This is a genomic window from Arthrobacter sp. 08Y14 (assembly GCF_002929455.1).
In the GTDB taxonomy this organism is placed as follows: domain Bacteria; phylum Actinomycetota; class Actinomycetes; order Actinomycetales; family Micrococcaceae; genus Arthrobacter_B; species Arthrobacter_B sunyaminii.
This window is the reverse complement of record NZ_PJIX01000003.1, coordinates 115,344-172,460: the sequence shown is the minus strand read 5'-3', so window position 1 is coordinate 172,460 and position 57,117 is coordinate 115,344. Positions and strand designations below refer to the sequence as shown.

Annotated in this window: 49 protein-coding genes and 4 pseudogenes (2 of these 53 running past the window's edge); 20 read left to right on the top strand and 33 right to left on the bottom strand. The window is 64.5% G+C overall.

The annotated features are described in order from the left end of the window. From CXR03_RS13205 to CXR03_RS13185, 5 genes are all read right to left on the bottom strand, one after another. On the bottom strand, positions 1 to 397 hold the 5' end (the start) of the coding sequence (locus CXR03_RS13205) for a GMC family oxidoreductase (protein ID WP_104104250.1). It extends 1,229 nt beyond the left edge of the window; only the first 397 of its 1,626 coding nucleotides appear in the window; the start codon lies at positions 395 to 397; its stop codon lies beyond the left edge, outside the window. After that, on the bottom strand, positions 394 to 1,020 hold the full coding sequence (locus CXR03_RS13200) for a hypothetical protein (protein ID WP_181034598.1): 627 nt from the start codon (positions 1,018 to 1,020) through the stop codon (positions 394 to 396). The genes CXR03_RS13205 and CXR03_RS13200 overlap by 4 nt, the downstream gene beginning before the upstream one ends. Next, a complete protein-coding gene (locus CXR03_RS13195) occupies positions 1,017 to 2,054 on the bottom strand; it encodes an NAD(P)-dependent alcohol dehydrogenase (RefSeq protein WP_104104249.1) in 1,038 nt (345 codons plus the stop codon). The genes CXR03_RS13200 and CXR03_RS13195 overlap by 4 nt, the downstream gene beginning before the upstream one ends. 228 nt (positions 2,055 to 2,282) lie before the next feature. Beyond that, positions 2,283 to 3,425, bottom strand: coding sequence for an alpha-D-ribose 1-methylphosphonate 5-triphosphate diphosphatase (locus CXR03_RS13190; RefSeq protein WP_104104248.1), 1,143 nt, complete (start codon positions 3,423 to 3,425; stop codon positions 2,283 to 2,285). Further along, the gene (locus tag CXR03_RS13185) at positions 3,419 to 4,135 is read right to left on the bottom strand and encodes a GntR family transcriptional regulator (RefSeq protein WP_104104247.1); all 717 of its coding nucleotides are present in this window, start codon (positions 4,133 to 4,135) and stop codon (positions 3,419 to 3,421) included. The genes CXR03_RS13190 and CXR03_RS13185 overlap by 7 nt, the downstream gene beginning before the upstream one ends. Positions 4,136 to 4,323: 188 nt before the next feature. Between CXR03_RS13185 and CXR03_RS13180 the strand changes: the two genes are divergently transcribed. The 5 genes from CXR03_RS13180 to CXR03_RS13160 are packed head-to-tail and all read left to right on the top strand — an operon-like array spanning position 4,324 to position 9,582. Continuing rightward, positions 4,324 to 5,277 (top strand): phosphate/phosphite/phosphonate ABC transporter substrate-binding protein, encoded by a 954-nt coding sequence (locus CXR03_RS13180; protein ID WP_104104246.1) that lies wholly within the window; start codon positions 4,324 to 4,326, stop codon positions 5,275 to 5,277. Continuing rightward, positions 5,274 to 6,098 (top strand): phosphonate ABC transporter ATP-binding protein, encoded by an 825-nt coding sequence (phnC, locus tag CXR03_RS13175; RefSeq protein ID WP_104104245.1) that lies wholly within the window; start codon positions 5,274 to 5,276, stop codon positions 6,096 to 6,098. Before CXR03_RS13180 ends, phnC begins: the two co-directional genes overlap by 4 nt. Then, positions 6,098 to 7,780 carry a phosphonate ABC transporter, permease protein PhnE gene (phnE, locus tag CXR03_RS13170; RefSeq protein WP_104104244.1) on the top strand — a complete coding sequence of 561 codons (1,683 nt, stop codon included), beginning with the start codon at positions 6,098 to 6,100 and terminating at the stop codon, positions 7,778 to 7,780. The genes phnC and phnE overlap by 1 nt, the downstream gene beginning before the upstream one ends. Continuing rightward, entirely contained in the window at positions 7,756 to 8,829 is a 1,074-nt protein-coding gene (locus CXR03_RS13165) for a zinc-binding dehydrogenase (RefSeq protein ID WP_104104243.1), read from the top strand. The genes phnE and CXR03_RS13165 overlap by 25 nt, the downstream gene beginning before the upstream one ends. Positions 8,830 to 8,883: 54 nt before the next feature. Then, complete coding sequence (locus CXR03_RS13160) at positions 8,884 to 9,582, top strand: phosphonatase-like hydrolase (protein WP_104104242.1); 699 nt, start codon at positions 8,884 to 8,886, stop codon at positions 9,580 to 9,582. Between the two features lie 74 nt (positions 9,583 to 9,656). Here CXR03_RS13160 and CXR03_RS13155 read toward each other — a convergent pair whose 3' ends face one another. The 4 genes from CXR03_RS13155 to CXR03_RS13140 all read right to left on the bottom strand — a co-directional run bounded on the left by CXR03_RS13155 (position 9,657) and on the right by CXR03_RS13140 (position 16,211). Further along, positions 9,657 to 10,619, bottom strand: coding sequence for a D-2-hydroxyacid dehydrogenase (locus CXR03_RS13155; protein ID WP_104104241.1), 963 nt, complete (start codon positions 10,617 to 10,619; stop codon positions 9,657 to 9,659). A 122-nt stretch (positions 10,620 to 10,741) separates the two neighbouring features. Next, positions 10,742 to 13,036, bottom strand: a complete 2,295-nt coding sequence (locus tag CXR03_RS13150) for a zinc ribbon domain-containing protein (RefSeq protein WP_146070515.1) — start codon at positions 13,034 to 13,036, stop codon at positions 10,742 to 10,744. A 227-nt stretch (positions 13,037 to 13,263) separates the two neighbouring features. Next, positions 13,264 to 14,274: an SGNH/GDSL hydrolase family protein gene (locus CXR03_RS13145; protein ID WP_181034596.1), complete on the bottom strand. Its 1,011-nt coding sequence runs from the start codon at positions 14,272 to 14,274 to the stop codon at positions 13,264 to 13,266. 23 nt (positions 14,275 to 14,297) lie between these two features. After that, the gene (locus CXR03_RS13140; RefSeq protein ID WP_146070514.1) at positions 14,298 to 16,211 is read right to left on the bottom strand and encodes a zinc ribbon domain-containing protein; all 1,914 of its coding nucleotides are present in this window, start codon (positions 16,209 to 16,211) and stop codon (positions 14,298 to 14,300) included. 769 nt (positions 16,212 to 16,980) lie between these two features. On the opposite strand from CXR03_RS13140, the gene CXR03_RS13130 reads away from it, so the two are divergent. Beyond that, positions 16,981 to 17,478, top strand: a complete 498-nt coding sequence (locus CXR03_RS13130; protein WP_104104236.1) for a hypothetical protein — start codon at positions 16,981 to 16,983, stop codon at positions 17,476 to 17,478. On the opposite strand, the gene CXR03_RS13125 is transcribed toward CXR03_RS13130, so the two are convergent. From CXR03_RS13125 to CXR03_RS13085, 9 genes are all read right to left on the bottom strand, one after another. Continuing rightward, a complete protein-coding gene (locus CXR03_RS13125) occupies positions 17,475 to 17,834 on the bottom strand; it encodes a hypothetical protein (RefSeq protein WP_104104235.1) in 360 nt (119 codons plus the stop codon). The genes CXR03_RS13130 and CXR03_RS13125 overlap by 4 nt on opposite strands. Positions 17,835 to 18,045: 211 nt before the next feature. Beyond that, a complete protein-coding gene (locus CXR03_RS13120) occupies positions 18,046 to 20,157 on the bottom strand; it encodes an FAD-dependent oxidoreductase (protein WP_219816246.1) in 2,112 nt (703 codons plus the stop codon). Between the two features lie 361 nt (positions 20,158 to 20,518). Next, positions 20,519 to 20,950 carry a hypothetical protein gene (locus CXR03_RS18655; protein WP_237685383.1) on the bottom strand — a complete coding sequence of 144 codons (432 nt, stop codon included), beginning with the start codon at positions 20,948 to 20,950 and terminating at the stop codon, positions 20,519 to 20,521. Between the two features lie 5 nt (positions 20,951 to 20,955). Then, positions 20,956 to 21,537, bottom strand: a complete 582-nt coding sequence (locus CXR03_RS13110) for a hypothetical protein (RefSeq protein ID WP_146070513.1) — start codon at positions 21,535 to 21,537, stop codon at positions 20,956 to 20,958. Further along, positions 21,488 to 22,483: a hypothetical protein gene (locus CXR03_RS13105; RefSeq protein ID WP_104104233.1), complete on the bottom strand. Its 996-nt coding sequence runs from the start codon at positions 22,481 to 22,483 to the stop codon at positions 21,488 to 21,490. The genes CXR03_RS13110 and CXR03_RS13105 overlap by 50 nt, the downstream gene beginning before the upstream one ends. Further along, positions 22,480 to 22,977: a hypothetical protein gene (locus CXR03_RS13100; protein ID WP_104055003.1), complete on the bottom strand. Its 498-nt coding sequence runs from the start codon at positions 22,975 to 22,977 to the stop codon at positions 22,480 to 22,482. The genes CXR03_RS13105 and CXR03_RS13100 overlap by 4 nt, the downstream gene beginning before the upstream one ends. 102 nt (positions 22,978 to 23,079) lie before the next feature. Continuing rightward, on the bottom strand, positions 23,080 to 23,679 hold the full coding sequence (locus CXR03_RS13095) for a phosphoesterase PA-phosphatase (protein ID WP_104104232.1): 600 nt from the start codon (positions 23,677 to 23,679) through the stop codon (positions 23,080 to 23,082). A gap of 43 nt (positions 23,680 to 23,722) precedes the next feature. Next, positions 23,723 to 25,066 (bottom strand): 6-phospho-beta-glucosidase, encoded by a 1,344-nt coding sequence (locus CXR03_RS13090; RefSeq protein ID WP_104104231.1) that lies wholly within the window; start codon positions 25,064 to 25,066, stop codon positions 23,723 to 23,725. Next, the gene (locus CXR03_RS13085; RefSeq protein ID WP_104104230.1) at positions 25,063 to 25,842 is read right to left on the bottom strand and encodes a DeoR/GlpR family DNA-binding transcription regulator; all 780 of its coding nucleotides are present in this window, start codon (positions 25,840 to 25,842) and stop codon (positions 25,063 to 25,065) included. Before CXR03_RS13085 ends, CXR03_RS13090 begins: the two co-directional genes overlap by 4 nt. Positions 25,843 to 26,016: 174 nt before the next feature. On the opposite strand from CXR03_RS13085, the gene CXR03_RS13080 reads away from it, so the two are divergent. From CXR03_RS13080 to CXR03_RS13065, 4 genes are read left to right on the top strand one after another with little or no spacing between them, the layout of a single operon-like run. Beyond that, positions 26,017 to 27,096, top strand: coding sequence for a PfkB family carbohydrate kinase (locus tag CXR03_RS13080; protein WP_104104229.1), 1,080 nt, complete (start codon positions 26,017 to 26,019; stop codon positions 27,094 to 27,096). Between the two features lie 50 nt (positions 27,097 to 27,146). Then, positions 27,147 to 28,517, top strand: coding sequence for an ABC transporter substrate-binding protein (locus tag CXR03_RS13075; protein WP_219816245.1), 1,371 nt, complete (start codon positions 27,147 to 27,149; stop codon positions 28,515 to 28,517). After that, positions 28,492 to 29,427 carry a carbohydrate ABC transporter permease gene (locus CXR03_RS13070; RefSeq protein ID WP_104104228.1) on the top strand — a complete coding sequence of 312 codons (936 nt, stop codon included), beginning with the start codon at positions 28,492 to 28,494 and terminating at the stop codon, positions 29,425 to 29,427. Before CXR03_RS13075 ends, CXR03_RS13070 begins: the two co-directional genes overlap by 26 nt. Then, the gene (locus tag CXR03_RS13065; RefSeq protein WP_104104227.1) at positions 29,424 to 30,239 is read left to right on the top strand and encodes a carbohydrate ABC transporter permease; all 816 of its coding nucleotides are present in this window, start codon (positions 29,424 to 29,426) and stop codon (positions 30,237 to 30,239) included. The genes CXR03_RS13070 and CXR03_RS13065 overlap by 4 nt, the downstream gene beginning before the upstream one ends. Positions 30,240 to 30,244: 5 nt before the next feature. Here CXR03_RS13065 and CXR03_RS13060 read toward each other — a convergent pair whose 3' ends face one another. The 5 genes from CXR03_RS13060 to CXR03_RS13040 form a co-directional block, all read right to left on the bottom strand. Next, positions 30,245 to 31,453, bottom strand: coding sequence for an alpha-hydroxy acid oxidase (locus CXR03_RS13060; protein WP_104104226.1), 1,209 nt, complete (start codon positions 31,451 to 31,453; stop codon positions 30,245 to 30,247). 61 nt (positions 31,454 to 31,514) lie between these two features. Then, entirely contained in the window at positions 31,515 to 32,096 is a 582-nt protein-coding gene (locus tag CXR03_RS13055; protein ID WP_146070512.1) for a hypothetical protein, read from the bottom strand. A gap of 173 nt (positions 32,097 to 32,269) precedes the next feature. Then, positions 32,270 to 33,793 (bottom strand): PTS ascorbate transporter subunit IIC, encoded by a 1,524-nt coding sequence (locus CXR03_RS13050; RefSeq protein WP_104104224.1) that lies wholly within the window; start codon positions 33,791 to 33,793, stop codon positions 32,270 to 32,272. A gap of 56 nt (positions 33,794 to 33,849) precedes the next feature. Continuing rightward, positions 33,850 to 34,122: a PTS sugar transporter subunit IIB gene (locus tag CXR03_RS13045; RefSeq protein ID WP_104054993.1), complete on the bottom strand. Its 273-nt coding sequence runs from the start codon at positions 34,120 to 34,122 to the stop codon at positions 33,850 to 33,852. 24 nt (positions 34,123 to 34,146) lie between these two features. Then, on the bottom strand, positions 34,147 to 34,596 hold the full coding sequence (locus tag CXR03_RS13040) for a PTS sugar transporter subunit IIA (protein ID WP_104104223.1): 450 nt from the start codon (positions 34,594 to 34,596) through the stop codon (positions 34,147 to 34,149). 176 nt (positions 34,597 to 34,772) lie between these two features. Here CXR03_RS13040 and CXR03_RS13035 point away from each other — a divergent pair, with 176 nt between their 5' ends. The 3 genes and pseudogenes from CXR03_RS13035 to CXR03_RS13025 form a co-directional block, all read left to right on the top strand. Next, positions 34,773 to 36,800 (top strand): transketolase, encoded by a 2,028-nt coding sequence (locus CXR03_RS13035; RefSeq protein ID WP_219816244.1) that lies wholly within the window; start codon positions 34,773 to 34,775, stop codon positions 36,798 to 36,800. A 141-nt stretch (positions 36,801 to 36,941) separates the two neighbouring features. After that, positions 36,942 to 37,388, top strand: a complete 447-nt coding sequence (locus CXR03_RS13030) for an HD domain-containing protein (protein WP_104104653.1) — start codon at positions 36,942 to 36,944, stop codon at positions 37,386 to 37,388. A 38-nt stretch (positions 37,389 to 37,426) separates the two neighbouring features. Then, positions 37,427 to 37,549: pseudogene (locus CXR03_RS13025) on the top strand (class II aldolase/adducin family protein); the annotation flags it as partial. A 92-nt stretch (positions 37,550 to 37,641) separates the two neighbouring features. Here CXR03_RS13025 and CXR03_RS18650 read toward each other — a convergent pair. From CXR03_RS18650 to CXR03_RS13000, 4 genes are all read right to left on the bottom strand, one after another. After that, complete coding sequence (locus CXR03_RS18650; protein ID WP_258073642.1) at positions 37,642 to 38,448, bottom strand: excalibur calcium-binding domain-containing protein; 807 nt, start codon at positions 38,446 to 38,448, stop codon at positions 37,642 to 37,644. Between the two features lie 146 nt (positions 38,449 to 38,594). After that, a complete protein-coding gene (locus CXR03_RS13010) occupies positions 38,595 to 39,782 on the bottom strand; it encodes an ROK family protein (protein ID WP_104104651.1) in 1,188 nt (395 codons plus the stop codon). 55 nt (positions 39,783 to 39,837) lie between these two features. After that, positions 39,838 to 40,896, bottom strand: a complete 1,059-nt coding sequence (locus CXR03_RS13005) for an ABC transporter permease (protein ID WP_104104221.1) — start codon at positions 40,894 to 40,896, stop codon at positions 39,838 to 39,840. Beyond that, positions 40,893 to 42,425 (bottom strand): sugar ABC transporter ATP-binding protein, encoded by a 1,533-nt coding sequence (locus CXR03_RS13000; protein WP_104104220.1) that lies wholly within the window; start codon positions 42,423 to 42,425, stop codon positions 40,893 to 40,895. The genes CXR03_RS13005 and CXR03_RS13000 overlap by 4 nt, the downstream gene beginning before the upstream one ends. A gap of 119 nt (positions 42,426 to 42,544) precedes the next feature. Here CXR03_RS13000 and CXR03_RS12995 point away from each other — a divergent pair, with 119 nt between their 5' ends. From CXR03_RS12995 to CXR03_RS12985, 3 genes and pseudogenes are all read left to right on the top strand, one after another. Continuing rightward, on the top strand, positions 42,545 to 43,591 hold the full coding sequence (locus CXR03_RS12995; protein WP_104104219.1) for a substrate-binding domain-containing protein: 1,047 nt from the start codon (positions 42,545 to 42,547) through the stop codon (positions 43,589 to 43,591). A 44-nt stretch (positions 43,592 to 43,635) separates the two neighbouring features. Further along, a complete protein-coding gene (locus CXR03_RS12990) occupies positions 43,636 to 44,817 on the top strand; it encodes a Gfo/Idh/MocA family protein (RefSeq protein WP_104104650.1) in 1,182 nt (393 codons plus the stop codon). Positions 44,818 to 44,853: 36 nt separating this feature from the next. Beyond that, positions 44,854 to 45,854: pseudogene (locus tag CXR03_RS12985) on the top strand (sugar phosphate isomerase/epimerase family protein). A gap of 160 nt (positions 45,855 to 46,014) precedes the next feature. Here the strand turns inward: CXR03_RS12985 and CXR03_RS12980 are convergent. Next, entirely contained in the window at positions 46,015 to 49,284 is a 3,270-nt protein-coding gene (locus CXR03_RS12980; RefSeq protein ID WP_104104218.1) for a glycoside hydrolase family 3 C-terminal domain-containing protein, read from the bottom strand. Positions 49,285 to 49,767: 483 nt separating this feature from the next. On the opposite strand from CXR03_RS12980, the pseudogene CXR03_RS12975 reads away from it, so the two are divergent. Continuing rightward, positions 49,768 to 49,998 (top strand): annotated as a pseudogene (locus tag CXR03_RS12975) (sugar phosphate isomerase/epimerase); the annotation flags it as partial. A gap of 16 nt (positions 49,999 to 50,014) precedes the next feature. Here CXR03_RS12975 and CXR03_RS12970 read toward each other — a convergent pair. Continuing rightward, positions 50,015 to 51,130, bottom strand: coding sequence for an EcsC family protein (locus CXR03_RS12970; RefSeq protein WP_258073641.1), 1,116 nt, complete (start codon positions 51,128 to 51,130; stop codon positions 50,015 to 50,017). Positions 51,131 to 51,443: 313 nt separating this feature from the next. Here CXR03_RS12970 and CXR03_RS12965 point away from each other — a divergent pair, with 313 nt between their 5' ends. Then, complete coding sequence (locus CXR03_RS12965) at positions 51,444 to 51,827, top strand: hypothetical protein (RefSeq protein ID WP_146070510.1); 384 nt, start codon at positions 51,444 to 51,446, stop codon at positions 51,825 to 51,827. Positions 51,828 to 51,988: 161 nt separating this feature from the next. Here the strand turns inward: CXR03_RS12965 and CXR03_RS12960 are convergent. The 4 genes and pseudogenes from CXR03_RS12960 to CXR03_RS12945 all read right to left on the bottom strand — a co-directional run. Further along, positions 51,989 to 52,322, bottom strand: a pseudogene (locus CXR03_RS12960) (arginine deiminase family protein); the annotation flags it as partial. A gap of 221 nt (positions 52,323 to 52,543) precedes the next feature. Then, positions 52,544 to 53,992, bottom strand: coding sequence for a basic amino acid/polyamine antiporter (locus tag CXR03_RS12955; RefSeq protein ID WP_104104215.1), 1,449 nt, complete (start codon positions 53,990 to 53,992; stop codon positions 52,544 to 52,546). A gap of 257 nt (positions 53,993 to 54,249) precedes the next feature. After that, entirely contained in the window at positions 54,250 to 55,512 is a 1,263-nt protein-coding gene (locus CXR03_RS12950; RefSeq protein WP_104104214.1) for an arginine deiminase, read from the bottom strand. Between the two features lie 134 nt (positions 55,513 to 55,646). Beyond that, the gene (locus CXR03_RS12945) at positions 55,647 to 56,003 is read right to left on the bottom strand and encodes a hypothetical protein (RefSeq protein ID WP_104104213.1); all 357 of its coding nucleotides are present in this window, start codon (positions 56,001 to 56,003) and stop codon (positions 55,647 to 55,649) included. 326 nt (positions 56,004 to 56,329) lie between these two features. Here CXR03_RS12945 and CXR03_RS12940 point away from each other — a divergent pair, with 326 nt between their 5' ends. Further along, on the top strand, positions 56,330 to 56,758 hold the full coding sequence (locus CXR03_RS12940) for a hypothetical protein (protein WP_146070509.1): 429 nt from the start codon (positions 56,330 to 56,332) through the stop codon (positions 56,756 to 56,758). A gap of 222 nt (positions 56,759 to 56,980) precedes the next feature. Beyond that, on the top strand, positions 56,981 to 57,117 hold the beginning of the coding sequence (locus tag CXR03_RS12935; RefSeq protein WP_104104211.1) for a hypothetical protein. The gene runs 268 nt beyond the window's last position; only the first 137 of its 405 coding nucleotides appear in the window; the start codon lies at positions 56,981 to 56,983; its stop codon lies off the right edge, out of view.

Below are 57,117 nucleotides of genomic sequence, written 5' to 3'. Positions count from 1 at the left end.
AGACGGTGCGGGAGGTGAACTCGTGTGCCTTGAACCGGGGAGTGGCGCCGGACCAGTGCGTGGTGGTGCCGCCCACGGCCTTGACGATCCAGGCGGGCAGGTTCGGGAAATCGCGGGCGATGCGCCAGGTGCCGGAGGTGGTGCGCGGATCCAGCCAGGCCATCTGGTTGAACGCTTCCCACTCGTTGTTCACGTAGTCCGAGTTGGTCAGGAACGGTCCGGCTTCGAGCAGCACCACTTTCACGCCCTTTTCCACCAGTTCGTGGGCGAGCGTGCCTCCCCCGGCGCCGGAGCCAATGACGACGACGACGGTGTCGTCGTCGAGGTCAAAGTGCGCCGACGCGGACAGCGGGTCGGTGGTCCCCGTGGGAGAGAAACTGCTGATGTTCTCGCTCATTTGCTTCCTCCTCCGCGCTGCTGCGGTGCTTGGGCTCCGGTGCCCGATTCCGGGGCCGGTCCTGCGGCTCTGGCGGCCGACGAGCCCGCCGCGGCGTCAGTTTCAGGCTGGCGGGGCCGGCCGGGCTGAATCACCGGATACGGCAATGGTCCGGTGTCAGGTACGGAACCTTCGGGTGCTTCGATGCGGGGTGTGGGAAGCCAGTCCAGGTCGGCGAAGCCGCGGTGCAGGTAGCCGCCCTTGTCGAAGGAAGGTCCCTCGTAGCCGAGCACTTCCCAGACCTGCGGATCGTCGTAAAGGTTCAGCACCGTGGTGCGGCGGATGAAGCCGAAGAACTCCAGGTCGGAGACCCGCCGCAGCACCGCGAGCGCCCGCTCGTCGGTCAGGTCCAGGAACGGTTCCTCTGACTGGGCTCCCAGCGCAATGAGGCCCTGGGTCAGGACCACCCGGAACCAGGTGGACGCGTCAGCTTCGGTGACAATCCGGCTGGTCATCCGCTCGTAGGCTTCATCCGGGAAGTCAGGATGCGGAAAGGCCGTTTTGATGATGCGTTTGAGGATGGCGCGGGCTTCGGGTGTGAGCGTGGTTTCGTTCAGGGTGGGGTATTTGGCCGGGTATGTCATGTGCTTCTTCCTCCTGCTGGCGGGATGAGGATGCCGCGGCCGGTGAGTTTGCCGGCGTCGAGGTCATGCATGGCTTGGACGGCGTCGTCCAGATCGTAGGCGGTGGTGTGCAGGGTGATGTCGCCCTGGGCGGTGAGGGTCATCAACTCCACCAGGTCCTGATAGGTGCCCACCAGGTTGCCCACCACGGAGATTTCCCGCGAGATCAGCTCGATGGTGGGAACCCGGACCTCGCCGCCGTACCCGATGGCGTAGTAACTGCCCCGGTTGCGGAGCATCTCCAGGCCCTGTGCCTCCGTGCCGTGTTCACCCACGAAGTCGAAGACCACATGCGCTCCCCCGTCCGTGGCTTCCCGAACGGCAGCGGTGTCCGGACTGCGCAGCACGGTGTCCGCGCCCAGCTGTGAGGCCAGGTCCAGGGCAGCCTCAGAGGTGTCGATGACGGTGATGGTGGCTGCGGTGAGCGCTTTGAGTGACTGCACGCCGATGTGTCCCAGCCCGCCGGCGCCGATCACCACGGCCTGGGTGCCGGGATACAGCAGCGGGGCCGCCTTCCGGACCGCGTGGTAGGCGGTCAGGCCGGCGTCGGCCAGCGCAGCGATGTCCGCCGGCTGCAGGGCGGGATCCAGTTTCACGACGGCGCGGGCGTTGGTCTTGAGCTGTTCGGCCATGCCGCCGTCGGTGTTCAGTCCCGGAAAGAGGGAGTTCTCGCAGTGCGAGTCCTGTCCTTCCCGGCACGCCGGGCACAGTCCGCAGGTCACCAGCGGATGCATGATGACGGTGTCCCCGGGCGCCACGTTGGACACGGCCGACCCCACCTCCCGGACCCAGCCGGCGTTTTCATGGCCCAGGATGTAGGGCAGCTGCGGATGCTGGATCGCGTCCCACTGGCCTTCGATGACGTGCAGGTCGGTGCGGCACAGGCCCGCGGCGCCCACGTCCACAATCACATCCCACGGGCCGGTGATCTTTGGCTCGGGCACCTCGTCAATGTGTGGATCTTCGTCGTAGCGGTGCACCCGGACAGCTTTCACGCCGCACTTCCTTCCCCGTTGAACTCGGTCAGCTGAAGTCGGCCGGCGGGATTCGGCTACGGAAATTCAGTGTAAGGAATCCGTCCGGCAGTGCGTCCCAGTCTTATCCGGAGCAGGTGCAGGGTCAACGGGTATCGCGATTGTCCTGCGGGGCGGGTGCAGCAGGATCTTCCACCACGACACCTCACCATCGAAAACCCGCGCCCTGAGCGCGAAACCTCCAGCCCCTCAATGAGCCGCCGTCAGCGTGCGGATTGCCCGTGGACGATCGTGCTCGTCGGAACACAGGACCAGATCTGCCCGGTACCCGGCTTTCAAGGTCCCCCGGTCATGTAACCCGGCGGCAGCAGCAGGATTGGCAGTAATCATGGCAATGGCGGAAGGCAGCGTTGCATGGCCCAACCGGGCAAGTTCGAATGCGGAGGACAGGAGACTTGAGGGCAGGTAATCGGAGGCCAAAATGTCCAAGACGCCGGCCTGTGCAAGTTCCAGGGCCGAAACATTCCCGGAGTGAGACCCACCGAGCAATACATTCGGTGCTCCGGCCACGGTGGCTATGCCCTTTGCATGGGCATGTTCGGCTGCTTCCAACGTCGTGGGGAATTCGGCAATTTCGGCATTCCGCTCAATTAGTTCATCAATCTCCTGTGGCGTGACAGGATCATGGCCCATGAGCCTGATCGAATTATCCGCAGCAAGTTCCGCCAGCCAATCAAGGGTCTGTTGCCTGAAGGGAATCTCCTCATCACGTTCGGCTATTAACCGGTCCACGTGCGCTGATGCCTGCTTGACAGTCATATGCTCGGCCTCGAGCAGCCACCGTTCCATCACGGCGCGGTCGCGGTACTGCCCTTGCCCCGGAGTGTGGTCTTCGTAGGAGACCAGTGGAGTCCCGTTGCCGCCTAATTGTTGGCGGAACATCTGAACGCCTTTTCTGCATCGCACATCGAGACGGTGCAAGACCCGGTGATCCATGCGCGGCCCGGGGTGGTTATTGACGGCGTCGTGAACATCTGGCGCCTGCGGAGAATTGATAGGGATCCCGACCGCGGACTTGGCTTGGAACGACACCGCGTGAAAGGCGGTGGTCACTCCGGCGGCCAACAAGTTTCCCTCTGCCGCCTGCATCGCCAGGTCGATCGGCATATTTACTCCCGGGCGCGGACGATACTCACGAGCCAGCGCATCGGTATGTAGATCAATGAGTCCCGGTAGGCAGAGATTTCCTCGGCCATCGATGTCCGCCGACAGCGCCTGCGGATGGTCGCGGATCTCCTCGATGACACCGTCAGCCACGCTGATCAGCTGATCGTCAAGGATCTGTGTGCCGAGAACAGCGCGAACATGGCCCAGCGTATAGGTGGCTACCACTTGCCCACCTCCGTAACTACGTCAAAGACGTCAGGACGCAGATAGCTCTCGACGTACTCGAGCTTTTGCCCCGAGTCGGCACAGCAGACCAAACCACGCAGCAGGATCTGCGGCGGGCGGCCCCGCAGCCCAAGCATCTGCGCTATATCTGCCGGCGGAGATGAAAGTCTGCTCTGGCTCCATTGCCGCACGGGGCTGTACCCGTAGTGACGGCGCAGCACAGCGTCCAAGGAATCATCGATCCCCATGGCTGTTGCCAATCGCGGAACCCGAGCGGCCGGGAGCACTGAGAACGCGGTGCTGACCGGATCATTGTCGATAAAACGAACTCGTTCAACCACCGTCACTTGAGCGCTGGCGTTCAATCCCAGAATCTCTCGTTCGGTAACGCTGGCTGGCCGGGTGGCAGGCCTGCTGTTCACGGTTCGCGGATTGGCACCGGCAGCCCTCACGGTACGCGTGAAGGACGGGGCAATCTCGGGTCCGATCCGGTATTCGAAGCGCTGGGCCCAAAATGTTCCGCTGCCCTTGATCCGACGAATCAACCAGCGGCGTTCCAGCTCATCAAACGCGGCCCTGATGGTCTGCCTATTAACCCCAAAGCGGGAACCCAACTCGTGCTCCGAAGGCAGCGGCTTCGAGGGCGGCCACTGCGCATATTGTTCCAGAATCTGTTGAGACAACCTGAGATAGGTGGGTTCTGCGTTCATGCCATGATCCTAGCTCCAATATCGCAAAAATCCTTGAGATTCCGGGAATTAAACACTGAGTGAACGTTAGGCAAACTAACCCAATCTGTCTAGACATATATGTTTTTGATCGGCCATGCTGAATTCGAAAGCCCTCCGAAAGAGCTTCGGAGCAACTCCCGCAGACCCACCCAGGACAGGTTTCCTCAATGAAACGCAGAACACTCGCCATCACCGCAGCACTGGTCGCAGCCACAGCGCTCACGGCCTGTGCCCCGGCCGACAAAGGCCTCAACGCTGCGGGGTTCCCCTCTGAAATCGTCATTGGCGCCATCCCGAATGAAAACTCCTCTGACCTCACCGGAACCTACGAGCCTCTGATCAAGATGCTGGAAGAGGAAACCGGTTCCAAGGTGTTGCTGCAGCAAGCCAGCGACTACGCGGGCATTGTCGAGGGTTTGATTGCGGACCGCGTGGATATCGCATTCCTGGGCCCGTTCTCCTACGTCATCGCCACGACCAATCAAGCAGACATCAAGCCCCTGGGGTCACTGGCCGGTAAGAGGGGCGAACCCTCCGGCTACCACGCGCTGGGTATCACCCAAAGCAGCAATACGGCGGTGAACAGCATCGAGGACTTCGCTGGCAAAGACACCTGCTTCGTTGATCCCGGGTCCACCTCGGGTTTCCTTTATCCCGCAGCCGGACTGATCGATGCCGGCGTGGTAGCCAGCGGCAAGGAATCAGATATCAGTGCCGCACTCAAACCCATTTATGCGGGCGGCCATGACGCCTCAGCGCTCTCAGTAAAGAACGGCGACTGCGAGGTTGGTTTCTCAATGCAGTCAATGGTGGAGGAAACCCTGCCGGGCAAGGGCGAACTGGCATCGGGTGAGCTCAAGTCGGTGTGGACTTCCGAAAAGATTCCGGGTTCCGTCTTTGCTGTGCGTAACTCGCTGGGAGATGCCACCACCGAGAAGCTCACGGCGCTCTTCACCGAAAAAGCCAACGCCGACTACTTCGAATCACAGGGCTTCTGCTCGGCTGACGACTGCCTGATTACCGGCGAACACGCATGGGGCGTTGTCCCAGCAACCGACGAAGACTACGAAGGAATCCGTAACGTCTGCGCTTCCACCAAATCCGAAAAATGCGAATCATGAGCCTGATCCATGCGACCCACTCTAAGGAGTCACAAGCTGTGGAGCCTGAATCCTCCTATGCCATCCAAGCAACGGGCCTTCGCAAAAGCTTCGGGGAAACTCATGCGCTGCGCGGCGTTGACCTTCAGGTGCCCACCGGTGAAATGGCAATTTTGCTGGGCCTCTCCGGCTCCGGAAAATCCACCCTGTTGCGCAGCCTCAACGGTTTGCACCGGCTGACCGGCGGCGAAGCAACGGTACTGGGCGAGGCCATACACACCGCCAAACCCCGAAGGATGCGTTCACTGCGCTCACGCGTCGGGTTCATCTTCCAGCACTTCAATCTGGTGGGCAGACTGACCTGCCTGGAGAACGTGTTGATCGGCGCCGCCGGCCGGATTCGTGGCCCACACTACGGGCTATTGACCTACACGCGGGCACAACGCCGGGAAGCTCTTACACATCTTGAACGCGTAGGACTGGGCGAGCTGGCTTTCCAACGCGCCGATTCACTCTCCGGCGGGCAGCAACAGCGCGTGGGCATCGCCCGGGCGCTGATGCAAAAGCCCGAGCTGATCCTTGCCGATGAACCGGTGGCTTCGCTTGACCCGCAGAACGCAGCGAACGTCATGGACCTGTTGTTCCAGATATGCCTGGAAAACCGCATTACGGTAGTTTGCACCCTGCACCAGGTGGATTTGGCCCTTGAATGGGGACACCGGATCGTGGGATTGCGCAACGGCACCAAGGTTCTCGACGAACCCGCCTCGGCATTGAACAGATCACGGGTTTTGGAACTTTATGGACAGTTGGAACCCGAAGCGGAAGTCATTCCCCAGTGATGTCCACCGAAACCCGCCCGGATGCATCATCTGAAAAGTCCCCCGGGACAGCCGAGACCGCACAATCCGGCCATAAGACTTTCCTGCTGCCGCCAGTGACCCGCGAAAGAACCACCCTGTGGATCATGCTTGCCTCACTGATACCACTGACCCTGTGGGGCGCCGGGCACATCGAATTTGATCTGCGTGCACTGGGCAGTGGATTCAACGACGTGGCAAACCTACTGGCGCGCATGCTTCCGCCGGAAGTTTCCGACCCGCCGCGCGTCTTTGACCTGCTCCTCGAAACCCTGATGATGGCCTTGCTCGGCACCGTACTTGCCACCCTCATCTCCATCCCCTTAGCGTTCTGTGCGGCGGCAAACACCACCCCGCATCCGCTGGTTCACCGTGCGGCACGCATGATCATCACCATGTGCCGGGCCATCCCGGATCTGGTGTTCGCAGTACTCTTCGTCCGGGCACTGGGCATCGGCATCATGCCGGGCATCCTGGCTTTGGGGCTGCACTCGGTGGGCATGATGGCCAAGCTGTTCGCAGACGCCATCGAATCATCCGAATCAGGTCCTCGCGAAGCGGTCCGCGCCACGGGCGCAGGTCGAATGGGTGAACTGCTCATGGGAGTACTGCCCCAAGTGGTGCCCTCGTGGATCGGTACTTTCATCTACCGCATCGACATCAACCTGCGCACCTCGGTGGTGCTCGGCTTCGTCGGAGCCGGAGGCATTGGGTTTGCCCTGCAGGACTCCTTGCGCGGGCTGATGTATGAAAACGCCATGGGAATAGTCCTGATCATCCTGCTGGTCATCGCCGCCATGGAAATACTCTCCATTGGATTGCGTCGCACCCTGTTGAACCCGTCGTTCTCCGGTCCCGCACCGCGGGCCATTGGCCCGGATTCGGCCATCCGTCCGCCATGGAACAGCGAACGCATCATGCGTACTGCTGCTGGTTCCGCAGTGGTTGTTGCCGTCTTCTGTTCGATGGCTGCTCTGCGCATCAACCCACTCACTCCGCTGTTGAACATGGGGGAAATTGCCGCGGTCTTCGGGAAGCTGCTGCCCCCAAGCATTGATGGCGTTGAGGTGCTGCTTATCCAGGCGGCCATCGAGACGTTGGCAATCGGGTTGGTGGCCACCGTCATCGGCGCGGTACTTGCCGTCCCGGTGGGAGTCCTTGCCGCGTCAAACATTTCCCCCTCTGCGCCGGTGTATTTCGCCGCCCGCACACTGGTGTTGGTGGTCCGGGCCATTCCGGAACTGATTCTGGCCGTAGTGTTTGTCGCCGCAATTGGGCTCGGCCCCATGGCAGGTGCCATGGCCTTGGCCGTGGGAACCATTGGGTTTCTGGGCAAACTGGTAGCCGATTCCATCGAAGAAATCCCGTTGGGCCCTCTTGAGGCGGTGCGAGCCGTCGGCGGCGGCTGGTGGGATCAGCTACTGAATGCGGTGATTCCGCAGACCATGCCGCAGCTGATAGGGCATCTGATGTACATGCTGGATGTCAATATCCGGACCTCCACCGTGCTGGGCATCGTGGGCGCGGGCGGCATTGGCTTCCTTCTTATGGAATCGGTAAGAACTCTGAACTTCAACGTGGCCGGAACCATCATCCTGCTCATCTTCGCCATTGTCTTCATTATCGAAAGGCTGTCCGCATGGATACGCAAACACGTCGCCTAACTACGAGCGCCCAAGTCTGGAACGGTGGACAGGTCTTCGAGGCTCAGAAGCTGGAAATGCCTGAACTTGCAGCGGGTGAAGCGGTGGTTGCCATCGATCTGGCCACCATCTGCGGTTCGGACATCCATACGGTCACCGGGCGTCGGGCTGGTCCTTCCCCCTCCATTTTGGGACATGAAGCGGTGGGCCGGATCGTAGCTGTCGGCCCCGGGGGTGTCAGAGATTTCCTGGGCAAGGAATTGCTGCCCGGTGATCGGGTCATCTGGAGCGTCACGGTTTCTTGTGGCAGCTGTGACCGGTGCACGGCCGGGCGAACCGCCAAGTGCCGCTCCTTGCTCAAGACCGGACACGAACCCCTGGGCGGGCCCTGGGGGCTTTCCGGTGGATATGCCTCGCACATCCACTTGCCGCACGGGATCACCGTGGTGTCGGTGCCGGACCGCGTCAGCGATGCGGCTGCCGCACCCGCTGCCTGCGCCACCGCAACGGTGATGGCCGTGCTCGAGGCTGGCGGCGATGTCAGAGGTCAACGCGTCTTGGTCAGCGGTGCCGGCATGTTGGGCATTGTTGCCTGCGCGGTGGCGGCCCACCGCGACGCCGCCAGTGTTGAGGCCAGAGACCTGAATCCCGAACGTCTGGAACTCGCCCGCGAGTTCGGTGCCACCAGTACCCGGCTGGCTACCGAGCCCGCTACCAGCAGTTCGCACGATGTTGCGGTGGAACTCTCCGGTTCCCAGCCGGCGGTCCTCGCCGCCTTGGAGTCCCTGGCCATCGGCGGCCGTCTGGTACTTGCCGGTTCCGTGGCTCCGGGCCCCAACGTGGCGCTTGACCCCGAACGCGTGGTCCGGTCCCTGCTGAGCCTGACCGGTGTGCATAACTATGAACCGCGCCATCTGCAGCTGGCCATGGATTTCCTGGCCGACACACAGCGCACCCACGATTGGGATTCCTTGGTGGCAACCCCACGCCCAATGACCGAAATAGGTTCATTGATGCAGCAGCCGCAGGGGCGCATTCTGCGTAGTTCCCTCGCACACCACAGGAGCTGACTAAAAACGTCCTCCCCGCTGATGATCTCCCCCACAGAATAGAAAGCATGAGAAATGATTGAACTTGTAGTTTTGGATATGGCAGGCACCACCATCAATGAGCACGGAAACGTGTACAAGGCACTTGAGTTCGTTGTACTTGACGCCGGGGCAACGCTTGACGCTCAGGACCTGCAGACCTGGATGGGTGCAGATAAGACCGAAGCGATCGCGGCGTTGCTGGAGCTCGGTGGCGTCACTGCAACGCCGGCACTGGTGCAGCAACAGTTCGCGGCCTTCCGCAGGATTCTGGCCGACTTCTACGCGCAGACTCCGCCGGAGCCCATCGCCGGCGTCGAAGACGCTTTACGCACGCTGAAGGCTCGTGGAATCAAGATTGGGCTCACCACCGGTTTCTCCCGCGACGTTGCGGGTCCCATTCTGGAGACGCTCGGTTGGGGCATTGGCGAAGGCGAGCTGTTAGACGCAGTGGTGACCAGCGACGAGGTTGCCGCCGGCCGCCCGGCCCCCTTCATGATTCACCGGGTGATGGAAGCAACGGGTGTGCAAAATGTTGCTGCCGTGGTGGCCGGCGGAGATACCGTGGTTGATCTTCTCGCCGGGTCCAACGCCGGAGTGCTCACCCTGGGCGTGCTCACAGGAGCGCTTGGGCGCGAACACCTTGAGGCACACCCGCACGATTGGGTTTTGGAGAGTGTTGCGGAGCTTCCCTCGGTGCTGCAGAACGCAGAATGGGGCAAGAACGAGCGTTAACCCTTAGGGATTGCCACCGACAAAGCAGGCACCCGGCAGTTCCAAGGGTTCACCGCAAGCAGGCAGACCACCTGCTAAACGACGAATCCCAGCTCTTTGTCCACCACGTTCATGAGCGGCCGGCCGGCCTTCCAGGCGGCGAGGTTGTCCGCGAACTGCTGCGCCAGCGCCGGCAGCTGCTTTTGGGCGTCTCCGGAAAGGTGCGGGGTGACAAGCACGTTCGGCAGTTCCCATAGCCCGCTGTGTCCCGGCAGCGGCTCGGTCTCGAAGACGTCCAGGGCTGCTCCCGCCAATTTTCCGGCGCGCAGCGCGTCCTCCAGCGCCGGCTCATCGACCAGGGCTCCCCGGCCCACGTTGACCAGGACCGCCGTCGGCTTCATCGCCGCCAGCACGTCACGGCCCAGCATCTTCCGGGTTGCCGGCGTCAGCGGCGCGGCCAGCACCACATAGTCAAATTCTCCGGCGACGGCGGCGAAATCTTCGCTGGCATGGACCGTGCCAAAGTCGGGGTCGCCGGTGCGGGCGGTGCGCCCAAGGCCCTGCACCTGCATCCCGACGGCGTTGAGCAGCGCGGCGGTGCAGCGGCCAATGCTGCCGGTGCCTGCCACCAGCACGGAAGCCCCCGCCAGATCCGTGGTGGGGTACCGCTGCCACTGCCGTTGCTGCTGCTGTGCCGCTGCCCGGCCAAAGTCCTTCGCAAAGTGCAGCACCGCTCCCAGCACGTGTTCGGCCATGGCCCGGTCAAAGATTCCGCGCGCATTGGTCAGCACAACGTCGGAGGCCACCAACTCGGGGAAGAGCAGCTTATCCACCCCTGCGGCCGGGACATGGATCCACTGCAGCGAGTCGGCAGCCGGCCACGCCTGCCGGACGCCGTCGGCGAAGAAGTCCCAGAGGTAAAGGATGTCCGCCCCGGCCAGGGCCTCCGGCAGGTCCGCGGCGCCGGTGATCCGGATCTCGGCAACCTGCTCAAGGGCGGCCAGTCCGTGAACGGGTTCGTTACCGGCAAGGACTGCGATGACGGGTTGAGGCTGCATGGGTTCAACCCTAAGGGGAAGGGCGGCGACCGGATAAAAGGAATGACGCCGGACAAAAAGAACCGGCCGGTGCGAAAGGCACCGGCCGGTTCCTGAGGGATTGTGGCTAGACAGCCGGCAACTTACTTGGTGACAAGTTCCAGCGTGTAGTCGACCTCTTCGCCGCTGCCGTCACCCTTCACCAGCTCCACGGACAGTTCCTGTTCCATTCCGGCGCTCAGCGGAATGGTCAGTTCCTCCTCGTCATTGGTGACGGGTACCTTGTGCGTTTTCCCGTCAAGGGTCAGCACGAGGGATCCGGGCTTGTCCCAGGCCCCCATGTAGCCCTCGGTGGTGACCACCAGTTCCACGTTGGCGCCCTTGGGCACGTCCAGGACGTGTGTCTCGGTGGGACCGGGGTATTCGTCGAGGGTGAGGTAGTTGTACTGCAGCGTCTCGAAACCGTCGATCGCGGAGGGCGCCACCTGTTCCTGGATTGTCACGGAACCGGAGTGTTTGACGTCGTTGCCCTTGTCGGCGAATTCGTCGGCCCACTCCTCACCGGCGAAGATGACCACCTTGTACTCTCCGGCGGGGGTTTCATCAGCGAAAAGCTCATCCGATGACGTGATCTCTTCTTTGCCGTCCTTGGAATAGACGGTGTAGCTGCTGTAGCTGTCCCCGCTGCCCTCGCCCTGCAGTGTGGTGTCCTCCTCCAGCTTCAGCGTCATGACGGCGTAGCCGGCCGAGTTGAACTCCAGATCCGTCTCCTCGTCCAGGGTCATGGTTCCGGCAGCATCCTCGCTCCGGGCCAGGTCCAGCATGGCCAGGGCCTGTTCGCGGGTGATGGTATCCATCCACTGCAGGGCCAGGTCGGTGGTGGTGTCCATGATGCTGACTTTCCACTTGCCGTCTTCCTTGACGCTGGACAGGCCCAGCTGCGGGAACGCGCGCATGATGGCTTCGTCGTCGAAGCTTCCGTTGGTCATCACATAGCCGGACTCGCCGCGGCAGTATTTCTCCGGCCCGGATTCCATGCAGTCAGCGGTCAGGGACAGGGCTTCCCCGTCGGCCTCCATTTTCAGTTCTTCCACCAGCGCGCGGCCGCGGTCGCCGTCTTTCTCGGCGTCCTTGAAAGAGTTGGCAGTGATCTCCAGGCCGGAGTCGATGCCGCCGTCCATGGCTTCATCCAGGGCGCCGCCGTAGTAGTGGACCGCGTTGCCTTCGTAGCTCATGAGGTACTTGCCCAGATCCGTGAACTTTCCGCTGTCCAGGATTCCCGGCACCGCGCCCACCAGGGCCTGAGCTGCTTCGGCCGGCGAGTCGGCGCCGTCCGTGGGTTCGGGCAGCGAACCGCGCTCGTTGCCGGTGAGCTGGAGAACCAGTTCCAGGCCGCTGTACATGGGGCTGACGTACCAGCGTCCGCCGTCCTTCACCGCGGCCACGCGCAGGCCCTCGCCCTCGATGTCCAGATCCGCCAGGTCAGCGGTCTCGTCAACGGCTTCCATCTCGCCGGAGGCTTCCAGACCTGAGCGGACGGCTCCGGTGGTCTGTTCCGGATCAATTTGCAGCCGCACGGTTCCCGAGGAGAAGTTCAGGACGGCCAGCTGGTCATCCACTTCGGTCACCGTGGGTTCCACGTTCTCGAAGGTGACGCTGATGCCGTCAAGGTTGATCTCGTCGTCGAACTCGTCCTCAACGGAATCTTCGCCCACCTTGTTGGCGGCCTCGAAGATGCCGAATTCCTCGACCTTGTCCATGAATCCTTCCTGGAACTTGTCCAGGGCTTCACGCTCCGCCGGTGCCACCATGGTGACCAGGCCAATGCCGTCCTTGGTCTCGATGGATTCGATCAGTTTCTCCGCAACCTGCTCGGGTGAGCCGGCTCCGCCGCGGATCATGTTCTGGATGAAGAGGAAGGCTCCAACACCAACTGCCACCAGAACGACGGCGACTGCACCGAGGATGATGGCCTTGCGGTTGGTCTTCTTGCCGGATTCCGGAGTGTCACCGCCTGCCGGCCCTTCCGGACCTGAGCCGCCGCCGTCTCCCCCGCCGCTGCTGGGCGGTCCGCTGTGACCGTCCCCGCCGGCCGGAGCCCCGTATCCGCCGCCGGGCTGCGCGGGCGCGGCATGACCCGGCCCGCCGGTTTCGATGATCCGGGTGGCCCCGGTGGAGGCGGCTGCACCCTGGGCCGCTTGGGTTTGGGGCGACTCGGGTTGGGTTGCTTCCGGCCGGGGCGCCGCTGCCGGCGACGCTGCTTCCGGCTGGCGGGCGGCTGATTCCGGAGCCTCCGGAGTCTCCGGCGGAACCGGAACGGCTCCGGTGGCTGCCCCCGCGGCCTGCGGTGAACCGGCGGTATCGACGGGCCGCCGGCAGTTGGCACAGAACTGCCACTCCGGCTGCAGTTTAGTGCCGCAGGACATACAGAAGTTCATTATTTTGTTTCCCCCATGATCAGTTCCGGGGCATGCAGAGTGACAACCCCCCGGAAATTACAGTGCAATATTTTGAGCCTAACAGAAGCTAATGGGAGGCCCGAAAAGTATGTCGGATGCCTGTGGATATCCGAATCCGTTCTCCCGCATTGGAGAAACCGTTCTGCCCCGGACGGGAATTTCTCCCCGAAATTGTGTGCGGCCATTTTTGGCAGCAACCGCATTGTCTACGACGGGTGGTCCTCCATCCACTGCAGGAGATCACCGGTCAGCACCCGGTAACCTTCCTCGGTGGGATGCAGGACTTCCTGGGCCGCGGACACGGATGCGGCCGCGTTCAGGAGCGGCCCCAGGCGGGCGGTGACCACCAGCGGATCGGCGCTGCAGGCTCCGCGGCCGGCGAAGGAATCCTCCAGTGCGTCCACGTACCGCACGTTGGGCAGCCCGGCAGCCGCCACCGATTGTTCGATGGTGCTGTTCAGGGCATCGGTGATGTCCAGCCCGAAGGACAGTTCCTCCGGAGAAAGCCGTCCGCAGGCGTCCTGCCCCGGGTTATGCGCAGCGTCGAAAAGCCGCGGATACGGCAGGACCAGAACCGGTGCCCCCGACGCACCAAGCTCGGTGTACAGCCGGGTTAGCGGAACCCGCAAATCCCTCAGTGTCTGTTTTGTTGCCTGCCGGAGCACGGCGTCCCCGGCGCACGACGTGTCCTCGACTATGCAAGCCTGCAGCAGTTCGGCAAAGCCCGCGTCATTGCCGCCGATAAACAGGAGCACCAGATCCGGACGGACCCCGCGCAGCTGATCCAGCTGCGCGGGAACGCCGGCGTTGCCGTGGCCCTGCATCTGCTGGGCCGAGCCCAGAGCGGAAATCCGGGCACGCGAGCAGGCGGCGTTGTGGATAACGGTGCTGTCGCCCGCTGCGGACAACAGCCCGGCCGCGCTGCGGTGGCACAGGCTATCGGCCACTCCGTCCACCGGCTGATAGGAGCCGGCGCCTTCACCGGCAGCGAAGGAATCACCGAGCAGGACCACATCCGCCGGACCGCCGGTATTCCCGAGCAGAGCCGCCAGGCGTTCCCCGGTGTCCGCGGCAGCGGCATCCGGGGCAGCAGCATCTTCAGCCGCTGAGGAAGCCGCGGACGGTGTGCCGCCGTCGATCGCCGGACCGGTCGAGCAACCGGCCAGCAGCGTTCCCGCCAGCAGCAGACCCAGCGACAGCCGTGGCAGCGGCGGCATCGCACCGGCCGCAGCCCTCTTCATCAACCGCGCTGGCGGAGCGCTTGATCAACTGCCGGATCGCCCAGCTCTGATAGCCAGGCCAAAAGGGCCGGATACGTGGACGGATTGGCCGCCACCGCGGGCCGGGCCAGCGGATGATTCGCCGCAAGTTCCTGCAGCCGTGCCAGCGGAGTTCCCGGGTTGGCGGCCTCCGTCAGAACGTCAGGATCGACGACGACGGCGGCCGCCGCCGGCGCGGACTGCGGCGGGTTTGTGCCTCTGTCCAGGGGGGCCGTCTCCTCAGATGCACGGTCGCCCTTGTCCGCCGGGGATCCTGCTGCTGCTTCGGTCACCGGCAGCTGGGGTTCGGCAGGCGCTTCGGCAGGCGCACCGGCAAAACTGAACCCGGATGCTTCAGATCCGGCGGCGGCGGGCAGGCGGCGGAACTGCTCCCGGGACGCGGCCGGCAGCCACAGCGTGGCCAGTAGCGCAGCCGGAACCACAAAGGTGAGCAGCATGATGACCGGACCAAGATAGAAGTCCTCGTCCTGCACCACCCACACGATCAGAAGCACCAGGCCCAGGACAACCAGCAGTCCGGCGTAACCGCTGGGCATGATGTAGGCGGAACGGGGATCCTTGCCCGTGAGGCGCAGGGTGAGGATGGCTCCTGCGGTGAGCAGCAGGCCAAAGAACAGTGCGATCACCTGAGGAACGAGTCCACCGGAGTAGCCATCCACGGCGACTGTAATGACTGTGTCAGCCGATCCCAGGGCGAGTACAGCGCTGAGGCCTGCCGCCAGGAAGAGCAGCGGCTGCAAAGTGTTACGGGTGTCTGTGGGAGCAACCTTGGACGCTTCGGTGAGACGTGCCACCGACGGAGCCGATACGGCGGCTCCAAACGCCATCCAGAAAAGCAGGGAGAAGCCGGGGACAAAGGCCGTGACGGACAGCTGCAAAAGGGTCAGCTCTTCGAACAGGGCCAGCAGCGAGAGGAAACCGGAGCCCAGGGCCAGGGCAACACCCGCCCGCCGCCAGCCGTCGGACCGCTGATTGACCCGGACGGCGATGATCAACAGGACCGCAGGGCTGGCCAGCGCCATCAGTGTGGCCACGATTCCCCAGCCGGAGGACCCTGAGCCGCCGTAGGCCGCCCAGTACCGGATGATCTGAACCAGGGCCACCACGGCAGCCAGCGCGGCAACACCGAGGGTGACGCGGATCCAGCGCCGGTTCCGGGGCTCGTCCACGGCTCCCGGCGCAATTTCGGCGCGTCGCGGCTGCGCCGCCAGCAGTGCCCCTGCAAGGCCGAAGGCCACTGCCGGGCCGAGTGCGGCAACGGCGCCGGGGTCGAAGCGGTCCGCAGAAATCAGGCTGAGTGCGGTGTAGACCAGAACCATGAGCACGTACGGTGCATTGGCCAGCAGCTTGAGGTCCTGGATCCTGCGGTAGCCTGTCGCGGGCCCAAAAACGCCTGCCCGCCAGACATAGCTCAGGCCCAGGGACAGCAGGCTCACGAGGGTGATGAGAACTACGTCCACCCGCGCGGCTGCCTTGGACGTTCCGTCGCTGCCGTAACTCCACGCCATGAACAGGGACATGATCAGGGCCAGGGCGGCGGCGCCGTCGCGGACGTAGTCGCTGATCGGAATACCCGTGAAGGCACTGGCTGGTTTCCGGGCCCCGGCCGCACCCGCAGCGGACGGCTGTGCCGGGGAATAATCCTGCGTTGCGGCGGATCCTTCCCCTGGAATGCTCCGCTCCCCCATCGCTGCTCCCTGTCCCGAGACGGAACTGCCGGCCGCAGCGGCATATTCGGGCTGCCGCTGGTGGTCCGGAACGGTTGCGTCCGCGGATGACGCCGTCGTCGGAACCTTGAGTACCGCGGCTCCGCAGCTCACACAAAAACGGGCTTCCGGAATCAGTTGTTGCCCGCATTGACCGCAGAATTTCATGGCAATCCCCCTTGATGATGGTTGGTCATTCGAAGGTCCGGCATGCGCACGAAAACCTTCGGGGAATAGCCGGGCAGCCGCCCGCGTCTGAGTGTAGGCACCCTGGGGAAACTCGTTTTGCAGCGTCACGTATTTTCCCCCCGGAAAACGGGGAAACGACGGGTGCGTTCCCCCAACAACACAAAACTATTCCAGCGAGGAGCCTAACAGGATTCCACCCCTCAGCAGGAAAACAGGCACCGCAAGGACCCGTCCTGAAATTCGAGAAGCATCGGAACAAGTAAATTGTCGGCAATGATGCATGCGCCGGCGGCTGTTGTACCGGAGGGTCTCAAGGTCCAAGCTGCACGGTTCGGAACGCAACCACTTCGAACCCGCCAATCCGGACGGAGAATACCGGCCAGTCCACCTTCGGCTTTTTCCTGCTCGTGTTCGATCCGCCGTGAAGGTCCTGCTGCTCATCTGCCCTGCGCCGGCGGTCTCTTCGCCTCCGCCGGCGATCCGCTGCCGCCAGGTGCTCCTGTTGCAGCGTCTTCGCCATTTCTATTTCCATCAGGCCCATCTGTCTCACCTCCTCGGCCCGGATAATTCACGCTAGGCCTGCCCGAAGGCGCAGCAGAGAGAATTGCGGACAGGTTCGGTCCTGAGCCGTTGAGGACCGGAATGACGCATCAAACTTCCCCGACGCAGTCTAGGAACCCGCCCGAACGCTGGCTCACTATCGGTGCCCGCAGGTACCGTCGAAGGACGCTTCTTCCGGAGGTCTCCCATGGAATGGTTGGCATTTACCGCGCCCGTCCTCGGCCTTATCGTGGGAATCGGCGCCGGCTGGGGCACCCGTTCGGGCATCGACCGCCGCGACGAGTCGGTCGCTCTGAACGCGCTGATCATGGACCTGCATTTGAAGCGCTCCCTGGCCGCCATTCAACCCCAGACCGTCGAGGGGTCCGACGGCGAAGCCCGGCTGCGTCCCACGGTGATGGACGCCCGCGACAGGATCCTGGAAACCCTCACCCACTTGCGCAGCGGCTCTGCCAACACCGGAGTGCTCATGCGGATGGCAGCAGCCTGCACTGTCTATCTCCGCTCAGCCAGCCGCGAGCCGCAGCGCTATCAGTTCGCACTTATGGAACTGCGCGAAACCCTGGACGACGGTGTGCGCCTGCTCAGCGACGGACGGCGCCGGGTGCGCGGTTTGCCGCCGGGTGAGCGTTCGACGGCGAAACCCGGCCAGCGGCCGTCGCGCCGTCCCGTTCGCCGTCGTTAGTGAGCGGCGCGGGTGGAGCGTGTATCGGGGTCCCGCCGCCGAGGCGGCGGGGGAATCGGTCTGCCGCTCAGCTGGGTGAGTCTTACTTGTGCCCCAGAAACGACATCGAACGCAAGGGCACGGACGCGGGCGGCTATGCGCTTAGTTGGTTTGGGGGCAACAACCCGCAGGATCACCCATGCGACCACCGCGTAGGAACTGATACTCAGGAGCAACGGTGCCAGAACCACAGGCCCGCTGGGGCGGTCATTGAACAGGCGGAACATCAACAGGATCAGGGTCACCCCCAGCCCCACGCCAAGCAGAGACGGCGCGGCTGTTTCAGAAGTGGTGGCAGTGGCGGCGGCTTCAAGCATGGGAGTATTCCTCCTGTTCCGGTTCAGTGTCGGTATCGGGGCGGACCCGGCTGATCAAGGGAAAACGCGGCCGCATCCCGGCAAGCGATGCCCTTGCTCAACGAGGTGGAACGGTGTCCTGCCCCGGGCTAAGGCAGCGTGGCAGGACACGGTCAGAACAAAAAGGGAGGCCCGGTCCCAGTGACCGAGCCTCCCGTCCAGACGGAACCCGTTAGAGCTCGGTGCTGACCTTCCACGAGGAGTGGATGGCGCCGTGGATGTAATTGACTGCGCCGGCGTCACCAACGACGTCGCAGCTGATGTCCGCCGCACGCAGCTCGTCCGCGAGCGGGGCCGCCGACGTCGTGCCGTCCGCGTAGACCACCATGGAGGCGGGTGCGCTGAAGCTCTGCTCCCCCTCGGTCCACTCCACGGTCTTCTCCGTGATGCGGGTGATCTTCACGTTGCGGTGGATCTTGACGCCGTGGTCCTTGGCATCCTTCACCGCGGTCCAGCGGCGCGGCATGGCCAGCGGCAGGCCAAGCTGCTGCGTTTCGTGCAGCAGCGTCACGCTGCGGCCCCGCTCGGCCAGGAATTCTGCCAGCTCCAGGCCCACCAGGGACCCGCCGATAACAACAACGTCCTTGCCCATGGGCAGCCAGAACTTGGTGAACTGGCGGACAAACTCGGGGCTCTTGGTCACGCCGGAAAGGCGGCCAAGCTTACCCAGAGTACTGAGCACCGCGCCGGCTTCCTCCGCCGTGGCTGTACCGAGCATCATGGCGCGCAGCGTGTCACCGGTCTGCACGTTCGGCAGGTCGCCGCCCGGGAAGTCAGGCTTGGGGCGGACGGCGCCGGTGGCCACAATGACGTGGTCCGGGTGCAGGGCGCGGATGGTGTCCACGGTGGCCGGAGTGTTCAGTTTGACCGCAATGTTCAGCCGCTTGATTTCGGACTTGAACCAGCGCAGCAGGCGTTCGTTATCCGGGGTGGTCATGGTGGAAAACCACATGGTGCCGCCCAGCCGGTCAGCCTTGTCAACGATGGTGACGCGGTGGCCGCGTTCGGTCAGGACCCGTGCGGTTTCCAGGCCCGCGGGCCCGGCGCCGACGACGACAACGTGCTTGGTCAGCGAAGCGGGCTTGAGCGGCAGCAGCGCTTCATTGCCCAGGGCGGGGTTGACCGCGCAGAAGGGAGTGTCGTCAAAGAAGTTCTCGGCGACGCAGAGGTAGCAGTTGATGCAGGGACGAACCTGGTCGAACTTGCCGTCACGGATCTTGTTCGGCAGCTCAGGGTCGGCCAGCAGCTGGCGCCCCATGGCGGCGAAGTCGATCTGCCCGGCGGCCAGCGCCTTCTCGGCGACCTTCGGCAGCATCCGGCCGACGGCGATAACCGGCACCTTGACGTGCTTCTTGATCTCCGCGGCGTTCTCCAGGTAGGCGCCCACCTTGTTGGGCAGCGGACCGTCGGTGAAGTTGTCGAACGGGTTCCGTCCCCAGCCGGTGACGTGGATGGCATCCGCGCCGGCCTGCTCAAACAGCTTCGAGGCCTCAATAGCCTCGGGCAGGGTCAGGCCGCCCTCCTGGCCGTATTCCTCGCCGGCAACGCGGACCAGGATGGCCAGCTTATTGCCGACGCGTTCCTTGACGGCGCTGATGACTTCGCATGCCAGACGGGCACGGTTGGCCAGCGGTCCGCCGTATTCGTCCGTGCGCTTGTTGTCGCGCTGGTTCAGGAACACGCCGAGGATGTAGCCGTGGGCTGCGTGGATCTCGATGGCGTCGGCTCCAGCCTTGGCAATGCGCTCGGCGGCATCGGCCCAGGTGGAGACCAGCCAGGAAATGTCCTCAGCGGTCATGTCCCGGTAGATGATCTTCTTGCCGGCCGTGGCGGCACCCATCTTGCCGAGTTCTGTGGGGGTGCTGTCTGCCAGTGCGGACATGTCATAGCTGTAGCCCGGCTGGTTCGGTGCGAGCACCGGACGGTCATTGGCCACGTCCACGCGGGCTACCTTGCCGTGGTGGGTGGACTGGATGCACAGCTTGCTGCCCGCAGCGTGGACGGCGTCGGCCAGCGCTTTGAGCCCGGGAATGTACTTGTCATCCGACAGACCCGGTTCCTTCATGGAAGCCGCGCCATGGGGGAAGGCAATTGCACACGCGCCGGTGATGATCAGGCCGGCGCCACCGGCAGCCCGTGCCACATAGTGGTCAATCTCAGCCTGTTCAATCTCGCCGTGCTCGGAGACGTTCATGTCCATTGCGGGCAGAACGATGCGGTTGTGGGCTTCCATCGGACCGATGGTGCCCGGTGCCATCAGATGGGAAAAGGAATTGAGTTTCACTTTATGAATTCTACTACCCCATCATCGGACGACGGCGACGCCCGGCGGCGCGCCGCGGGTGCGGTCGGGCGTGGATTAGCCCCAGAACGCAGCGAAGCCAGCGGATGAAATCCGCTGGCTTCGCATGCAACATCGCACTGACCCCCCACAGGCAGCAGATGTTCCACTATTAGTGGTCCACCAAGCCTTCAGCTTGGATATGCCCCATAAGCCCAGGCGTGGACGAAGGTGACCCCCCAGTCGACCGCCGTCCCCGCCTGCAGCTATATGGTTCAATCATGTCTCACACATGTGTGAAACATGATTGAACCCTAGCAGGGGACCCCGGTGCGGTCAAAGTTTTTCGAGGAAATTTTGCGGACTACTCGTCCTCGTCCAGGATTTTTGCGATGGCCCTCAGCGCCTCCGGGTCAACGGGGCCCAGGGCGCGGGCGGCAAAGTTGCGGACCTCGGCGCGGCGCATGCTGCGGAGCAGTTCCAGCTCGGCCTCGACCCTCTCCGGCAGCTTTCCGCCTTCCTGCAGCAGGTATTCGGGGTCCACGTCAAAGACCGCGGCAATGGCGCGCAGCGCCTCGTCCGGGACAACCTGCTCCTTTCCGGATTTCAGCAGGGACCACCGGGTACGGGAAAGGTAGTAGCCGGCTTTCTGGGCGCCGTCCCTGATGGCCGGGTAGTCATACGGCTTTCCCGAGTCGGACATGATGACGTCCAAGAGGAGGTTGATCTTTCTGGCGAGCGTCTCGGCTCGTCGGATGCCGGCGGCTCGTTCCGGGGAAAGACCAAAATCGTCCACTTAGTTCAGCTCCAAGTCATTGCTACGAGAAAACAGCAGAAAGTTGCCACTCCCAGTGCTGCGCCTGACAACGCCTCACGCCGGGTGTGTTCGCGCAGCACAACCCGGCTAAACATCATCAACGGCGATAGTATCAACAGCCATGCCCAGGCTCCCCCGAACATTGCCGTAATCCACAGAACGGCGAAGGTCATGACTGACACATGGGCTGACACGTCGAGCCAACGGCGGAAGAACACCAGTCCTACGTTGCCGAGAAGCAAGGCCCCCACGGTCAGCGGAATCGGCGCCTTCAGAGGAATGGCCCAGCAGATAACGGTGCCGAGAAGCATCAGGACCGCCACGATGTTGGTCCGCCAGCTGTCCGGCAGGCCTCGGCGCCGGAACACGGGCTTGGTGCCTTTGTAAATTGCACCGGGAATACCGACGATGCCGGCCACCAGCAGGAACACCCCGCCCACCCCCAGCCCCGCCTTGATTCCTGCCAGGAGCACCAGAATGGTCAGCACCAGAGCCGGCGGCAGTATTTTGGAGCAGCTAGCGGCGAGGGACAGGCGGACGCTGCGCCGATGGACTGTTGTGCTCAATTCTTCTGCCTATCTCATCAATGACTCGGATTTCCTGCGGCGACAGCAGCCCGGGATCCAAGACCCGGATGTCGCCTATGAAAATGAACCAGCGGTACAGCTGGGCCTTGGACGCACGGGCGTCGAGGACAATGTTGGCGGCTCCCATGGACCGGCGGCCTTCAGGTGTCTGCACCAGACGACCCACAATGGGCCTCAGCGCGGCAAGGTCCCTCTCGCAGTCGGTCCGTGCCCGGAAGGTTTGCCGAATGCGTTCGTAGGACGGAAGGATGAAGCCCACCGCAAATCCCACGATCATGAGGGCGAGCAGAACGTGGTATCCGGTGATCAGTTCTTTGTTGTATCTGTCGCCGCCGCCGCTGATCTCCAGGCCGATCTGGATCATTTTGGTGCAGGCCGCCAGGACGCCGGCCATGCACCCGGCACAGAGAATGTCGAAACCGATTCGGAAGGGCCGTGACTCTCCCCGCCGGTTGCGGCGCAGGGTTTCCACGCCTGTGTACCCGGTGATGATGCCAAACCAGGCAAAGAAACTGGCCTGGTATAAAGCCACGGTCGGGATGTCACCGAAGGTGTCCGTGAAACTGGCCGCGGATCCTTCGGTGTCCGAGACAACCAGGAGCACGATCTGCGCCAAGGCAAGGACAATCCCCACGCTGATGAGCACTTTCACGTGGTTCGAACGGCCGGTAACCCGCAGCAGCAGCCGGCTCAGCTCCGTCATGCCCAGTCCCATGAGCAGGTGGACAATGAGGTTGAGCAGATTCCAGCCGCCCAGGAGCCGGTCCACCGCCAGGTACACCGGGTCGATGTTCAGGGTTGCGCCCAGTGCCACCAGGAAAACCGCTGGCAGGATGCCCGGGCGCCAGCCGAAACACAGGCCCAGCAGCCGGATTGCGACCATCACCCAGAGAACGATGATCGGAAGGATTTGCAGGAGCGTCACATGAACGTCCGCTCAAAGTCGCTGGGGCTTTCGCTTCCGTTGGGCAGCAGCGCCAGCGACAGAAGGTAGGCAACGTGCTCGGCGGCCCGCTCGGTCTCGTTCCAGTCCAGGGACCGTGCCAGCATCCGCTTGATGCCCTTGCGGCTGCCAACGTGCTGGAAGACGGACGGCATGGCCGTCTCCACCCCGCCGCACCCCTGGTGGCGCAGGAGAATGTGTCCAAACTCGTGGCACGCGGCGTGGGTGCGGTGCAGCCGGTTGTCGCCGGCGGGCAGCAGGATGATGGACTTTTTGTCCTTCTCAATCCAGAGCCCCGTGACGGCGGGAATGATGGAATGGTCAATGTCGCGCAGTTCAATCGGCTTTCCGTGGGCTTCCGTGACCACTTCCAGCAATTCATCGAAGGTTACGTGTCCGCCCAGGTTCAGGGCCGCGACCGCTGCTTTCGAGGCCGTCCGTTCCCCGCCGTCGGACTTCCTAAAACGCACTGCCATTAATTCCCCATCGTTGTTTCACACGGTGATGCGCGCCTGTGAAGAGACTGGACGTTAGGACTTTATCCCAAAACCGATGTTCCACACCCGGAAAAGCCACCGTCAGGGCAGCAGAAGTGCGGCGGAGAAGGCCACGCATCCGGCCAGATGCCCCGCGAGCACCTGCGTGGGTGTGTGGTCTCCGAGCTTCACCCGGGACCACCCCGTTGCTGATGCCAGCATCAGGGCCAGCGCGGGTCCGAAGACCGGGATGGGCGCCAGCAGCACCAGGCCAACGTAGGCCGCCACTGCGGAATGGACGGACAGCTTCCACACCAGGTTCGCGGCCATGCACAGCATCAGCCCGATAAACACTCCGCCGATTTCCCCAAAGAGCACTGCCGGGGCGTTCAGGAGAACCAGGACCAGCGCACCGATGCCAATGGACACCGCGGACGCGGCCAGGATCGGTGCCCGCTGGGAACGCACTCCCACATGGTGGTCGGTCACGGCACCGCGCCGCTTCAGCCAGAGGATCCCGAGAAAGGGCAGGCCAACGGTGAAACCTGCCGCCACGATGCCCTGCAGCCAGGTCACCCCGGGGCTGAGCAGGGGCTGCAGCAGAAGAAGAATCCCCACCAGTACGGCAGGTGCCGTGGTTTCGGTGACGATGCGGGCCACGGTGGACACACCGGCGGCAGGGATCTGCTGGGTTTGAGGCATCAGTCGATTCTAGGGCAGAGGCCACCACCTGTGTTCCGCCACATCAGTCAAACGCTGCAGCCACCCCCGATATGACCTGCCGGTACGTGTCCAGCAATTTGCGGGCCACGGTGACCGAATCCACCAGCGGATGTGCGGCGAGCGCCCGCCAGGCGAGGACGGGATCGCGGTGCAGCGAGGCGGAAAGGGTCAGCTGTTCCGCGGCCTTGACCTGCTGCAGCAGCCCGAGCATGTCTCCCCGGACCGGCGCCACCTTGCGTGCCGCAACCCCTGCCGCGTCCACGTCGCACACCACCTCGATCACGGCGTCGTCCGGCAGCTCCGCCACGGTGCCCCGGTTGGCGACGTTCAGGATCATGGTTGCCGCACGGCCGTTGGTCAGCCCGCCCATGAGGTCCAGGGCCACGCCCTGGTATCCGCCGCCGTCGACGTCGCTTTCCTGCCGGCCGTTGCGCTCCTCCTCCGGGCGGCTTTCGGCCATGTAGCTGGCCTCCCGTTCATGCTTGGTGCGCTCCCACAGTTCCAGGGCACTGTCAGGGTGCAGATGTGCCTGCCGGTAAAAACCTGCCTGCTGCCGTTCCAGGAACTCGCCGCGGGTTTCGGCGGAGGTGCGGATGCGCTCGGTGGCTTCACGCTGGAAGTAGTAGTAATAGAGGTACTCATTGGGCACCGCCCCCAGGGCACGCACCCAGTCCAAGCCCATCAGCCGGGCTTCTTCCATCTGTCCCAGCGCCGCGTCATTAGCCAGCAGGGCCGGGAGCAGGTCCTCGCCCGCCACCGAGATCCGGCGCAGCCAGCCAAGATGGTTCAGGCCCACGTAGTCAAAGTCCACCGCGTCGGGGGTGGACCCCACGGCGTGCACGGCACGGCGCATCAGCCCGATCGGAGTATCGCAGATGCCGATCACCCGGTCCCCCAGGGATGCCCGCATGGCCTCGGTGACCATGCCCGCGGGATTGGTGAAGTTGATGACCCAGGCGTCCGGGGCCAGCACCGCGGCGCGTTCGGCCAGCCTCCGGGCGGCGGGCAGGGTACGCAGGGCATACGCCAGCCCGCCGGGGCCCACCGTTTCCTGGCCCAGGACGCCCAGGTCCAGGGCCACGCGCTCGTCAGTGATGCGGCCGGCAGCGCCGCCCACCCGCATCGCAGAAAAGATGAAGGCCGCTCCGCGCAGTGCGGCATCCAGGTCGGTTTCCACAGTGATCCGGGGCGGACGCGGGGTGCTTCCGGCCAGCTGCGCCAGGACTGCACGCATGACCTCCAGCCGTTCAGGCGCCGTGTCATAGAGGCACAGCTCGGTGACGCGGGCCGCGGCATCCTCGGCAGCGAGGGCCTCGAAAATCTGCGGCACGCGGAAGCCTCCGCCGCCAATCAGGGTCAGTTTCATACGGTGATGACGTCACTTCCTGCCCGCCGGAACACATCCAGGGTGGGCTGGTGGGAGGAAGCCGCAGTGACCACCGTGGAGACGGCTGCCGCGGCGCAGACCGGCAGGACGCCGGTTCCGGGGAATTTGGTTTCATCAGCCACCAGCACAACATGCGGAGCCGTACCGAGAATGGCCCGTTTGACCGGCACCTCCGTGCCGGTGGTGTCCATGACGGTGCCGTCCGGCTGCACTCCGGACGTGCCCAGGAAGCAGATGGTGGCGCGCAGCCGGTGCAGCGCTTCCTCGGTCAGTGTTCCCACCAGCGAATGGTAGGAACGGCGCAGCACTCCGCCGAGCAGGATCAGTTCGGTGGCCGAATCGCCGCGCAGTTCATCCAGAACGGCAACGCTGGCGGTGATCACGGTGACCGGGCGGCCGCGGAGTTCGCGAGCGATCAGTGCGGTGGTGGTTCCAATGTCCAGGACAACGACATCGCCGTCGCCCACCAGCTGCGCGGCGCGGACGGCGATCCTCTGTTTGGTGGAGGAGGAATGCGCAGCCACCTCATCGAAGGGCACCGCGTCGGGTTCCGGGATGGCTCCTGCACCGGGGTGCTCGACGCCGGTGCCTCCGCCGCGGACCCGGCGCAGCAGGCCCTGCCCGTGAAGAGTGTTCAGGTCCCGCCGGATGGTGGATTCGCTGGCGTCCACCAGCCGGGCAAGGTCCGCCACCGAAGCGCTTCCGGTCTCCCGCACCCGGTGCAGAATGGCGGACCGCCTGCTGTCAGTGAGCATGCAAGCGACCCTAACAGTCAAAATCAGCCAGCTTCAAGCACTTTATTCGTGCTTGTTCTGCACAATTGTGCGTGTTAGCGTCCCAAGGGCAATGCAACATCAGTCACAGCATCCTCCTGCAACCCAGCCGCCACAGATCCCGGTGCAGGACTGAGGACAAGGAAGAGGAACCGGGTGACAACTGCCGGCAGCTCCGAAGCGCAACTGGACCTGTTCCTCACCGGGTCCTTGTTCTTCGACATCGTCTTCACTGGATTGCCCGCCGCCCCCAGGCCCGGAACCGAGGTGTGGGCGGACGGCATGGGCTCGCTCCCCGGCGGCATTGCCAACCTCGCCGTGGCCGCCTCCCGGCTGGGACTGGACACCGGTTTGGCTGCAGGATTCGGTGATGACGCCTACGGCGCGTGGGCCTGGTCACTGCTGGCCGAGCAGGAAAAGATCAACCTCGGCCGTTCCCGCACGTTCCGCGGCTGGCACTCTGCCGTCACCGTGTCACTCTCCTGGCAGGGCGACCGGAGCATGGTGACCCACGGCCACCCCATCCCCGTGACGCAGCGGGAGCTGATCGGTGTTCCCCCGCCCGCCCGCGCCGTCTTTGGCGAACTGGTCCGGCCGGACGGGCAGGAGCCCTGGTGGACGGACTACAGCGCGGGCGAAACCCTGGTCTTCGCGGACGTGGGCTGGGATCCCTCGGGGGCGTGGGACCCGGCAGTGCTTGCGGATCTGCACCTGTGCCATGCCTTCCTGCCCAATGACATTGAAGCCATGGCTTACACCCGCACGGACTCCGCCGAAGATGCCCTGGGGAAGCTCTCCGACCAGGTGCCCCTTGCCGTCGTCACCAAGGGCGCCGCCGGGGCCATTGCCTCCGACGCCTCCACCGGTGAAACGGCCTCCGTGCCGGGCCTGCGCGTCAACGCCTTGGATCCCACCGGTGCAGGCGACGTATTTGCCGCCGCCATGGTGGTGGGCACCCTGGACCAGTGGCCGCTGCGCCAGCGGCTGTTCTTCGCCTCGATGTGTTCAGCCCTGGCCGTGCAGCACTTCGGCGGTTCCCTTGCCGCTCCCGGCTGGGGCGACATCGTGGACTGGTGGAAAGCCGCCAAAGCCAGCGCTTCCCGCGGCGAGGAGGCCGCCGACGTCGTCCGCCGTTACGGCTTCCTGGAGGAGGTCCTGACCGACAAAGCCCAAAACGCCGTCCGCCGCGCGGAGGCAACCTTTGGCCTGCTCACCGAGGTGGAGGCCTTTTCATGAACACCGCATCCCGGCTCATCTTTGGCCGCCTGCCCAGTAAGGAAGATTCCATGACTACTTCCCGCCGTCGCCGACTGGGCATGGGGCTCACTGCCGCCCTGTCCGCCGCTGCCCTGTCCCTCACCGCCTGCACTCCCGGATCGGGCAGTGACGCCCCCGAGGAACGCGACCCCAGCGCCACCATCCAGACCGATGTCACGGCCATGGGCGAGCAGACCCTCACGGTCTGGGACCAGGAGGTGCGCGGCGGCCAGAACGAGCAGATGACCCAGCTCAACGAGGCGTTCATGGCCAAGTACCCCAACATCACCATTGAACGGAATTCGCAGTCCTTCGAGGATCTGGCCACCACGCTGCGGCTGGCGCTCAGCGGTGACGACGCCCCGGACGTGGTCGAGGCCAACAACGGCCGCAACGCCATGGGTGCCTTTGTGGCCGCGGGGCAGCTGCTGCCGCTTGATCCCTGGGCCGGGTTATACGGCTGGGAGGACCGCTATCCGGCGAGCGTGCTGCAGTATTCGCAGTACAGCGAGGACGGCAAGACCTTCGGCAGCGGCAGCCTGTACGGGCTGCCGCAGGTGGGCGAAGTGGTGGGCGTTTTCTACAGCAAGTCCAAACTGGCCGAGCTGGGCCTGGACGTGCCCGAGGACTGGGCGGGTTTTGAAGCGGCGATGGAAACCGCCAAGGACGCCGGCGAGACGCCGATGCTGCTGGGCAACATTGAGAAGTGGCCGGCGCTGCACGTGTTCGGACCGGTGCAGGGATCCATGGTGTCCACGGAGGACGTGCAGAAGCTGGGCTTCGGCAACGCCGGCGCGTCCTGGACCACGCCGGAAAACGAGGCCGCCGCGCAGAAACTGGCCGACTGGCAGTCCAAGGGATATTTCAACGACGGCGTGAACGGCACCGACTACGACGCCGCGTGGCAGTCACTCGCCGCCGGTGACGGCGTGTTCCTCATGGGAGGTTCGTGGCTGGCCGCGGACCTGCAGGACGCCATGGGCGATGACGTTGGATTCTTTGTCCCCGCCGATGCCGCCGGTGAAGCGCCCAAGACCACCGGCGGCACCGGGCTGCCGTTCACCGTCACCAGTGAATCCGAGAACCCGGACCTTGCCGCGGCATACATCAACTTCATCACCAGCGACGAGGCCATGGCCATCCTGGCCGAAACGGGCAACCTGCCCGTCATTGACACGCAGAAGTACGCCCCGGAGTCGGGTGTGCTGCAGGACGTCTATTCCGAGTTCGGGTCCGTCAGCGCCGACGGCGCGCTGCTCCCCTATCTGGACTACGCCACCCCCACCATGGCGGACACCATGGGCGAGGCGCTCCAGGGCGTAGTGGACGGCAGGATTTCCCCGCAGGAATTCACCCAGGCCCTGGAAACGGATTATGCCGACTTCACTAACGCGGGCTGAGGGTACGACGGCGGCGGCCGGCCGGGGAGGTAAGTCCCGGACCGGCCGCGGCGGGCGCTGGTACGTGCCGTACCTGTTTGTCCTGCCCGCGTTCCTCGTCTACGCAGCGTTCATGCTCTATCCGCTGGGCCGGGCGGCGCATCTGTCCCTGTTCGACTGGGACGGACTCACGCTGGCCACCTTTGTGGGCTTGGAGAATTACACGGACATTCTCTCCGACGACCGGCTGCGCGCCGCCTTTGGCCACGCGCTGGTGTTCATCTTCTTCTACGCCGTTCTGCCCGTCTGCCTGGGCCTGGTGCTCGCGGCGGTCCTGACCCGGGCAAAGGTGCACGGTTTGTCCGTGTTCCGCACCATCGTGTTCCTGCCCCAGGTCATTGCCATGGTGGTGGTGGCCGTGGCGTGGCGGCAAATTTACGCTCCCGACGGCACCCTGAACACCTTTCTGCGGTTTGTGGGGCTGGAGGCCCTGACCCGCCCCTGGCTGGGCGATTACACCTTCTCGCTTCCCGCCGTCGGGCTCATTGGGACCTGGGTGTCCACCGGTTTGGTGACGGTGCTGCTGCTGGCGGGAATGGCGCGCATTCCGGTGGAGCAGTTTGAGTCCGCCCGGCTGGACGGCGCCGGAGCGGTGCGGGAGTTTTTCGCCATCATCGTGCCGTCGGTGCGGGCGGAAATCACCGTAGCCCTGACCCTGACCATTGTGGCCTCGCTCAAGACCTTCGACCTGATCTACGTGACCACCAGCGGCGGACCCGGCAGTTCCACCACCGTGCCCAGCTATGAGGTGTACCGGCGGGCCTTTGAGCTGGGCGAGGTGGGATCCGCAGCCGCCGTGGGCGTCACCCTGACCGTCCTGATTTTTGCCATTACCGCGGTTGTGAACCGGATCGGAGAGCGGAACCCGTGAAGGTCAGCAGCACTGAACGCTTCCTCAACTATGCCGTCCTGATTGTCTTTTCCCTGCTGGTCCTGGCGCCCATGCTGACCATCCTGGCGGAAGCCTTCGGCCCCCGGGATGCCGCGGCGGGCCGGGAGGGAGCCTTTCATCCCGGCAACTTCCTGACGGCCTGGGAAGAGGGCCGCTTCGGGCAGTACATGGGGACCTCGGTCCTGGTGGCTGTCATTGTGGTGTCCCTGACCGTGGTGCTCTCCGTACTGGCCGGTTATGCCTTCGGCACCATGACGTTCCGCGGCAGCCAGGCCCTGTTCTACCTGTTCCTGCTGGGCATCATGGTGCCGGCCGAAGCCATAGTGGTTCCACTCTTCTTCGACCTGCGGGCCCTGGGCCTGACCGATACGGTGTGGGCGGTGGCCATGCCGCAGGTGGCGCAGTCGGTGGCCTTCGGGACGTACTGGATGCGCACCTACTTCCGCGGCGTCAGCCCGGCGATCGTGGACGCGGCCCGGATGGACGGCGCCTCCCCGGGACGCATCCTGTGGTCCATCCTGATGCCCATGGGCCGGCCGGCAATCACCACCATGGTGGTGCTCGTGTTCATGTGGACCTGGAACGAGTTCCTGATTCCCCTGGTCATGTCCCCCACCGGCGCGTTCCGCACGGCTCCGCTGGGCCTGGCGTTTTTCCAGGGCCAGTACACGCAGGGCACCGCCCTGCTGGCAGCCGGTGCCGTGCTGGTGGCGCTGCCCGTGGTGGTGCTCTACTTCATCCTGCAGCGGCACTTCATCAAGGGCATGCTGGAAGGTGCGGTCAAGGAGTAAGGCGTTTAGACCCGGCGCACATGCTCCGGCGTCAGCTCGGCCAAGCTGGTGACCCCGAGCAGCTGCATCACCGTCGTCATCTCGGTGCGCAGCAGCTCCAGCGTCCGTTCGGCGCCCTGCCGGCCGCCGGCCATCAGCCCGTACAGGTAGGCGCGGCCGATCAGTGTGAAGTCAGCCCCGGCGGCGATCGCGGCCACGATGTCGCCGCCGGACATGATGCCCGAGTCCAGAATGATCTCGGCGTCGGGCCCGACGGCGGCGCGGATGTCGGGCAGGATCCGCAGCGGCACCGGGGCCCGGTCCAGCTGCCGGCCGCCGTGGTTGGACACCACAATGGCGTCGGCGCCGCGGGCGAAGGATTCCACCGCGTCCTGCGGTGACTGGATGCCCTTGACGATCAGTTTTCCGGGCCAGGTCTCGCGCAGCCATCCCAGGTCATCGAAGTTCAGTGAGGGCTCAAACATGGTGTTGACGGTCTCTGCCAGGGAGACCCGCTCGCCCTCGAAGTTCGCGAAACCCAGCGGTTTGGTGGTGAGGAAGTTGAACCACCACTCGGGCCGGTAGGACGCGTCCAGGACGGTCTTGGGCGTGAGGGTGGGCGGCATGGTCATGCCGTTGCGGGTGTCCCGCAGCCGGGCGCCGGCCACCGGAGTGTCCACCGTGACGATCAGGGCGCCGTAGCCGGCGGCTGCGGCACGGTCCACCAGTTCCCGGGACCGGCCACGGTCCTTCCAGAGGTAGAGCTGGAACCATTTGGCGGCGTCGGGTACTTCCGCCTCCAGCTCCTCGATTGAGGCTGTGCCCATGGTGGACAGTGCAAAGGGCACCCCGAACGCTGCGGCGGCCTGGGCTCCGCCGATTTCACCTTCGGTGTGCATGAGCCGGGTCAGGCCGGTGGGCCCGATGCCCACGGGCAGCGCCGACTCCGTGCCGGCGATCTTGGTGCGCAGGTCCACGCTGGTGACGTCGCGCAGCACGTGCGGAACAAATTCGACGTCATCGAACGCGGCGCGGTTGCGGTTCAGGGCGTGCTCGCCGAACGAGCCGCCGTCCACGTAGTCGAAGGCTGCCGCGGGAATCCGCCGCTTGGCGATGTCGCGCAGTTCCCAGACATTGGTGGCTTTCGCCAGCCGTGCCCGCCGCCGGTCCAGATCAAAGGGTTTGAACTGGACCAGGTCTCGGAGTTCTTTGTACTGGGGAATTCTGCGTTTCATGGCTGCTGCTCCTCACATGCGGAAAGGCCAGCGTAAGCATGACGGGCGTGCAGGACCATATTCATTTCGTCTGTGTTGCGGCGTCCTCAAGCGGGTGCGGCAACGGGTCCAAGCCGGTGGTGGTTTCGGTCAGCAGTCCGTCCGGATCCCTCATCCATTCCCTCCCGTTGGTGTCCGTGAAGGTGAGAGTCGCGCGGTACCGGCGCCCGCCCATAATCGGTTCGGTTTGGGCGTCGCTCTGAAGCCATTCGAGAAAAGGCCCGTTTCCGGCGAAATAGCGGCCGGGCGCCAGCACAGCTGCACGCGCAGCAATCTCCTCCACTAGTGCGCCGCTGGCTGCCTGCCCCGCTGCACGGACAACTTTGACCTCGTAAATGGGGGCTGACGACGGATTGACGATTTCCAGACCCCATTCCCCCTTGCCGTTGCCGCGGCGCAGGCTTACGGGCCAGGACCCCACCCCCTCTGCCGCCTTCTTCGCACCTTCCATTTGTTCGCGCTGATCCCGATCGCGCTCCAGTTCCATCAACTCGCGGGCCTGCGCCAACGCGCGGTTTGAATACAGCGTTTGAAACGCAACAAATATCAACGCCCCCATGGTGCCCATTCCGGACATGATTTCTGCCGCGTCTACCCAATTCATTTTTTCCCCCTGACATTGACGCCTTGCCACGCTCTGGCCGATCAAGGGGACTATAGGCAGTGCTGGCCCCGGTGCCCAGAGTGGCACCACGCACCAAAAGCGGCCCTTGGCTACGCAGATCCTGTTCGGATTCCGCATAGCCAACGGCCGCTTTTTTGCTGATATTTCCTTGTCTACACGTCCTTCTCTTTGTCGGCATCATCCTTGGCGGCAGCTTTGGCGGCATCGGCACGTGCTTTCTCGGCTGCTTTTTCTTCCTCAAGCCATTTGTCGCGGTTGGCCCCGGGAACCCAGCCCGCATCCACAACCTTGCGTTGGTAGATGCTCGCAGCGACCACGAGCACCAACGCGATCAGGACGGTGAGGACAATTCCGCCTGCTGTCCCGGTCCGGAGGCTGAGCCCGATGATGGTTCCAAACCAGCCGAAGTCCGCATCGCCGAAGGTGCTGTTCGCGAAACCGAATTCGCCGAGCACCTGGAGCAGGATTGCGGGCAGGATCGTGATGATGACCCCGTTGATGAAGCCGCCGGCCATCGCACCGCGGCGTCCGCCGGTGGCGTTGCCGTAAACGCCGGCGCCACCTCCGGTGAAGAAGTGGGGCACCATGCCGGGAAGAATCAGGGCGAGCCCAAAGACCGGGTTGAGCCAAACGGCCAGGAGTCCGAGGGCAACCAGACCGCCGGCGAATGAACTGAGGAACCCGATCAGTACAGCGTTCTGACCGAACGGAAAGACAATGGGGATGTCCAGGGCCGCCTTGGCACCGGGGACAACTTTATTGGCGATTCCCTGGAACGCCGGAACCAGCTCGCCCAAAACGGTGCGCACACCGTAAAGAATGATGGCTACGCCCACACCGAACTGAAGTGCCAAACCAAATCCGGCCATGATGAAAGCGCCGGCATCGGCAACGTCAAAGATGGCCAGTGCTTCCTCGCGGGGAAGGGTGATCAAACCCCAAATGGAAAAGACGAGGTAGATCAGAACCATGGAGAGGGCTGTTGCCACCATGGAATCCCGGAGGAACCGTAAGCCCTGCGGGAATTTGATGTCCTCAGTCGATTTGCTGCGGCGGCCCACCGCCTGGCCTGCGGCACCGGCCGCAATGTATCCGAGAGTTCCGAAGTGTCCGATGGCGATGGTGTCATTACCGGTAACTTTTTTGGTCCAGGGATGGACAAAGGCCGGCATCACCACCATGACAACGCCCAGGAGAAACGCTCCGATGATCACCACCAGCCAGCTCAGGCCTTCACCCAGGCCGACCGACAGCACCACGGTGAGCATGGTGGCCATAAAAACCATGTGGTGTCCCGTGAGGAAGACGTATTTCAGCGGCGTGAACCGGGCCAGCAACAGCATCACCAAAAAACCAAGCGTCAGGACATAGGCGCTCTGGGCACCGAAGTCCTCCTGGGCAATAGCCGTGATGACCTCGTTGGTGGGAATGACACCCTGCGCACCGGTTACCGCGAGGATGAGCGTGCCGAGGGGATCCAGGGAGTTCGTCACCACCGTTGCCCCCGCACCGAGGATCAGGAAGCCCAATGCGGCTTTCAGCGCCCCTCCCACCACCTGGCCGGAGTTGCGGCGCAGTGCGATCAGGCCGATAGCGGTGATGATGCCAATGAGATAGGCGGGAACATTAAGAATTTGTTGCCCGATGAAGTTCAGAATGGTGACAAGCCAGTCCATCGTGGGCACTCCTTTTTTTGTGGCAGAAGACGCCTTTTAGGTGGCAGCGAACGCGGTTACTCGATGGCTGCTGAGAGTTTCTCTTTGATCTCGTCCATGTCGACGAAGTTGTCGATAATGATCACTTTGGCCGGGACCTCCCCGATCTCCCCTGCGAGCTCATCACTCGTCAGGACGATGTCCGCGGACTGGGCTGCGCCCCTGGCAACACCGATGTCGGCGGCTTCGACGTCGCCCTCCACGCCCAGGTCCCGCAGGACCTGTTCCGCGTTCATCTTCAGCAGCACCGAGGTTCCGATGCCCATGCCGCAAACGGCAACTATTTTCATGGGGTGCCTTTCCATCGAGAGCGATTAGTTGGTGTCCAAACTCTTCAGCAGGTCCCGCACTTCCGTTTCCGTGGTCGCCGCTTCCAGCTTGCCGCGGAGTTCCTTGTTGGCAAGGACCCCGGCGAGCGCCTTGAGAACTTCAATGTGTGCGGTGTGATCCGTGGCGGCCAAGCCAATCACCAGGGTCACCGGGTCATTCTTCGCGTGGCCAAAGTTGACCGGATCCTTGAGGCTTACCCAGCTCAGCCCGCCCTTCAGGACAGCGTCGGAGGGCCGCGCATGGGCAAGGGCTATGCCGGGAGCAATGACGATGTACGGACCGTGTTCTTCAACTGCTGCGATCATCTGGTCGGTGTAGTCCCCCGTGGTGACTCCGGCCGCAACAAGTCCATCGCCCGCCAGGCGAATCGCGTCCCGCCAGTCGGCTGCGGGCGCCTTGAGGTTGATGGAAAACAGTGAATTTTCGAGGTTCATGGCCACGGTGAATCCTTAGGAAACTGGGAGGTCCTGATCCATGCATCGTTCTTCACCGTGCCACCGTGACGAAGCGTTGTCTATGGAACTCAGAACAAGTGAGCCTTCGCCCCCAAAAAACCCCGGGTCTCAGCACCCCGTTGACTTATGTCCGGCTGCGGCGCCACAGTGACGGTGTGACTGAGAACCGCTTGCCTGAACAGTCCGGGTTCGATTTTTCCCTGGATCAGAGGGCGGTCGCAGCTGCCCAGGCCATCCCCGCTCACTTGGTGCAGGAAAAGGGACACGGGCACGCCGGAACCGCCATGGCGATGGCCCCGTTGTCCCATGTCTTGTTCTCCAGGGTCCTGCGCCACTGTCCCGCACACCCGGACTGGCCGGCCAGGGACCGCTTTGTCCTGTCCGCCGGACATGCGAGCCTCCTGCTGTACATCCAGCTTTTCTTTACGGGTTACGGGCTGACGCTGGCCGATCTGGCCGCCGGGCGTTCCCTGGGATCGAAGACTCCGGGGCACCCGGAGGTTCACCACACGCCCGGCGTCGAAATGAGCACCGGGCCGCTGGGGCAGGGCGTGGCCTCCGCCGTCGGCATGGCAGCGGCCGCACGCCATGAACAGGCGGTGTTCACTCCCGGTTCCGACCTTCTGGAGCACACCGTTTGGACGCTTGCCGGCGACGGCTGCCTGCAGGAGGGCATATCGGCCGAAGCCTCGAGCCTCGCCGGCACCCTGGGCCTGGACAACCTGGTGATGATCTGGGACGACAACGGCGTGACCATCGACTCCCCCACGAGCGAAACGTTCTCCGAAGATGTCCGTGCCCGCTACGCGTCATACAACTGGCGGGTTCTCGAGATTGACGACATCACCGATCTCGACGCCGTGGAAGCCGTGCTTCGACAGGCCGCCGAGAGGACCGGGCGGCCCACCTTTGTCGCCGTTAAGACGGTTATCGGTGCTCCCTCCCGCAAGTTTGGCGGCACGCCTGCCGCCCACTCCGGCGGGTTCGGCGCCGACGAAGTGGCGGAGGTGAAGAAAACACTGGGGTATGCCCCCGACGCCGGCCTCAAGGACCTGGTCGACGACGAGTTGCTGCGGCACACCCGCAGGGCCACTAACCGCGGAGCCCACCAGTATTCCGAGTGGGAACGCGCCTACGGTCAGTGGGCGGCGGAGCACCCGGGCGACGCCGAGCGGTGGACCAGGTTCCGCGCCGGTGAAGTCGATGCATCGGCGCTGTCAGAGGTTTCAACGGGCAATCAAGGCGACCTCATCGCCACCCGGACCACCAACGGTGAAGTTCTCCAGGCTCTGCGGTCCACTGCAGCTCTCTGGGGCGGTTCGGCGGATCTGAGCGGTTCCACCAGCGTGGCCGTTCCCGGCGAACCGTTCTCCGCGCAGAACCCGTCCGGTGAGTTCATCCGCTTCGGTGTTCGGGAACATGCCATGGCGGCTGCTCTGAGCGGCATTGCCCTGCACGGACCGTGGCGGCCCTTTGGCTCCACCTACCTCGTGTTCAGCGACTACATGCGTCCCAGCATTCGCCTCGCGGCGCTGATGGGGCTGGGGGTGATTTACGTTTTCTCCCATGACTCCGTGGCGGTGGGCGAAGACGGGCCGACGCACCAGCCCGTGGAACAGCTCGCCTCGCTGCGGGCCGTCCCCGGGCTGGATGTGGTCCGGCCTGCAGACTCAGTGGAAGTTCTCGCCGTGTGGAAACGCATCCTTGCGTCTGCGGACCGGCCGGTGGCACTTGCCCTGAGCCGGCAGAAGCTTCCCGTTCTGCCGTTCGCCCTGGCGGCCGACGACGGCGCCGGCCGGGGCGGATATGTTCGCTGGCAGAACGGCGGCGGGGAGGATCTGGCGTTCATCGCCACGGGCAGCGAAGTCTCCCTCGCCGTCGAGGCCGCGCAGGTCCTTGAAGGCGAGGGGATTCATTCGCGCGTTGTGTCCATGCCCTGTGTTGAATGGTTCAGCGAGCAGGACCCGGACTACCGCCAGCATGTCCTCCCAGCGGCGCTGACAGCCCGGGTGACGGTCGAAGCCGGTCGCGGCGATGCCTGGTACCGGTGGGCGGGCAGCAGCGGCCGGGTGGTTTCCATCGACCGGTTCGGGGAGTCCGGCTCCGGCAGCGAAATTCTGCAACTTCGCGGCATCCATCTGGACAACGTTCTTGCGGCGGCCCGGGACACCCTGCGGAGGTAAGCCCCGTCCGGGGATTAGTAAGGCCGATGCACGCAGACGCAGACGGGATGTCGGCGGCAAGGGTTATGGTCAGCTCAGGACCAACAGCTCTCAGGGACATCCCGGAACGCCGTGGCATCCGCGGCAGAAAGTGAGGCATTCATGCGTGATCTGGTGACCGAGGCCAAGGACGTTGCCACCCTGGCCCACAAGGGACAGGTGGATAAAGCCGGGTCTCCTTACATTGGACATCCCGGACGGGTGGCTGGCCACGTCACCCGTCACGCCGCCGTCGAGGATGTGGAAGCGGCGCAGGCGGTCGCGTGGCTGCATGACGTTGTCGAGGACACCCCGGTCACCCTGGATGACTTGGCCCGGCAGTTCCCGGCCGATGTTGTTGCTGCCGTCGATGCCATGACGAAGCGGGCCGAGGAGGACCGGGATGCCTACTATCGGCGGGTGCGGGCCAACCGCATCGCGCGGGCAGTCAAGCAGGCCGATCTGGACGACAACACGGACCCCGCCCGGACAGCCCGGCTCGATTCGGACACCCGTCAGCGGCTGGCCGCCAAGTACGACCACGCCCGCAGCGTGCTGTCCGGCAACTGACCGCCGGCAGCGTTACCGGACAGCGTTACCGGGCAGCGGCCGCCGCCGCCTACGTGTACCGGCACATGGACCACATCGGCGGCGTGGTGCACACCCATTCCACCTACGCCACCGCGTGGGCTGCCCGCGGGGAAGCCATTCCCTGCGTGCTCACCATGATGGGAGCGCCTACGGGCAGCACTAGTGGTGGTTTGACGACGACGGCGGCACCCTGCCGCGGTCGTCGTACCTCCTTAACTACTCTCAGGCGGCACTACTCGCAGGCGACGCCGTCACCGTCGCGGTCCAGGTGCGAACCGTATCCCGGCTGTCCGGCGTAGACCGGAGCGGCTCCGGCTGCCCGCGCGGCGGAGCAGTTCGGGTAGTAGGCGGCCGGTGCGGGAGGTGCGGGAGCGGGAACAGCCGGAGCCGGAGCGGGTTCCGGCACCGCCTGCTGGCGTGCCTGTTCCTCTGCCTGCCGCTGTGCCTCCGCCGCCGCCGCCTCGTCCGTGATCCGTTGCTGTTCAGCGGCCGCAGCGGCTTCGTCCGCGGCCTTCCGGTCCGCGGCTTCCTTGCGCACGGCAAGGATCTTGGTGGAGCTGTCTTCATCCATCCAGAGGAGCACGCCGTTGTCGTTTTCAGTGCAGACATACACCACGGCCGCGGACGTGGGCGTGGGCGTGGCGGACGGTGAGGCCCATGTGGTCGTTGGTGACGGCGACGGAGACGCCTTTGTCGAGGGCGTCGCTGCAGCCGTCGACGAGGACGGTGTCGGAGTGGGGGTTGGGGTGGCGCTCTCGTTCTGCGTCCGGGTGGCGCCGGCCGTTGTGCAGGTCTTGTTGGCAATCTGCGTGGGCGTGGGCGTGGGCGTGGGTGTGGGTGTCGGCGTCGGGGAAACGCTCGTCTTGGAGGGGGTGGGTGAGGCGGCGGCTGCCGGTTCGGCGTCGCCGCCCCCGCAGCCGGACAGAACAACCACGGTGCTGAGCGCCAGTGCCCCGAGCGAGAGCACCCGGGAACGGGCGGAAGGTCCGTTGCCGGGTGTCATCGTTGACGCGGTGCGGATGGTCGGCAAAACAGGCATAGATCCCCCATGGACAAAACAAACGAAGATGGATGCGAATGCATCGACCCACAGGCTACAGCAATGACGGACCAGCGGCGGTTATGTGACTGCGCACCGCCATAACCGGTCAATAGCCGGCCTCGGCCGCAGCGAGTTCGCCCCGGCTACCCCACCCTGGCGGCAAGCATCCCGTCCACGCTTTCGGGCGAGAGCGCGTGGTGCAGGGCCAGCATGCCGGCACCCAGCATCCCGGCGTCGAGCCCGGAGGCGGACTGGACAATTTGCAGGTGCTGGGTGGCCAGCGGCATGCTGCGCGAATACACCGCTTCCCGCACCCCGGCAATGAAGTGCTCGCCGGTGAGTGCCATGGACCCGCCGATCACGATCACCGCAGGATTCATCATGCTCAGGCAGGCGGAGAGCACCTCGCCCACGTCGCGGCCGGCCTGCCGCACCGCATGGATGGCCTCGCGGTTTCCCTGGTTGACCAGCAGCACGACGTCGCGGCTCCCCTCCGCCTCGCAGCCGGCGGCCCGCAGCTTTAACGCCACCGCCGGACCGGAGGCCAGCGCCTCCAGACAGCCGAAGTTTCCGCATCGGCACAGCTGCTCGTCGCCGCCGGACACGCGGATGTGGCCGATGTCCCCGGCCACTCCGTCCGCGCCGCGCAGCAGTTCACCGTTGCAGATAATGCCGGCGCCGATGCCGGTGGCCACCTTCACGAAGATCAGGTTTTCGACGTCGGGCCAGGCCGCTTCCCGCTCCCCCATGGACATCACGTTCACGTCGTTGTCCACGAGCACCGGCACGCCAAAGTGTTGGTGCAGGTAGCCGGGCACGTCGAAACCGTGCCAGCCGGGCATGATCGGCGGATTGATCGGGCGGCCGGTGCTGTGTTCCACCGGCCCGGGTAGCCCCACCCCCACGGCCAGCAGGTCACCGGCGGCCCGGCCGGTTTCCGCCAGCAGCGCGGTGCCCAGCTCCACCACGGCGTCGAGCACGGTTTGGGGGCCGGCACTGACCAGCAGCCCGTCCCGGAGCGTGTCGGCGAGGCAGGCTCCGGACAAATCGGTCAGTCCCACCCGCAGGTGCGAGGCGCCGATGTCCACTCCAAGGACCACCCGCGTTTCGGTCTGCAGCGCCACCCGCGCCGAGGGCCGCCCGCCGGTGGAAACGGCGTCGTCCACCGGGGCCACCAGCCCGAGTTCCATCAGCGCATCCAGCCGCAGTGCCACCGTGGAACGGGCCGCGCCCACCAGATCGGCCAGCTCGCTGCGGGTGCGGGGCTGCCCGTCGCGCAGCAGCTGAAACAGTTCGCTGGCGCCGGCCGAAGCAGACGCGGTTTTCCTTATATCGACCACTGAGCAATTGAAGCACAGTGGCCGCCGTTACTCCGTCGGCCGCACCTCACAGCGCACCCTTGCGGCGGGTGCCGCGCACGGCAAACCGCTGCTGCAGCAGCACCGCCACCACAATGATCGCCCCCTTAGCCACCTGCTGCACCGAGGTGTCCAGGTTGTTCTGCGTGAAGACGTTGATGAGGATGCTGAACAGCAGCACGCCCAGGATAGTGCCCACGATGGTGCCGCGTCCGCCGACCAGCAGGGTACCGCCCACCACGACGGCGGCGATCGCGTCCAGCTCGAACAGCAGACCGTGCGTGGACGTGCCGGCGGTGGTGCGGCCCAGCATCATGACCCCGGCGATGCCGACGGTGGTGCCGGAGAGCACGTACAGCCACACGATGTGCCGCTTCACCTTGATGCCGGCCAGCCGGGCTGCCTCCAGGTTGCCGCCGATGGCCACGGTGCGGCGGCCGAACGTGGTGCGGTTGAGCAGGAACCATCCGGCCGCGGCAACCACCGCAAAGATCCAGATCAGCAGCGGCACGCCCAGGAAGTTCGAGCGCATCACGGCCAGGAAGTCCCGCTCGATGACAATCTGCGTGCGCCGCCCGGAGATTAGTTCCGCGGCGCCGCGGGCAGCGACCAGCATGGCCAGGGTGGCGATGAACGCCACCACGTTGCCGTAGGCAATGATTACTCCGTTGATCAGCCCGGCGAACATCCCAACGCCGAGGGCCACCGCCACCATCAGCAGCCAACTGGTCTCCCCGGCGGCGCGCTGCACCGCGGTCAGCGACGCGACCACGGTGGTCAGGCCCATCACTGAGCCCACCGAGAGGTCGATGCCGCCGGCGGTGATGACAAACGTCATCCCCACGCAAATCACCCCGGTGATCGAGGCGAAGCGCAGGATGGTGAGCAGGTTATCCACGTTCAAGAACCGGTCACCGCTAGTCACCGCACCCACCACACACAGCAGCAGAAGCGCGACCACCAGCCCGAGGTTGCGCCCGGCGGAACCGCCCAGCCAAGTCCGCACCGGGTTCGGGCGGGGGGCCGCGGCGGCGTTGGCGCCGTCGGCCGGGGGCGGCTGGACCGCCGTCGTCTTGGACTCACTCACTGCGCGTTTCCTTTCAGCACGAGGTCAAGCACGGCGTGCTCGTCCAGTTCGGTGGCGTTGCCGGTGGCGAGAGCCCGGCCGGCGTCCAGCACCAGCACCCGGTCCGCCAGCCCGAGCACCTCCTCCAGTTCGCTGGACACCACCACCACGGCCACGCCGTCGGCGGCCAGGGCGCGGATCAGCGCGTAGATCTCGGATTTGGCGCCAACGTCGACGCCGCGGGTGGGCTCATCGAGCAGCAGCACGCGGGTGCCGTGCAGCAGCCAGCGGGCCAGCAGGACCTTTTGCTGGTTGCCGCCGGAAAGGGTGCGGGCCAGGCGGTCCGGATCCACCGGGCTCACCTGCAGGGCCACGGCCTGTTCCCGGGCCGCGGCTTTCTCCCGCCGTTCCTTCAGCACGCCGCGGACGGCGAACCGGGGAAAGGTGGACAGGGTGATGTTCTTGTAGATGGGCTCTTCCAGCAGCAGGCCCTGACTCTTCCGCTCTTCCGGGGAGAGCCCCATGCCGGCGTCGACGGCGGCCCGCACCGAACCGGGACGCAGCGTTTTGCCCTGCACGGCCACCGTGCCGGCGGTGGCCCGTCGTGCACCGTAAATGGTTTCCAGGATCTCGGAGCGGCCGGATCCCACCAGCCCGGCCAGTCCAAAGATCTCCCCGGCCCGGACGTCAAAACTGATGTCCGCGAAGGAACCGGCCAGTCCCAGGTCCCTGACCTCCAGCACCACGGGCGCGGCATCGGGCACCGGCACCCGCGGCGGAAAGGCGTGGGCGACGTCGCGGCCGGTCATTAGCTTCACCAGGTCGGCGCGGGTGGCGGCCGCCACCGGCAGCGAGGAGGCGGTGCTGGTGCCGTCCTTGATCACCGAAATGCGGTCCCCGATCTGCCGGATTTCCTCCAGCCGGTGCGAGATGTAGACAATCGCGATGCCCTGGGCGGTGAGTTCCCGGATGACGCGGAACAGGTTGGCCACTTCACCGGCGTCAAGGATGGCGCTGGGTTCGTCCATGATGATCAGCCGGGCATTGCGGGACAGGGCCCGGGCCAGGCTGACGATCTGCTTGCCCGCAGCGGAGAGCCCGCCCACCTCGGCCGAGGGCGAGAGGTCCGAATGCCCCAGCCTGGCCAGCAGTTCCCGGGTCCGCTGCCGGGCGTCGCGCACCCGCAGCACTCCGGCCCGGGCATCCTCGTGGCCCAGGAAAATGTTCTCCGTGATGGTCAGCCCGTCCACCACATCCAGTTCCTGGTACATGGTGGCAATGCCCAGCTCCAGTGCCGCCGTCGGGCTGGCCAGCCGGACCGCCTCGCCGTTCCACCGGATCTCTCCTGAGTCCGGCTGGTGCACGCCGGAGAGGGCCTTGATGAGCGTAGATTTTCCGGCACCGTTCTGGCCCAGCACGCAGTGCACCTCGCCGGGCAGCACCTGCAGGTCCACTCCCTTGAGCGCGCGGACGCCGGCGAAGCTCTTGCTCAGGTTCCGCACTTCGAGCAGCGGCGGCGAGTCTGCTGAAGACGGGCTGGAGGCGGTCATGGGACGGAGCTTACACACTTATGTCGATTACCAGTAGTATCTTGGCGCTTTATCGCCAGCCTTCTGTTACTGTGACGCAGGTCACCACCGCATAGCTCCATGAACAGAAGGAGAACACCATGCAGGCAGCACGCAGGACGGGCAGGAGGCAGCTTGTAACCACGGCGGCGTTTATCGCAGCCGGCGGGCTTGTCCTCACGGGATGCACCAGCGGCGAGGAAACCAGCAGCGAACCCACCAACAATTCATCCGAGGGAAACTCCGCGGAGGGGGACACCGTAGTCATCGGCTTCTCTGGTCCCGCCGCGGACCATGGCTGGCTCGGTGCCATCAACTCCGCCGCACTGGCCGAAGCGGACAAGTACGGGGACATCGACCTGCGCGTGGCCGAGGGGACCAGTGACGCCAACCTGCAGATCAGCCAGGTGGAGGGGTTCATCAATGACGGCGTGGATGCCATTGTGCTCCTGCCCACCGACGGCGCCGCTCTCACCGACGTTGCCATTCGCGCCATGGAGGCCGGAATTCCGGTGATCAATGTGGACCGGGAATTCTCCAGCCCGTTCGCGGCCCGCACCACCGTGCTGGGCGACAACTACGGCATGGGCGTCAGCGCCGGCACCTATATCTGCGAGCAGGTGGGCGACCAGCCCGACGCCGTCGTCGCCGAGATTGCCGGCGTCGACTCGCTGCCGCTCACCCAGGACCGCAGCCAGGGCTTCGAGGATGCCCTGTCCGGGTGCGGGCTGGAGGTCAGCAACCGGGTGGCCGCGGACTTCACCATCGCCGGCGGCGAGACCGCAGCTTCCCAGCTGCTGTCCGCCGCACCGGAGATTGATGCGTTGTGGAACCACGACGACGACCAGGGCGTCGGCGTCCTGGCCGCCATCGACGCCGCCGGGCGCGATGAATTCATCATGGTGGGCGGCGCAGGCTCGGCCAACGCCATGCGCGAGATCCAAGCCGGCGACGGGGTCATGAAGGCCACCATCATCTATCCGCACACCCAGGCAGCGGACGGCATCCGGCTGGCCCGGCTGCTGGTGCAGGACAAGGCGATGAGTGATCTGGTGGAGATCGAAGTCCCCAACCGGGTGGTCCTGAACGCCCCGGTGGTGACCTCCGAGAACGTGGAAACGTACCTGCCCACCGCGTTTGAATCCTGATGGCGGCGGACGGCGTGCAGGGCAACAAGTCTCTGAAGGTGGCCATGATCGGCCATGGTTTCATGGGCGCCGCCCATTCCCAGGCCTGGCGGGTGACACCGCGGTTCTTTGACCTGCCGCTGTCCCCGGAACTGACGCTCCTGGCCGGCAGGGACGCAGGACGCACCGCTACCGCCGCGTCTAAATGGGGATGGGCGGAGACCACCACCGACTGGCGGGAGGCGATTGCCCGCGAGGACATCGACGTGATCGACATTGTCACCCCCGGTGCCACCCACGCGGAGATCGCCATCGCCGCACTGCAGGCAGGCAAGCACGTCCTGTGTGAAAAGCCGCTGGCCAACACTGCCGACGAAGCCCGTGCCATGACCGACGCCGCGGCCGACGCAGAACGCAACGGCGTCCGTGCGATGGTGGGCTTCACCTACCGCCGACTGCCGGCCACCACCCACGCCCGGAATCTGGTGGCTGCCGGAGCGGTGGGCACGGTACGGCAGGTGCGGGCGGTCTATCTGCAGGACTGGCTGGTGGACCCCGATGCCCCGCTGACCTGGCGGCTGCAGCAGGAACAGGCCGGCTCCGGGGTGCTCGGGGATCTGGGTGCCCACGCCGTGGACCTGGCGCAGTACATCACCGGACACCGGCTTACCGAGGTTAGCGGCACCCTGGAAACCCTGGTTCCCACCCGTCCGGTGGCCGCGGACTCCCCCGTCGCCGGTGAAGGGGGCAGCGGGCTGGGCGGTGCAGTGCTGGGAGGTGCACCCGGCACCGGAGAGCGCGGCCCGGTGACGGTGGACGACGTCGCCCTCTTTACCGGCCGTTTCGAGGACGGAGTGCTGGGTTCGTTCGAGGCCAGCCGGATGGCCACCGGCCGCAAGAACGCGCTGCGGCTGGAGGTCTCCGGCACGCTCGGTGCGCTCAGTTTCGATCTGGAGGACCTGAACTTCCTGGAGTTCTACGACTACGCCGCCCCCGCCGCCCGGCAGGGATTCACCCGGATCATGGTCACCGAACCCGCCCATCCGTATGTCTCCGCCTGGTGGCCCGCCGGGCATTCGCTGGGTTACGAGCACGGTTTCGTTCACCAGGCCAAGGACTTTGTGGAGGCGATTGCCGCCGGAACCCAGCCTTCGCCGTCGTTCGCTGACGGCCTGCAGGTCCAGGAAGTCCTCGACGCCGTTTCCCGCAGCGCCGGCAAGTCCAGCGTCTGGACGCCGACGGCCTGATTCGTTTCCCCGTTCCATCCCGAGAAGGAGCCAGCCATGCCCCGTTCAGTCACCCTGTTCACCGGCCAGTGGGCCGACCTGCCGCTCGAGGAAGTGGCGCGCCTTGCTTCGGAGTGGGGGTATGACGGTTTGGAGATTGCCTGCTGGGGCGACCATCTGGACCCGTGGCGGTGGAATGACGAGGAGTACGTCCAGAGCCGCCGCGACATCCTGGAGAAGTACCGGCTCAAGGTTTACGCCATCTCCAACCATTTGAAGGGCCAGGCGGTATGCGATGATCCCATCGATCAGCGGCACCGGGACATCCTGCCGGATGTTGTGTGGGGCGACGGCGATCCCGAGGGGGTGCGGCAGCGCGCCGCGGAGGAAATGAAGCACACCGCCCGGCTCGCCGCCGCGCTGGGGGTGAAGACCGTGGTGGGGTTCACCGGGTCGGCCATCTGGAAGTATGTGGCGATGTTCCCGCCGGTGTCCGCCGAGGCGATCGACGCCGGGTATCAGGACTTCGCGGACCGCTGGAATCCGATTCTGGATGTGTTTGACGAGGTGGGGGTGCGGTTCGCGCACGAGGTGCACCCGAGCGAAATTGCCTACGACTACTGGACCACGGTCCGGGCCATGGAAGCCATCGGGCACCGGCCGGCGTTCGGGCTGAACTGGGATCCCAGCCACTTTGTCTGGCAGGACCTGGATCCGGTCAGTTTCCTCTGGGACTTCAAAGACCGGATTTATCACGTGGACTGCAAGGACACGAAGAAGCGCATGTCCAACGGCGCAACGGCCGGCTGGGCTCGCACCTGGCCTGGGCTGATCCGCGCCGCGGCTGGGACTTCGTCTCCACCGGGCATGGGGACGTCCCGTGGGAGGACGCCTTCCGGATGCTCAACAGCATCGGCTACGAGGGGCCCATCTCAGTGGAGTGGGAGGACGCCGGGATGGACCGGCTGGTCGGCGCTCCGGAGGCGCTGGCCTTTGTCCGCTCGCTGGCGATGGATCCGCCGGACGCTGCGTTTGATGCGGCGTTCAGTTCGCGGTAGGTTCTGCTTCCACCACGTGGTGCCGGCGCCGAGCGGCAGCATCAGCGGCTTGCCCGATGACGGGTCTGTGATCACCATGTTGGCCATCCCGGACATAGGTGGAGCCCGGGAGATTCCCCGGGCTCCACCAAATTCGTTGCCTGCTACTGCACGGTGCCTGTTACTGCACGGTCACCTGCCCAACGAGGCGGGTGTCCGAGACGGAGCGGCCCACGTAAATGGCCACGGGCCCGCTGGGGGTGACGAATTCATCTGCTTCGTCGTCCCAGTACTGGAGCGACCGCGGATCCAGTTCGATGTTTACCGTTCCCACCCCGCCCGGTGCAAGGGTGATGCTGCCGTACCCGGCCAGCTGTCGGGCCGGCGTCGGCTCGTCACCGGGAAGATTGCCGACGTATACCTGCACGGTTTCCTGACCGGTTCGGGTACCCAGGTTCGATACCTGCACCGACACGTTCCCGCCCGGATCGTCCGCATCCACCACGGCGGGCGTGGAGAGGTTGCTGTAACCGAACGATGTGTAGGAGAGCCCGTGGCCAAAGGGGAACAGCGGAACCGCACCCTGGGTCACATAATTCTTGTACCCAACAAACACGCCGTCGGTGTACTCCACCGTGGGGCTCACCACGTCAAAGATGTCGAACGGGTTTGACGGCCCCACAGTGGTGGCCTGCTCATCACTGACCGGGAACGTGACCGGGAGCTTCCCGGACGGATTCACATCTCCGTAGAGCACCGAGGCGACGGCCCGCCCCTGGGCCTGCCCGGCGTACCAGGCTTCCAGGACCGCAGGCACGTCGCCGATCCAGGGCATGGTCACCGGTCCGCTGGTGGCAAGCACGACGACGGTGTTCGGGTTGGCTGCGACTACCGCGTTGATCAGGGCGTCCTGGTTCTGCGGCAGCACCAGCGAACCACGGTCCGCTCCCTCTCCGGTGTAGTCCCGGGCCACCACAACGGCAACGTCGGCCGCCGCAGCCGCCTGTGCAGCGGCGGTGATGCTTGGTGCCACCACGCCCTCGGGCGGAGTCCAGCCCAGCCGGGCGATGGCGCCTGGCTGGTCATTGAGCCCACCGTTGAACTGGTTCGGCGCGTCAGTGGTGTATTCCACCCGAACCGGGACAGCGGTTCCGGCGGTCAGGTCCACCGTTACCTCATCCGTCAACAAGGTATCCGCGGGTTCGTTGATGACCTCTGTTCCGTTGACGTAAAGCCGTGCGGTGCCCAAGTGGGTAAGGGTGAGCGTGTAGGTTCCCGTGGACGGCGGCACGATCGTTCCGGTCCAGACCGCCGACATGGGCTGCGTAGCCAGCTGGCCGCCGATCCCGGGGACCTGCGACGTGTTAATGACGTCCGCGGAAATGCCGGTCCGCAGGTTTACCTGACGCTCCGCACGAGCCAGTGTGGTTTCTCCGATGAAATTGTCCACGCCCAGCCGGTACTCGGCATTGACGTTCGTGAGCACGTCACTCGGCATCGGGAACGGTCCGGGAACCGTATCCGCCAGCGACACCGGGTCTGTTCCCGGAGACTGGGTGACGGTGGCGCCCGTGGCCCGGGCGGTGATGCCGTCCAGGATGGTGGTCAGCTGCGCCGGGTTCTGGACCGCGCCCGAGCCGCCGCCGTCGATATACCAGTCTGCATCGGACCCGATGACAGCCACCGAGGAGTTGTCGGCGTTGACCAGCGGAAGAGCATCACCGCTGTTCTTCAGCAGGACAATGGCATTTTCGGCCACCTCCTCAGCGATCGCATCATGGGCTGCCAGCATGTTGTCCGGAATCGCAACGTCCGTTGGCTGCGGATTCACAAAAGAGTTCACCGGCGGGTTGTCGATGATGCCGTTCTCGAACATGGCGTAGGCCACGCGGCGCGCGGCGTCGGTGATCCGCAGTTCGGAAACCTCGCCGGCCTCTACGGCTGCGGTCAGGGCCGGCCCGGAGAACTCGGTTCCGGGTCCGGCAACGTCCAGCCCGTTCGCGTAGTCGGAGAACGCATGGGCCGCGTTGAAGTCCGAGCTGACAAAACCTTGGAACCCCAGCCTGCCCTTCAGGATCTGGTTCAGCAGCAGGTCGTTGCCGCACGAGTATTCGGAGTTCACCTGGTTGAAGGCACACATGACGGACCCCGCGTTTCCGTTCACCACAACGTTTTCCCAGCTACGGCTGTAGGTCTCCAGAAGCGGCCGCTCGTCAATGAGCACATTGACGTCGCCCCGGCGGGATTCAAAGTTGTTCAGGTTGTAGTGCTTGGGCAGGGCTATGATGTCGGGCCCCTGTTCGCCGATCACCTGGGCTGCTGCCGCGTCTCCGCTCAGCATGGGGTCTTCGCCCAGGTCCTCCCACATGCGTCCGTTGAAGGGGGTGTTGACCAGGTCCATGGTGGGCCCGGCAATGGAATTGAAGCCGACGGCGCGGGCTTCCTCTCCGCCTACCGCGCCGTAGGCGCGGGCCAGAGTGGGATCGAAGGTGGAGGCCAGACCCACGCCAACCGGCAATGCAGTGGACGGACCGGTGTCCAGAGCCAGGCCGCAGCAGCCGTCCTTGCCCCGGATCGGTGGCAGACCAAATTCGGGGACTCCGGTGCCGCCCGACTGGACCAGGTATCCGACCTTCTGCTCCAGGTTCATCGCGGCGGTAGCCCAATAGGCCCGGGTGAGGGCGTCCTCGTCGCTGCCCAGCCACGGATTGCCCGCCGGGACCGGCGGATTACAGCCGCCCTGGCTGCCGTTGTACCTGTCCAGCCGTTCCATAAAGGCAGCCATCGCATTCCGTGCCACCGGAAGGAACGGCCGATAGGTGCCGTCCGGCCAACCGGTGGAGATCCCCGCCTCCTTCATCCAGGCAATGTCCGTGGCGAACTGCAGGTCCACCGGCACGTCAGTGAACGGCGGCGTAGTGGGCGCCGGGAAATCCCGTGCCGCCTCAATGCTGCAGTAGGTGCCGCTGTAGCGGTGCATGAACGCCGCCATCATGTCCCTGGCAACCGGGGTCAGCGGGCGAAAGGTGCCGTCCGGGTAGCCGGTAGTGATGCGGGTCGAGGCAAGCCACGTAATTTCCTTGTAGAACGCTGTTTGCGGCGTGATATCGGTAAACGGTGAGGTGGCCGGTGCCTCGAAATACGGTTGCCCCGCCAGCCGGTAAATGAAAGCGGCCATCGCATCACGGGCAACAGGCGCCAGCGGCCGGTATGTGCCGTCCGGAAAACCAGTGGTGATGCCGTTGGCGGCAATAAACAGGATGTCCGCTTCAAACGGATCCCCCGCGATATCCGTAAAAGGGGGCGGCTGGACCGTATAGGCCGGATCAGCCTGCAGCGGTGCGACGTCGTCGGCACCCACCGCCGAGGGAAGAAAACCGGTCACGGCAAATAGCCCCAAAAAGGCCACCAATCCGTACCGGCGCGCCGTGCGGCGTTTTAATCTGAACATACAAGCTCCTCAATTTGCGGCGGTGCCGAGTGAATTGAGGCATCACCGTATGCAGGGTAAGAGCGCGCCGGCCTCAGTGGTGCCGTGCCGAAACGAAGGAAGCGCAAACGCCGTAATAGCCCTAAGCCGTCTGTGCTGCGTTTACGGTGATTGCCCAACAGTTGCGAGTGTGAATGTGCGTAACCGGAGTCTAGAAGGGGGTCACGGGGCTGGGAATGGAAAAAAATACCCGCTTAATTGTGTACTTCCGCTACTACTTGGTGCCGATGTGAGCGCATGGAACCGGCCAGCCGTGAATCCGGTGCGCAGGCGGTGCCGCTGCTACGGGCGGCCTACCCGTGCGAGGGCCTATACGCTGCGTACGCGTTCCGGGGTCAGTTCCGCGAGGCTAGGCGCGGGGCGTGGGGCGTTCGTGGGCCAGGCTCGCGGGGCGCAAACCCAGGACCCTACGCAGCTTGGCGCACCCCCGGCTGCACGCCGCAGGCTGATCCGCGCCGCGGCTGGGACTTCGTCTCCACCGGGCATGGGGACGTGCCGTGGGAGGACGCCTTCCGGATGCTTAACAGCATCGGCTACGAGGGGCCCATCTCAGTGGGGTGGGAGGACGCCGGGATGGACCGGCTGGTCGGCGCTCCGGAGGCGCTGGCCTTTGTCCGATCGCTGGCGATGGATCCGCCGGACGCTGCGTTTGATGCGGCGTTCAGTTCGCGGTAGATGTGACTAAGTTCCTTTATAGATCCGGCCCGCCCGCTACAGTCAGCTCCCCAAGTACGCTGATGGTTTCGTCCGCCTCGTCAGAAGCTTCTGAATCAATAATTACTCCGCCGCCCTCTTCCTCCGCGAGATGAGGGTACTTCTCCAGCAGGAAGCGCCGCCTGTAGGCGGTATCCGCGGCGTCGACAATTGATTCCAACGTGGCCCAGTTGAATCCTCCACCAATAACGATCCCGGCCGCCGGCACCACCTTGCCCAACGATTGCTTGGTGAACCGGACGCTGAATGCCTTCGCGAACTGCTTGGAAACCTGGGCAACAACTGACTTGTCTAGAACTGCCCAGGCTTTGCCACGAATTAGAGCCTGGGTGAGCTTGGAAATGTCCGCCATCGCTGCGGTCTTCGCACTGGCTGACGCCGCCGTTCCGGCATTCACCACCGACATCACAAAAAGCTTTTCACTTGGGTCTTCCGGGTCATACCCATAAAACAGCGATACATGTCCCACCGAACGTGATGCCAGTCCCAGGACAACTGCAGCGTCACCGGTCATGGCGCCCGCAACGGCGACGCCGGACGGTGCCGCAGCGGCACCGGCTGAGGCGGCTGTAACCAGGGCCCCCCCGGAGATCACCAGTCCTGCCCCCATGCCTGAAAGCGCCGCCGCGATCGGATAGTACAGATTCAGGCCGCGCCCCCGAACTCCGTCGATCTCCTCGAGATCCAGCCTGCGCAGGTCTGAAAGTGAGGACACATCGTGTCCCCGCTGCTGATGGGCCTCGACTACTCGACGCGGCGAGAGTCCCACCCGTGCAGCCCTTGCCAGCATCCGGGTCACGGAGTCAAAAGCCGCACCGCCCCAAGCCGTCATCGCATCGGGAGCAGCCTCGGCAGTTTTGCGGGCTCCTGAACGGATGGCCCCGGCACCTTTGCCGACCATCTCCTGCCCCCGCGTGAACGCCGCTTGAGCGCCTGGGCGGCCCTCAAGGTACTGCCCGGCACGCTTTCCGAAACCCGCAGCACCGTTGGCTACTTGTTCATTGGCCTTTTTCATGACCCGTGAGATAGGACGGGGCTTAACTTGTTGGATACGGCGCCATGCATGAATCTCATAGTTTGAGGGTTTCGTCATGATGGAAACTCTAGGGGTGCTGCTCGACACACTAGGTGATTAAATGGGGGCGAGTCGAATGTCCTCTAATCGCTCCAGTAAAATGCTCCGCCCAGCGTCTGGTTCCGCTTTCCATTAGGTACCCTCGTATTGGCGGGCCCTTTAGTGGACGCGATTTCCCGCTGGCCGTGGCACTCTCTCGCCCCACCGCAATCCAACCTGACGGGAACGGTTAATCGGAGCCGCAAGGGACGACGCCGGAAGCAGCTGAAGTGGGTGGCGCATGCACGGTAGCTATACTGATTCTAACCATCCCGAATATTGGAGAAAATGCGTGCGCCGTTCTGCTGCTGGCTTACTAGGAATTTTGGTCGTTACCGCACTATCTGCTTGCGGTTCGAACTCTCCTGATTCGATTGAAGACCTGCGTGACGTGATTGAAGAGGCAGGGTATGAATGCGAGAAGCCAGCTTCTGAGAGCGGCGGTGGCAAGAGTGTCGACTGTGGCGAGGAGATATACGCCTCTTGGTATCAAGACGCGGCAGGCGAGGTAGAGGCATTCGATGCAATATCGTCCCTTTACGAAGACATTCCCGCCGACTACTCCATAGAACTCTATGTTATTCGAGGCCAACAATGGCGTATCAGCGGTGATAAAGGCCCCGTAACGAAGGTTGCTGAGTCTTTGGACCGAGACATGGACATGATCAGCAACTAGCGCCTTTCGGTCTATTTTATTACTCTTCGAAACTGCATAATTCCCTTGTTGAGGACACAGTTACATGGTGTTCTTAATACCCGAGAACCATGGGATGCGAACAGCTTTCCGCACATTACTAGCTCATAATGCGCGGGAACCTTCCAGATCCCGCTGCTATTTCAGTCGATCCCGTCCCGAATGATCGGGCGGGTCATGCAATGCCCGCCGCCGGGTCCGGCGGCCCAATTCCGCCCCGACAATGGGGATCACTTCCACACCGGCGTTCCGCAGCGCCGCGTTGGTCTGCGTGTTGCGGTCGTACGTGAACACCACCCCCGATTCCACCGCGACGGCGTTGTTCGCAGTGTCCCACGGCTGGCGCTCAGAGGCGTGGTAGTCCCGGGCGGTTTCCACCAGGTCCCGATCCCTCTCCGCGAAGGTGAGCACAGTGTCAAGGTGCATGGCAGCGCGCGGTTTCGGCATGCCGGCCACCACAATCCGCTCCGCGGCGCCGTCGCGAACAGAGCCTGCGCCCGCGGGGTCTCGTCGTGCCGGGCTGGCCAGCGGTCGCGCCGGGCGTTCTCCGCCCACGTCACCTAGTCGAACAGCAGGTCTTCGCGGTTGGTGGGCGTGAGCCGTTCGCGGGTCAGACCCGGGGGCGGCAGAACAGGACCCCGTGCAGCTTGGCGCACCTCTAAGTGCACGCCGCAGGAGGACTCGGCCAGGTCCCGGGCTCAGAGCTCTATCCAGCCCCGGGTCAGGGCAAGCACAGCTGCGACGGCTCCTGCCAGCGCAATGAGGAAAAGGAACAGCTCCCCTCCCCGGAAGACGCGCTGCCCTTGTTCACGGCGGGCGATCACGAACAGGACGGTGGCGGGGGCGTAGAAGATCATCGACAGCAGCACCAGCGGGAGCCCGGCGGCGTAGACCAGGAACACCGAGTAAATGGTGGCAATGACGGCAATGGTCAGGTCGCCCCGCCGGATGCGGCGCGGGGCTTCTTCATACGTTTCGCCGCTCCAGCCGAGCTTGAGGGCGTAGAGGGCCGCGAAAAGGAGGGAAAACAACGTCAGGACCGCGGTCATGTCCAGTGCGAAGTCGAAGGCGTCCTCGGAGAAGTAGGTGACGACCATGACCAGCTGGCTGAGCAGGGTGCTCAGCAGCAGGGCGTTGACCGGGACATCGTCATCGCTGACCCGGGACAGGAACCGCGGCATGTCCTTCTCCGTGGCGGCCACGTACAGGACCTCCGCCGCCATCAGGCTCCAGGCCAGGTAGGCCCCCATCACCGAAATGATCAGGCCCGCGCTGACGAACACCAGCCCCCAGGTCCCCACTCCCGATTCCAGGACGCCCGCCATGGATGGTTGGCGCAGCTCGGCGAGCTGTTCCATCGGCAGGACCCCGTAGGAAACGATCGTGACCGAGGCAAAGATCGCAAAGACGCTCAAAAAGCCGAGGATGGTGGCCCTGCCAACGTCCTCCCGCCGTCGGGCATGGCGCGAATACACACTGGCGCCTTCCACCCCGAGGAACACGAAGACCGTCACCAGCATGGTGTCGCTGACCTGCTCGAACAGCGGCCCCGTAGAGTCCGCCCCGGTAAGGTTTCCCGCGAAGACGGCGGGGTCGAACAGGAAGACGGCAAACAGCACGAAGACCAGGATGGGAACAACCTTGGCGATCGTGACTATCCGGTTAATGGCCGTGGCTTCTTTGATGCCGCGCCTGATCAGGAAGAAGAATCCCCACAGCCCGGCCGAGGACAGCACGACGGCGGGGAGGGTGTCCCCTGCGCCCAGCTGCGGAAACAGGGCTCCCAGCGTGGACATGGTGAGCACCCAGTAGGTGACGTTTCCAACGCAGGCACTGGCCCAGTATCCTGCTGCGGAGAAGAACCCCACGTAATTTCCGAAGCCGGCCTTGGCGTAGGAGAAGATCCCCGCGTCAAGCGCCGGCTTGCGCATGGACAGCCTCTGGAAGACGAAGGCCAGCATCAGCATGCCGGAACCGGCAATCAGCCAGGCGACGAGCGCACCCCACACCCCGGTTTCCTCGGCGAAGCGCTGGGGCAGGGAAAACACCCCGGCCCCGACCATGGACCCGATCACCACAGTGGTGAGGGTCAGTAGGGAGAGTTTGGCCGCTGGAGCCTTCTCTCCCGAGACAGGCGGATTAGACATGGTTCTCTTCCAATCGGATGTGGCGGCCGCTGAGGCAACACGGGTGAAACAAAAGTGGAGGGGCGGACCGCTTCCTGCGGGGTATCCCCCGTCAGCAGCTCACCAATATCTTCTCAGAAGGCGACGGCGGGGTCCGAATCAGCGGCCCCCATCCGGAGGCGGTTGCCGAAGGGGTCCGTGCAGTGGAAATGCGTGTACCGATGGCGAGCGTGGACGCGGTCGATTGTCAGCCGCCGCATCCCGCATGCCGTCGTCGGTTACTCGATCCCGTCGCGGATGATCGGGCAGGTCATGCAGTGCCCGCCGCCGCGGCCGCGGCCCAGCTCGGCACCGACGATGGGGATCACTTCCACGCCGGCGTTGCGCAGCGCCGCGTTGGTCTGCGTATTGCGGTCGTAGGTGAACACCACGCCGGGCTCCAGGGCGACGGCGTTGTTCGCACTGTCCCACTGCTGGCGTTCGGTGGCGTGGTAGTCCCCGGCGGTCTCCACCAGGCGCAGCTGCTTGTAGCCCATGGCTTCGGCGACCACGTCCACGAAGCGCCGGTCGCGCTCGTCGCGGACCTCCAGGCCCAGGGGTTTGTCGGAGGGATGGATGGTGAACGGGTGGATGCCGTCCACGATGGCCGGGTGGATGGTGGCCAGGTCCCGGTCGGCGAAGGTGAACACGGTGTCCAGGTGCATGGCGGCGCGCAGCTTGGGCATGCCCGCGACCACGATCCGTTCCGCGGCTTCGTCCTTGAACAGGGCCTGCGCGAGCTGGGTGATGGCCTGCCGGGAGGTCCGCTCTCCCATGCCGAGCAGCACGGTGCCGTTGCCCACGGGCATGACGTCGCCGCCCTCCAGGTAGGCCTGGCTCCAGTCCTTTTCCGCGTCGCCCCACCAGATTTTCGAGCCGGTGTACTCCGGATGGAACCGGTAGATGGCCTGCATCAGCAGGGTTTCGTCGTGCCGGGCCGGCCAGTAGAGCGGGTTCAGCGTCAGGCCGGAGCCGATCCAGCAGGTGGTGTCCCGGGTGTAAAGAGTATTGGGCAGCGGCGGCAGCAGATACTCGGGCCGGCCGGTGGATTCCCGCACCAGGCCGACGTAGCCGGAGAGGTAGTCGGCGGGAACGTCCGACGTCGTCAGCCCGCCGACGAGGATCCGCGCCAGTTCCGCTCCGGAGAGTGAGTCGAGGTAGGCTCGGGTGCCGGCCACCAGGCCCAGGCCGACGCGGTTGGCGATGATCTTGCGGTCCAGCAGCCAGGTCCGGGCCTCCGGGATGTCCATGGTGGAACCCAGCAGGTCGTGGAGTTCGACAACGTCGACACCGCGGCTGGTCATTTCCGCAACGAAGTCAGCGTGGTCGCGCTGGGCGTTCTCCACCCACATCACGTCGTCGAACAGCAGATCTTCACGGTTGGTCGGGGTGAGCCGTTCGTGGGCCAGGCCCGGCGCGCAGACGAGGACCTTGCGCAGTTTTCCGACCTCCGAGTACACCCCGTAGTCGGCGGCGCTTGGTGCGGAGGTGGCGGGAAACATGTGGTTCTCCTTGGGTATTCAGGCTGCTTCACTACAGGCTGCCGGGTTTTGTTCTACGCACTGTATGGGCGCGGGGCGTGCGATCAGAGACGTGCCGGGACGGACTGCTTGTCCGCCCCTCCACAGTTTAGAAACTAGTGTCCGCGCTCAGCCTGCTGGGCCTGTTCGCGGCGCCGGAGCGCCTCGTTCACGGCGGGATCGTCCAGCGCGCCGAGCCATTTCAGCAGTTCGGGTCCGGCGGCCGGATTGGCGGCGACGGCGGGGCGGGCCTTCGGCTCATCGGTGGCCAGTTCCTGCAGCCGCAGGCCGGGGGTTCCCGGGTCTTCTGCCTCGGCCAGGATCGCGACCTCTGCCGGGTCCACGTCCCGCGGCCTGGCAGCGGATGCTCCGGCGTCAACGATGTCTGCCGCCGGAATGTTCATCAGCGGGGTGTTCCGCCGGGTGGACGGGGCGTTCTCGTCAGCGGGATGTTCCTGCATTTCGTTCTGCATGGGATCTCCTTTATCAGTAGCCTTACTACCATCTTTGCAGAACGTGGGGCGGGGTCCGAATCCTGAGTCCACAGGCAGCTATCCTCACCGCCCGGTTGGCGGGACAAAAATCATCGATTGAAGCTGCCTGCTATTGTGCCCACTGTCCAACTTGCTCGCTTGTCCTCGACAGAAGGTTACTCAATAGCGAAGGATCAGACATGACAAGCTATAATGCAGCGCAGTACCACCGGACATAGGTTTCCGAGTTCACAGGGCTTGCCAGTCGCATTCGATAGCCTGAGTCATTGGTTCTATTACCTATGGGGGCAAACATGCTACATGCAGTGAATTATGAAAAGATTCGGAACGATTTGGCGACTGATACCGAGTTCTTAAAACGGGTAAGGAACACCCTGAACTTAGGTACTAACGTCAAAAAGGCGGGAAATTGGTACTGGTCTCTTGGGAGCCTTTTACTTTCGATGACCATCCTTCTCAACCTGATAACTGCCCAGATTGATCCTGCTTTGGAGCTCTATACAGCTGCTGCCGACGGCATGGCAGGCGACGTTGAGCGGGAAAATGCTCTAGCACTCCTAATCAAGAGTAGCGCGTGGGGGGCTTTCATCGCCGCGATCGGCGCATTCCTCGGTGCGATGCTTTCGTTTTGGGAGGGGCGCGTAGGAGCGGTTGCGAAAGGTCTTTCTGCTGGGGCGTCCGCATCTGTTGTTTGGGCGGCTTTCACAATCGCAGTTGCAACACAACTGGGTTGACGCAGGAGTCGCAGGAGTCGCAGGAGTCGCTGACTTCGCGGCATAGCAGACAAGGTTCGGCTCGCGCGAGGTGCCGTCTGGCTGCCGGTTGAGGATTTGTGCCATACCTCCGATTTACCCGGCTTCGTCGGCAAGCGTTCAGATCTGTATAAGCGGTTGCCGTGCAAGAGGTCGTCCTGCGATGTTGGGTAGGATCTCCTCCACGCAATGAAAAGGAGAAGCATGCCGCACGGTAGAGATGACTTGGAATGGAATGAATTGGTGGAGGCCGGACTTAGCATCCTCAAATTTTTAGCTGCTCGGAAGACGCAGACGGACTACACCTCCTTCGTTCAGGAAATGGCAGTGGAAACAGGGCT

What these genes read in the sequence shown, in the direction of transcription:
- CXR03_RS13030 (WP_104104653.1), top strand. Translation starts at nt 36,942, where the DNA reads ATGCGTGATCTGGTGACCGAGGCCAAGGACGTTGCCACCCTGGCCCAC.
- CXR03_RS13185 (WP_104104247.1), bottom strand. Translation starts at nt 4,135, where the DNA reads ATGAACGCAGAACCCACCTATCTCAGGTTGTCTCAACAGATTCTGGAA.
- CXR03_RS13160 (WP_104104242.1), top strand. Translation starts at nt 8,884, where the DNA reads ATGATTGAACTTGTAGTTTTGGATATGGCAGGCACCACCATCAATGAG.
- CXR03_RS12945 (WP_104104213.1), bottom strand. Translation starts at nt 56,003, where the DNA reads ATGCAGAACGAAATGCAGGAACATCCCGCTGACGAGAACGCCCCGTCC.
- CXR03_RS18650 (WP_258073642.1), bottom strand. Translation starts at nt 38,448, where the DNA reads ATGCCTGTTTTGCCGACCATCCGCACCGCGTCAACGATGACACCCGGC.
- CXR03_RS13060 (WP_104104226.1), bottom strand. Translation starts at nt 31,453, where the DNA reads ATGAAACGCAGAATTCCCCAGTACAAAGAACTCCGAGACCTGGTCCAG.
- CXR03_RS13055 (WP_146070512.1), bottom strand. Translation starts at nt 32,096, where the DNA reads ATGAATTGGGTAGACGCGGCAGAAATCATGTCCGGAATGGGCACCATG.
- phnE (WP_104104244.1), top strand. Translation starts at nt 6,098, where the DNA reads ATGTCCACCGAAACCCGCCCGGATGCATCATCTGAAAAGTCCCCCGGG.
- CXR03_RS13155 (WP_104104241.1), bottom strand. Translation starts at nt 10,619, where the DNA reads ATGCAGCCTCAACCCGTCATCGCAGTCCTTGCCGGTAACGAACCCGTT.
- CXR03_RS13165 (WP_104104243.1), top strand. Translation starts at nt 7,756, where the DNA reads ATGGATACGCAAACACGTCGCCTAACTACGAGCGCCCAAGTCTGGAAC.
- CXR03_RS12990 (WP_104104650.1), top strand. Translation starts at nt 43,636, where the DNA reads ATGATCGGCCATGGTTTCATGGGCGCCGCCCATTCCCAGGCCTGGCGG.
- CXR03_RS13095 (WP_104104232.1), bottom strand. Translation starts at nt 23,679, where the DNA reads ATGCCTCAAACCCAGCAGATCCCTGCCGCCGGTGTGTCCACCGTGGCC.
- CXR03_RS13150 (WP_146070515.1), bottom strand. Translation starts at nt 13,036, where the DNA reads ATGAACTTCTGTATGTCCTGCGGCACTAAACTGCAGCCGGAGTGGCAG.
- CXR03_RS13125 (WP_104104235.1), bottom strand. Translation starts at nt 17,834, where the DNA reads ATGCTTGAAGCCGCCGCCACTGCCACCACTTCTGAAACAGCCGCGCCG.
- CXR03_RS13040 (WP_104104223.1), bottom strand. Translation starts at nt 34,596, where the DNA reads ATGAACCTCGAAAATTCACTGTTTTCCATCAACCTCAAGGCGCCCGCA.
- CXR03_RS13200 (WP_181034598.1), bottom strand. Translation starts at nt 1,020, where the DNA reads ATGACATACCCGGCCAAATACCCCACCCTGAACGAAACCACGCTCACA.
- phnC (WP_104104245.1), top strand. Translation starts at nt 5,274, where the DNA reads ATGAGCCTGATCCATGCGACCCACTCTAAGGAGTCACAAGCTGTGGAG.
- CXR03_RS13045 (WP_104054993.1), bottom strand. Translation starts at nt 34,122, where the DNA reads ATGAAAATAGTTGCCGTTTGCGGCATGGGCATCGGAACCTCGGTGCTG.
- CXR03_RS12970 (WP_258073641.1), bottom strand. Translation starts at nt 51,130, where the DNA reads ATGACGAAACCCTCAAACTATGAGATTCATGCATGGCGCCGTATCCAA.
- CXR03_RS13145 (WP_181034596.1), bottom strand. Translation starts at nt 14,274, where the DNA reads ATGCCGCCGCTGCCACGGCTGTCGCTGGGTCTGCTGCTGGCGGGAACG.
- CXR03_RS13090 (WP_104104231.1), bottom strand. Translation starts at nt 25,066, where the DNA reads ATGAAACTGACCCTGATTGGCGGCGGAGGCTTCCGCGTGCCGCAGATT.
- CXR03_RS13130 (WP_104104236.1), top strand. Translation starts at nt 16,981, where the DNA reads ATGGAATGGTTGGCATTTACCGCGCCCGTCCTCGGCCTTATCGTGGGA.
- CXR03_RS13140 (WP_146070514.1), bottom strand. Translation starts at nt 16,211, where the DNA reads ATGAAATTCTGCGGTCAATGCGGGCAACAACTGATTCCGGAAGCCCGT.
- CXR03_RS12955 (WP_104104215.1), bottom strand. Translation starts at nt 53,992, where the DNA reads ATGTCTAATCCGCCTGTCTCGGGAGAGAAGGCTCCAGCGGCCAAACTC.
- CXR03_RS12950 (WP_104104214.1), bottom strand. Translation starts at nt 55,512, where the DNA reads ATGTTTCCCGCCACCTCCGCACCAAGCGCCGCCGACTACGGGGTGTAC.
- CXR03_RS12995 (WP_104104219.1), top strand. Translation starts at nt 42,545, where the DNA reads ATGCAGGCAGCACGCAGGACGGGCAGGAGGCAGCTTGTAACCACGGCG.
- CXR03_RS13180 (WP_104104246.1), top strand. Translation starts at nt 4,324, where the DNA reads ATGAAACGCAGAACACTCGCCATCACCGCAGCACTGGTCGCAGCCACA.
- CXR03_RS13070 (WP_104104228.1), top strand. Translation starts at nt 28,492, where the DNA reads ATGCCGACTTCACTAACGCGGGCTGAGGGTACGACGGCGGCGGCCGGC.
- CXR03_RS13000 (WP_104104220.1), bottom strand. Translation starts at nt 42,425, where the DNA reads ATGACCGCCTCCAGCCCGTCTTCAGCAGACTCGCCGCCGCTGCTCGAA.
- CXR03_RS12980 (WP_104104218.1), bottom strand. Translation starts at nt 49,284, where the DNA reads ATGTTCAGATTAAAACGCCGCACGGCGCGCCGGTACGGATTGGTGGCC.
- CXR03_RS13075 (WP_219816245.1), top strand. Translation starts at nt 27,147, where the DNA reads ATGACTACTTCCCGCCGTCGCCGACTGGGCATGGGGCTCACTGCCGCC.
- CXR03_RS13050 (WP_104104224.1), bottom strand. Translation starts at nt 33,793, where the DNA reads ATGGACTGGCTTGTCACCATTCTGAACTTCATCGGGCAACAAATTCTT.
- CXR03_RS13085 (WP_104104230.1), bottom strand. Translation starts at nt 25,842, where the DNA reads ATGCTCACTGACAGCAGGCGGTCCGCCATTCTGCACCGGGTGCGGGAG.
- CXR03_RS13100 (WP_104055003.1), bottom strand. Translation starts at nt 22,977, where the DNA reads ATGGCAGTGCGTTTTAGGAAGTCCGACGGCGGGGAACGGACGGCCTCG.